The sequence below is a fragment of the Yinghuangia seranimata genome (genome assembly GCF_029953285.1).
In the GTDB taxonomy this organism is placed as follows: Bacteria; Actinomycetota; Actinomycetes; order Streptomycetales; family Streptomycetaceae; genus Yinghuangia; species Yinghuangia seranimata.
Window position 1 is genome coordinate 1 of record NZ_JASAOI010000031.1, and the last position, 57,671, is coordinate 57,671.

General features: G+C 72.7%; 47 protein-coding genes (1 of these 47 running past the window's edge). 28 read left to right on the forward strand and 19 right to left on the reverse strand.

The features are described from left to right. Positions 1 to 88 precede the first annotated feature (88 nt). On the reverse strand, positions 89 to 292 hold the full coding sequence (locus tag QI554_RS20915) for a YegP family protein (protein WP_281471687.1): 204 nt from the start codon (positions 290 to 292) through the stop codon (positions 89 to 91). Between the two features lie 116 nt (positions 293 to 408). Between QI554_RS20915 and QI554_RS20920 the strand changes: the two genes are divergently transcribed. After that, positions 409 to 1,116 (forward strand): helix-turn-helix domain-containing protein, encoded by a 708-nt coding sequence (locus QI554_RS20920; protein ID WP_281471688.1) that lies wholly within the window; start codon positions 409 to 411, stop codon positions 1,114 to 1,116. 15 nt (positions 1,117 to 1,131) lie between these two features. On the opposite strand, the gene QI554_RS20925 is transcribed toward QI554_RS20920, so the two are convergent. Together QI554_RS20925 and QI554_RS20930 are read right to left on the reverse strand one after the other, a co-directional pair. Further along, positions 1,132 to 1,530 carry a VOC family protein gene (locus QI554_RS20925; protein ID WP_281471689.1) on the reverse strand — a complete coding sequence of 133 codons (399 nt, stop codon included), beginning with the start codon at positions 1,528 to 1,530 and terminating at the stop codon, positions 1,132 to 1,134. A gap of 559 nt (positions 1,531 to 2,089) precedes the next feature. Continuing rightward, positions 2,090 to 2,797: an LAETG motif-containing sortase-dependent surface protein gene (locus tag QI554_RS20930; protein WP_281471690.1), complete on the reverse strand. Its 708-nt coding sequence runs from the start codon at positions 2,795 to 2,797 to the stop codon at positions 2,090 to 2,092. A gap of 182 nt (positions 2,798 to 2,979) precedes the next feature. On the opposite strand from QI554_RS20930, the gene QI554_RS20935 reads away from it, so the two are divergent. After that, positions 2,980 to 3,456 (forward strand): DUF732 domain-containing protein, encoded by a 477-nt coding sequence (locus tag QI554_RS20935; RefSeq protein WP_281471691.1) that lies wholly within the window; start codon positions 2,980 to 2,982, stop codon positions 3,454 to 3,456. 161 nt (positions 3,457 to 3,617) lie between these two features. Beyond that, positions 3,618 to 4,454, forward strand: coding sequence for an SDR family NAD(P)-dependent oxidoreductase (locus QI554_RS20940; RefSeq protein ID WP_281471692.1), 837 nt, complete (start codon positions 3,618 to 3,620; stop codon positions 4,452 to 4,454). A 78-nt stretch (positions 4,455 to 4,532) separates the two neighbouring features. On the opposite strand, the gene QI554_RS20945 is transcribed toward QI554_RS20940, so the two are convergent. Continuing rightward, positions 4,533 to 5,498 (reverse strand): alpha/beta hydrolase, encoded by a 966-nt coding sequence (locus QI554_RS20945; protein ID WP_281471693.1) that lies wholly within the window; start codon positions 5,496 to 5,498, stop codon positions 4,533 to 4,535. Positions 5,499 to 5,681: 183 nt separating this feature from the next. On the opposite strand from QI554_RS20945, the gene QI554_RS20950 reads away from it, so the two are divergent. Together QI554_RS20950 and QI554_RS20955 are read left to right on the forward strand one after the other, a co-directional pair. Then, on the forward strand, positions 5,682 to 6,299 hold the full coding sequence (locus QI554_RS20950) for a TetR/AcrR family transcriptional regulator (RefSeq protein WP_281471694.1): 618 nt from the start codon (positions 5,682 to 5,684) through the stop codon (positions 6,297 to 6,299). Positions 6,300 to 6,313: 14 nt separating this feature from the next. Then, the gene (locus QI554_RS20955) at positions 6,314 to 7,423 is read left to right on the forward strand and encodes an LLM class flavin-dependent oxidoreductase (RefSeq protein ID WP_281471695.1); all 1,110 of its coding nucleotides are present in this window, start codon (positions 6,314 to 6,316) and stop codon (positions 7,421 to 7,423) included. Positions 7,424 to 7,598: 175 nt separating this feature from the next. Here QI554_RS20955 and QI554_RS20960 read toward each other — a convergent pair whose 3' ends face one another. From QI554_RS20960 to QI554_RS20980, 5 genes are all read right to left on the reverse strand, one after another. After that, positions 7,599 to 9,320, reverse strand: a complete 1,722-nt coding sequence (locus QI554_RS20960) for an FAD-dependent monooxygenase (RefSeq protein ID WP_281471696.1) — start codon at positions 9,318 to 9,320, stop codon at positions 7,599 to 7,601. Positions 9,321 to 9,526: 206 nt separating this feature from the next. Next, the gene (locus tag QI554_RS20965; RefSeq protein ID WP_281471697.1) at positions 9,527 to 10,435 is read right to left on the reverse strand and encodes an amino acid ABC transporter permease; all 909 of its coding nucleotides are present in this window, start codon (positions 10,433 to 10,435) and stop codon (positions 9,527 to 9,529) included. Beyond that, positions 10,432 to 11,076, reverse strand: a complete 645-nt coding sequence (locus QI554_RS20970) for an amino acid ABC transporter permease (RefSeq protein WP_281471698.1) — start codon at positions 11,074 to 11,076, stop codon at positions 10,432 to 10,434. Before QI554_RS20970 ends, QI554_RS20965 begins: the two co-directional genes overlap by 4 nt. Before the next feature lie 201 nt (positions 11,077 to 11,277). Continuing rightward, positions 11,278 to 12,228: a glutamate ABC transporter substrate-binding protein gene (locus QI554_RS20975; protein ID WP_281471699.1), complete on the reverse strand. Its 951-nt coding sequence runs from the start codon at positions 12,226 to 12,228 to the stop codon at positions 11,278 to 11,280. Positions 12,229 to 12,334: 106 nt separating this feature from the next. After that, positions 12,335 to 13,117, reverse strand: coding sequence for an amino acid ABC transporter ATP-binding protein (locus QI554_RS20980; RefSeq protein ID WP_281471803.1), 783 nt, complete (start codon positions 13,115 to 13,117; stop codon positions 12,335 to 12,337). 237 nt (positions 13,118 to 13,354) lie between these two features. On the opposite strand from QI554_RS20980, the gene QI554_RS20985 reads away from it, so the two are divergent. Next, the gene (locus tag QI554_RS20985) at positions 13,355 to 14,113 is read left to right on the forward strand and encodes a response regulator transcription factor (protein WP_281471700.1); all 759 of its coding nucleotides are present in this window, start codon (positions 13,355 to 13,357) and stop codon (positions 14,111 to 14,113) included. Between the two features lie 17 nt (positions 14,114 to 14,130). Then, on the forward strand, positions 14,131 to 15,537 hold the full coding sequence (locus QI554_RS20990) for a sensor histidine kinase (protein WP_281471701.1): 1,407 nt from the start codon (positions 14,131 to 14,133) through the stop codon (positions 15,535 to 15,537). A gap of 3 nt (positions 15,538 to 15,540) precedes the next feature. Here QI554_RS20990 and QI554_RS20995 read toward each other — a convergent pair whose 3' ends face one another. After that, positions 15,541 to 17,505, reverse strand: a complete 1,965-nt coding sequence (locus QI554_RS20995) for a bifunctional serine/threonine-protein kinase/glutamate ABC transporter substrate-binding protein (protein WP_281471702.1) — start codon at positions 17,503 to 17,505, stop codon at positions 15,541 to 15,543. A gap of 121 nt (positions 17,506 to 17,626) precedes the next feature. Beyond that, entirely contained in the window at positions 17,627 to 18,628 is a 1,002-nt protein-coding gene (locus QI554_RS21000; protein WP_281471703.1) for a TAXI family TRAP transporter solute-binding subunit, read from the reverse strand. 52 nt (positions 18,629 to 18,680) lie between these two features. On the opposite strand from QI554_RS21000, the gene miaB reads away from it, so the two are divergent. Continuing rightward, on the forward strand, positions 18,681 to 20,165 hold the full coding sequence (gene miaB, locus QI554_RS21005; protein WP_281471704.1) for a tRNA (N6-isopentenyl adenosine(37)-C2)-methylthiotransferase MiaB: 1,485 nt from the start codon (positions 18,681 to 18,683) through the stop codon (positions 20,163 to 20,165). Between the two features lie 239 nt (positions 20,166 to 20,404). Here the strand turns inward: miaB and QI554_RS21010 are convergent, their stop codons facing one another. Next, complete coding sequence (locus tag QI554_RS21010; RefSeq protein ID WP_281471705.1) at positions 20,405 to 20,995, reverse strand: histidine phosphatase family protein; 591 nt, start codon at positions 20,993 to 20,995, stop codon at positions 20,405 to 20,407. A 34-nt stretch (positions 20,996 to 21,029) separates the two neighbouring features. Between QI554_RS21010 and QI554_RS21015 the strand changes: the two genes are divergently transcribed. Continuing rightward, entirely contained in the window at positions 21,030 to 21,725 is a 696-nt protein-coding gene (locus QI554_RS21015) for a class III extradiol ring-cleavage dioxygenase family protein (RefSeq protein WP_281471706.1), read from the forward strand. A 132-nt stretch (positions 21,726 to 21,857) separates the two neighbouring features. On the opposite strand, the gene QI554_RS43405 is transcribed toward QI554_RS21015, so the two are convergent. Next, positions 21,858 to 22,388, reverse strand: coding sequence for an antitoxin (locus QI554_RS43405; RefSeq protein WP_343230801.1), 531 nt, complete (start codon positions 22,386 to 22,388; stop codon positions 21,858 to 21,860). Positions 22,389 to 22,537: 149 nt separating this feature from the next. On the opposite strand from QI554_RS43405, the gene miaA reads away from it, so the two are divergent. From miaA to hflX, 6 genes are all read left to right on the forward strand, one after another. Continuing rightward, on the forward strand, positions 22,538 to 23,503 hold the full coding sequence (miaA, locus tag QI554_RS21025; RefSeq protein WP_281471707.1) for a tRNA (adenosine(37)-N6)-dimethylallyltransferase MiaA: 966 nt from the start codon (positions 22,538 to 22,540) through the stop codon (positions 23,501 to 23,503). Between the two features lie 591 nt (positions 23,504 to 24,094). Continuing rightward, on the forward strand, positions 24,095 to 25,888 hold the full coding sequence (ggt, locus tag QI554_RS21030; RefSeq protein ID WP_281471708.1) for a gamma-glutamyltransferase: 1,794 nt from the start codon (positions 24,095 to 24,097) through the stop codon (positions 25,886 to 25,888). 113 nt (positions 25,889 to 26,001) lie between these two features. Next, entirely contained in the window at positions 26,002 to 26,856 is an 855-nt protein-coding gene (dapF, locus tag QI554_RS21035; RefSeq protein ID WP_281471709.1) for a diaminopimelate epimerase, read from the forward strand. 144 nt (positions 26,857 to 27,000) lie between these two features. Beyond that, positions 27,001 to 27,759, forward strand: coding sequence for an SCO6745 family protein (locus tag QI554_RS21040; RefSeq protein ID WP_281471710.1), 759 nt, complete (start codon positions 27,001 to 27,003; stop codon positions 27,757 to 27,759). A gap of 178 nt (positions 27,760 to 27,937) precedes the next feature. Further along, complete coding sequence (locus QI554_RS21045) at positions 27,938 to 28,720, forward strand: DUF4097 family beta strand repeat-containing protein (RefSeq protein ID WP_281471711.1); 783 nt, start codon at positions 27,938 to 27,940, stop codon at positions 28,718 to 28,720. 162 nt (positions 28,721 to 28,882) lie between these two features. After that, the gene (hflX, locus tag QI554_RS21050; RefSeq protein ID WP_281471712.1) at positions 28,883 to 30,394 is read left to right on the forward strand and encodes a GTPase HflX; all 1,512 of its coding nucleotides are present in this window, start codon (positions 28,883 to 28,885) and stop codon (positions 30,392 to 30,394) included. Between the two features lie 106 nt (positions 30,395 to 30,500). Here hflX and QI554_RS21055 read toward each other — a convergent pair whose 3' ends face one another. After that, positions 30,501 to 31,655, reverse strand: coding sequence for a trypsin-like serine peptidase (locus QI554_RS21055; RefSeq protein WP_281471713.1), 1,155 nt, complete (start codon positions 31,653 to 31,655; stop codon positions 30,501 to 30,503). Between the two features lie 350 nt (positions 31,656 to 32,005). On the opposite strand from QI554_RS21055, the gene QI554_RS21060 reads away from it, so the two are divergent. The 9 genes from QI554_RS21060 (at position 32,006) to QI554_RS21100 (ending at position 46,210) form a co-directional block, all read left to right on the forward strand. Next, the gene (locus QI554_RS21060) at positions 32,006 to 33,625 is read left to right on the forward strand and encodes a diaminobutyrate--2-oxoglutarate transaminase (protein WP_281471714.1); all 1,620 of its coding nucleotides are present in this window, start codon (positions 32,006 to 32,008) and stop codon (positions 33,623 to 33,625) included. Between the two features lie 370 nt (positions 33,626 to 33,995). Then, the gene (locus tag QI554_RS21065) at positions 33,996 to 35,486 is read left to right on the forward strand and encodes a pyridoxal phosphate-dependent decarboxylase family protein (RefSeq protein WP_281471715.1); all 1,491 of its coding nucleotides are present in this window, start codon (positions 33,996 to 33,998) and stop codon (positions 35,484 to 35,486) included. 188 nt (positions 35,487 to 35,674) lie between these two features. Beyond that, positions 35,675 to 37,543 carry an IucA/IucC family protein gene (locus QI554_RS21070; protein WP_281471716.1) on the forward strand — a complete coding sequence of 623 codons (1,869 nt, stop codon included), beginning with the start codon at positions 35,675 to 35,677 and terminating at the stop codon, positions 37,541 to 37,543. Beyond that, positions 37,540 to 38,337 (forward strand): GNAT family N-acetyltransferase, encoded by a 798-nt coding sequence (locus QI554_RS21075; RefSeq protein ID WP_281471717.1) that lies wholly within the window; start codon positions 37,540 to 37,542, stop codon positions 38,335 to 38,337. The genes QI554_RS21070 and QI554_RS21075 overlap by 4 nt, the downstream gene beginning before the upstream one ends. After that, positions 38,334 to 39,929 (forward strand): lysine N(6)-hydroxylase/L-ornithine N(5)-oxygenase family protein, encoded by a 1,596-nt coding sequence (locus QI554_RS21080; protein ID WP_281471718.1) that lies wholly within the window; start codon positions 38,334 to 38,336, stop codon positions 39,927 to 39,929. Before QI554_RS21075 ends, QI554_RS21080 begins: the two co-directional genes overlap by 4 nt. An 82-nt stretch (positions 39,930 to 40,011) precedes the next feature. Next, the gene (locus QI554_RS21085; RefSeq protein ID WP_425528017.1) at positions 40,012 to 41,841 is read left to right on the forward strand and encodes an IucA/IucC family protein; all 1,830 of its coding nucleotides are present in this window, start codon (positions 40,012 to 40,014) and stop codon (positions 41,839 to 41,841) included. 50 nt (positions 41,842 to 41,891) lie between these two features. Beyond that, positions 41,892 to 42,722, forward strand: a complete 831-nt coding sequence (locus QI554_RS21090) for a carbon-nitrogen hydrolase family protein (RefSeq protein WP_281471719.1) — start codon at positions 41,892 to 41,894, stop codon at positions 42,720 to 42,722. A gap of 209 nt (positions 42,723 to 42,931) precedes the next feature. Further along, complete coding sequence (locus QI554_RS21095; protein WP_281471720.1) at positions 42,932 to 43,918, forward strand: SGNH/GDSL hydrolase family protein; 987 nt, start codon at positions 42,932 to 42,934, stop codon at positions 43,916 to 43,918. Positions 43,919 to 43,987: 69 nt separating this feature from the next. Then, positions 43,988 to 46,210 carry an ATP-dependent DNA helicase gene (locus QI554_RS21100; protein ID WP_281471721.1) on the forward strand — a complete coding sequence of 741 codons (2,223 nt, stop codon included), beginning with the start codon at positions 43,988 to 43,990 and terminating at the stop codon, positions 46,208 to 46,210. A 98-nt stretch (positions 46,211 to 46,308) separates the two neighbouring features. On the opposite strand, the gene lexA is transcribed toward QI554_RS21100, so the two are convergent. After that, a complete protein-coding gene (gene lexA / locus QI554_RS21105; protein WP_425528018.1) occupies positions 46,309 to 46,962 on the reverse strand; it encodes a transcriptional repressor LexA in 654 nt (217 codons plus the stop codon). Positions 46,963 to 47,706: 744 nt separating this feature from the next. On the opposite strand from lexA, the gene nrdR reads away from it, so the two are divergent. The 4 genes from nrdR to QI554_RS21125 all read left to right on the forward strand — a co-directional run bounded on the left by nrdR (position 47,707) and on the right by QI554_RS21125 (position 53,861). Then, the gene (nrdR, locus tag QI554_RS21110) at positions 47,707 to 48,285 is read left to right on the forward strand and encodes a transcriptional regulator NrdR (protein WP_281471722.1); all 579 of its coding nucleotides are present in this window, start codon (positions 47,707 to 47,709) and stop codon (positions 48,283 to 48,285) included. A 116-nt stretch (positions 48,286 to 48,401) separates the two neighbouring features. Beyond that, positions 48,402 to 51,245 carry a vitamin B12-dependent ribonucleotide reductase gene (locus QI554_RS21115; RefSeq protein WP_281471723.1) on the forward strand — a complete coding sequence of 948 codons (2,844 nt, stop codon included), beginning with the start codon at positions 48,402 to 48,404 and terminating at the stop codon, positions 51,243 to 51,245. 169 nt (positions 51,246 to 51,414) lie between these two features. Beyond that, entirely contained in the window at positions 51,415 to 52,518 is a 1,104-nt protein-coding gene (locus QI554_RS21120) for a hypothetical protein (protein WP_281471724.1), read from the forward strand. A gap of 74 nt (positions 52,519 to 52,592) precedes the next feature. Continuing rightward, the gene (locus QI554_RS21125) at positions 52,593 to 53,861 is read left to right on the forward strand and encodes an LAGLIDADG family homing endonuclease (protein WP_281471725.1); all 1,269 of its coding nucleotides are present in this window, start codon (positions 52,593 to 52,595) and stop codon (positions 53,859 to 53,861) included. A 69-nt stretch (positions 53,862 to 53,930) separates the two neighbouring features. Here QI554_RS21125 and QI554_RS21130 read toward each other — a convergent pair whose 3' ends face one another. From QI554_RS21130 to QI554_RS21145, 4 genes are all read right to left on the reverse strand, one after another. Beyond that, entirely contained in the window at positions 53,931 to 54,812 is an 882-nt protein-coding gene (locus tag QI554_RS21130) for an LLM class flavin-dependent oxidoreductase (RefSeq protein ID WP_281471726.1), read from the reverse strand. A gap of 128 nt (positions 54,813 to 54,940) precedes the next feature. Next, a complete protein-coding gene (def, locus tag QI554_RS21135) occupies positions 54,941 to 55,603 on the reverse strand; it encodes a peptide deformylase (protein ID WP_281471727.1) in 663 nt (220 codons plus the stop codon). A gap of 112 nt (positions 55,604 to 55,715) precedes the next feature. Continuing rightward, positions 55,716 to 57,440, reverse strand: coding sequence for a hypothetical protein (locus QI554_RS21140; protein ID WP_281471728.1), 1,725 nt, complete (start codon positions 57,438 to 57,440; stop codon positions 55,716 to 55,718). A gap of 100 nt (positions 57,441 to 57,540) precedes the next feature. Then, positions 57,541 to 57,671, reverse strand: partial view of a hypothetical protein gene (locus tag QI554_RS21145; protein ID WP_281471729.1) — the 3' portion only. Its footprint extends 415 nt past the window's final position; the window shows 131 of its 546 coding nt (coding positions 416-546); its start codon lies off the right edge, out of view; the stop codon is at positions 57,541 to 57,543.

A 57,671-nucleotide genomic window follows, 5' to 3' on the forward strand; every position in this document is an offset into this window, starting at 1 on the left:
AGCGAGGGCTGAGCGGCTGCCGCTGCGCCGCGCACACGCGGCGGCCCGCCGCGGTCGGCGGCGCGGCGGGCCGACGGGGTGGATCAGGTCACGCGTTCGCCATCATCGTGGCGGGCTGGTTTTCGACGACCGGTGCGCCGGGGGCGTTCTTGCGTACGGATTCGATGCCGTCCATGCAGGCCTGCTTGGACTTGTAGCCCTGGCTGGTGGCGATGATCTGCCCGTTGCCGGCCAGCAGGTGCCAGCGCCATTTGCCGGCCTTGTCGGTGAACCACTCGAACTTGCCCGTCACAGAAATCACCTCAATTGCCTCGGGATGGTGACGTACTGGCAGCCTAGGTCGGCTCCGGCGGGGCGGCATCTCGAGCCCGTGGCACGCGGTGCGGCCTGGGGGTTCATGCTGGAGGGGTGTACGAGGAGCGGCGTTCGACGGTCGGCGGGGCGGTGGTGTGGACGCGGCGCGCGGCCGAGTCCGGGGCGGCCGGGGGCGGGGCGGCGCGGGTGCTGCCGGACGGGTGCATGGACCTGATCTGGGCGGATGGCGGCGGCCTGTTCGTCGCCGGCCCCGACACCACGGCGCATGTCGTCGCGGACGCGGCCGGGGCGCACTACACGGGCATCCGGTTCCGGCCCGGGCTCGGGCCCGCGGTGTTCGGCCTGCCGGCCGTGGAGCTGCGGGACCGACGGGTGCCGCTGGCCGCGCTGTGGCCGGAGGCCGAGGTGCGGGGGATCGCCGAGCGGCTGGCTGCCGCCGCGGATCCGGGCGCCGTGCTGGAGGCGGTCGCGGCGCGGCGGCTGGCCGAGCCGAGGCCGGCGCCCGATCCGGTCGCCCGCGCCGTGGCCGTGGGGCTGGCGCGTGGCGCGGGCGTGGCCGACCTGGCCCGTACCGTCGGCCTCAGTGACCGGCAGTTGCACCGGCGCAGCGTGGCGGCGTTCGGGTACGGCCCCAAGACCCTGGGCCGGGTGCTGCGGCTCGGTCGGGCCGTCGAACTGGCCTATGACGGAACGCCGTTCGCGGACGTCGCGGTGTTGTCCGGCTACGCCGACCAGGCGCATCTGGCGCGCGAGGTCCGGGCGTTGGCGGGGGTGCCGCTCGGAACGCTGGTCGGCGGCTAGCCGGTCGGCCGCGGGTCAGGTGGTCGGCAGTGCGGCCAGCAGGTCGACGGAGTTGCCGTCCGGGTCGTACACGCTCGCGTAGCGCTGCCCCCAGACGGCGTCCCACGGCGCGTGGTGGCCCTCGTGTCCGGCCGCGACGAGCGCGGCGTAGGTCGCGTCGACGTCGGCGGGGCTGTCGCAGGTGAACGCCAGCGCCGTGCGGGGCGAGCCCTTGGGCGGCTCCCAGTGCGGGTCGAACGACCGGACGACGTCGACGGTGTCGAAGACGAGCAGCAGCCCGCCCGGCAGCGCGACCTCGACGTGCGGCTCGGCGTCGGCGGAGGCCGGGATGTCGAACCCGAGCCGCCGGTAGAACGCGAGCGACGCGGCCATGTCCTGGACGACGATGCCGAAGAACGTGAAGCGAGGAGTCATGCTTCCACGCTAGGCACGGCGATCGCGCCGGTCTTGAACGATTCGGACACCGGCGCGTCCAGGCGGCCGAGTGTCCCGCCGAGGCAGTGGCGCAAGTACGGGCCGCGCGACTGGTGCCCGACCGTGAACCGGGGGCGAGCGTGGACGTCATCGCAGCGCGCGTGTGCAGCGGGTGTTCCTCGCCGTGCGCGCGTACCCAGTGCGCGAGCGGGGGTGGATGCCCGCGGAATGGAACGGCCGGACGGCCGGCAGCCTGCTGCGGCAACCGCTCGCCGATCCCGCTGAGGACGCGGCCTGAGGCCAGGGCCGAGACCGCCGCCCGAGACCCGGACGCGAACGATCGACGGACGATGAACGGCCGCCGCTGTCCGGCTGTTCATCGTCCGTCGATGCGTGCCGCGCACGCTGGTTCCTGTCACCGTTGCTCGCGGATCGCGGCGGGATGCAAGGGGGAGACCGGTCGCCGCCGCGGACCTGACGGCGCGGCGGCGGCCGGAATCGACGCCGGTCCGGGTCGGGCCTGCTAACCGGCCCGGACCGGTCATGGGCGTTCGCCAAATCAGGCGGTGTGCGAAGCCCGGCGGCGACGCGTCACGACGACCGCGCCGGCGCCGACGAGGACCAGCGCGCCGCCGCCTGCCATCAGCAGCGGCGTGGTGTCGGACGAACCGGTCTGCGCGAGCTGGGGCTTGTCCGTCGTGGTGCCCGAACCGGCCGCGGACGCCGACGGCTTGGCCGGTGCGCCGTCCTTGGCGGGGGCGTTGGTCGCGGGCTTGGCGCCGCCAGGCTTGCCGGTGGCGGGCGCGTCGGTGGCCGGCGTGGTCGGCTTGGTGGGCGTGGTCGGTGTACCGCCGCCGGTGGAGGCCGAGGCGAAGGTCAGCTTCACGCGCGCGGGCAGGCTGTGCGTGCTCATGTCGTAGACGACGACGCCGCATTCGGCCTTCGCGCAGTCGGTCGTGCCGTACTCGCCCTTGGCCTTGAACGCCGTGGAGAAGCCGCCCTTGGCGTCGGCCGTCACCGGCGCGCTGCCGGCCATGTCGCAGCCCTCGCCACGCTGCGTGGACAGGTCGCAGTTGAGGAGGATCAGCTGCTGGTTCGCGGCGAACCCGGAGCCGGTGACGGTGATCGCCTCGCCCGATTTGGCCAGCCCGCTGGTCTTGTTCGCGGACAGAGACCCCGCCGCGAGCGCCGGCTGCGCGGCGGTGAAGGCGAGTGCGGCGGCGGTGGCGGTGACGGCGAAGCCGGTGAGGATGCGCGGGGACGTCATGTGGCGGGCTCCTGCGGGAAGGCGGAAGAGGCGTGCGGAACGCACGCGAACAGGACAGCGCGATCACCATAACTTAGGTAAGCCTTACCTATCCATGCCGGGGCCTTTGTGAACTGACCCACCTTCAGGCCGCCGACTGGGTAGGGTTCGTCCCCACAAGAACGTCAGTCGGGGGACTCGCCGTGCATCGCCGTTCCTGCGCCGCTTCGCTCGTTCTCGTCCTGACCCTCCCGATCGCGGCCTGCGCGTCCGCAGACGCCGACGGCCGGCGCCCCACCGCGTCGGACGGTTCCGCGCCCGGCACTTCGGCCGCGCAGGGGTCCTCCGCGCCGCCGGGTGGCCAGCCGCCGGGCCTCGTGGCGACCCCCGTGCCCACCTCGCCCGGCGGCCTGCCGCCCGCACCCGACCCCGCGACCCGGGCGCGCTACATCGCCGCGCTGGAAGCGATCGACCCGCGCCTGGTGGGGAGCGACCAGGAGCGCGCCGTCGAACTCGGGCGCGAGGCATGCCAGTCCATCGGGGTGAACCTCGGCCACGCCAAGCTCGTCAGCCAGACCCGCCAGAAGTTCTCGCGCAACGGGCTGTCGGTGACCACCGCGCAGGCGGAGGCGGTCCTGCGGGCGGCCAACACGCACCTGTGCCCGCTGTTCGGGGCCTGACCGCGGTGGCCGGTACCGGTCGGCCGCCGAAGCTGTCGGCGTCGCCGTCGCCACCCCTGGGAAAGACCGGTCCTCTGGTCTAGGCTCCGCCGCACTCCGTACGGATGCGTACGGCGGTCCGGGCCGCCACCCGGGGACGACTCGCCAGGGGGATGAGGAACGTGCGGGATTTCGCGGGCGGAACCGCGGTGGTCACGGGCGCGGGCAGCGGCATCGGCCGCGCGCTCGCGCTGCGCTTCGCCGCCGAGGGCATGCGGGTGGTGGCCGCCGACGTCGAGCAGGACGCACTCGACGGCACCCTGGAACTCCTGGACAAGCGCGGCGCGGAGTCGATCGGCAAGGTGACCGACGTCGGGGACGAGGAGCAGGTGTTCGCGCTCGCCGACCTCGCCTTCGAGCGGTTCGACGCGGTGCACGTGCTGTGCAACAACGCGGGCGTGTTCTCGGGCGGCGTGATCTGGGGGCGCCCGCCCGCCGACCTGGAGTGGACGCTGCGGGTCAACCTGTGGGGCGTCATGCACGGCATCCGGGCGTTCGTGCCGCGCATGATCGAGCAGGACACCGAGGGGCACATCGTGACCACCTCGTCGGCGGCCGGCCTGTTCGTGCCGGCCTACTCGGCGGCGTACACGATCTCGAAGTTCGCGTCGTACGCGGCCACCGAGACCCTCGCGCACGACCTCGCCGCGCAGGGCAGCAAGCTGAAGGTGACGGTGCTGTGCCCGGGCAACGTCAACACCGCGCTGCCCGGCTCGAGCCGCAACCGCCCCGCGGCGCTGGCCGCCGAAACGAGCCCCGACGCCGACTTCCTGGAGGCCGCGCTCGCCGAGACCGCGGGCCGCGGCATGGACCCCGCGCTCGCCGCCGAGACCGTGGTGGAGGCGATCCGCGAGGAGCGCTTCCTCGCCCTCACCCACCCCGAGTACGCCGAGTACCTCCTGGGCCGCCCCGCCGAGCAGCTGTCGGGCGCGGTGCCGCAGACGCCGCCGCTGGGCTGAGCAACGGGACGCCTGAACACCCCTACGCGGGCCGCGTGTTCCGTACACGCGGCCCGCGCGAGCGGGATACCGGCCGGGTCAGGCGATCTTGTGCGCTGTCCGCAGGTAGTCGACGATCGTCTGGCGGTAGGCGCGGGCCTCGTCGAGGAGGTTCGTGTACATGCCCGCGCCGTGCGTCAGGCCGTCCCAGCGCTTGACGGTGGTCGGCACGCCGGCCTCCTCCAGGCGCTTGGCGTAGGCCTCGCCCTCGTCGCGCAGCGGGTCGTACTCGCACGTCATGACGAGCGCCGGGGGGAGCCCGAGCAACGTCTCGGCGTGCAGCGGGGACGCGTACGGGTCGGTCGCGTCACCGAGCCGGCCGATGTAGTACTCGACGGCCTCGCGCATGGCCTTCTCGGTCAGCAGGTAGCCGGTGCCGTTCTCCTTGACCGACGGCTGGGACAGCGTCAGGTCGACGGCGGGCACCTCCAGGACCTGGCAGACCGGCATCGGGATACGCCGGTCGCGCAGCGCGAGCGTGACGGCCGCGGCGATGTTGCCGCCCGCGCTGTCGCCGCCGATCGACACGCGGTCCATGTTGACGCCGAGCGAGAACGCCCGCTCCTGCACCCACACCCACGCGGCGACGCCGTCCTCGAACGGCACCGGGTAGGCGAACTCCGGCGCGAGGCGGTAGTCGACGGAGATGACGACGCAGTCGGTCAGCTTGGCGAGGTTCGCGCACTCGGCGTCGAAGTGGTCGAGCGTCCCGAGCCACCACGCGCCGCCGTGGAAGTACACGTGCGCGGGGCGCCCGCCGCGCGGCGCCGGCGTCGAGGGCGTGTACACGCGCGCCGGAATGGTGCCGTGGTCCGGGATCTTGACGGTGATGTTGACGTCGCGCCGGGTGACGTCGTCGGGCGCCGGCTCTCCGAACGCCAGGATCGCCGACTCCAGTCCCTTGTGCGCCGCCGCGCGGCGCTCCTCCATCGGGAGGCCCTCGGGCTGCGGCGGCGATGCGGCCAGCGCGTCGAGTATCGACTGGATCTGCGGAACGACGGGCATGCGGGTCCTCCGGTGGTGCGGACGGTGTGTGCCGGAAGTGCGAAGCGGCGGTCGTGCGTCGGATCTTTATATGCCTTCTCGCCCGCCGTTGACAGGGTCAAGCTCCGCGCGGGCGCGGGCGGCCCTGGACATTGCAACTGCACAGCTATACAAGAGTTGTGCAACTGTGCACCACGCCGCGTCATGTTGGGGGACACCGTGGAGGAACGCGCCGGAGCCGCGATACGCGGCGCCGAGACCCGCGACCGGATCGTCGCCGCGGCGACCGACTGCATCCGCCGCTGGGGCATCCGGCGCGTCTCGATGAACGACGTCGCCCAGCAGGCCGGGGTGTCGCGCCGCACGGTCTACCTGCACTTCGCCGACCGCGAGGCGCTGGTGCTGGAGGTGCTGACCCGCATCTCCGAACTGACCGTCGCCGCCGTCGAACCGCTCGTGCGGTCGCGGCCCACGCTCGCCGAGCAGGTCGCCGAGGCCGCCGTCCACGTGCACGCGCTCGGGCCCGCCGAACTGCAGCTCGGGCTCGGCTACCGGCCCGGCGAGTCGGAGGACGCCACGCTGCTGCTCGCGCACAGCGACCGGGCCATGTCCGCGTGGCAGGGGTTCTGGCGGCCGCTCGTCGACGAGGCCCGCGACCGCGGCGAGGTGCGCGCCGGCCTGGACGCCGACCGGGCCGCGGAGTGGATCATGCGGGTCATCATCTCGCTGGTCACCGTCCCGGCCCGCACGTTCGACCCCGACGACCCCGACCAGGTGCGCGCGTTCGTCGCCGAGTTCATCATCCGTGGGTTCGCCCCGTGACAGGAGGCTCCAGCATGAAGTTCGCGCTCTTCTACGAGATACCCGTCGCCCGCCCGTGGGACGAGGAGAGCGAGCACCGCGCGTACAAGAACACCATCGAACAGGCCGTCCTCGGCGACAAGATGGGCTTCCACTCCTTCTGGACGGTCGAGCACCACTTCCTCGAGGAGTACTCGCACTGCTCGAACCCCGAAGTGCTGTACGGCGCGATCGCCGCCCGGACCGAGAACATCCGGCTCGGCTACGGCGTCCGCCTGCTGCCCAAGCCGTACAACCACCCCATCCGGACCGCCGAGTCGGCCGCCGTGCTCGACCTGATCTCGGACGGCCGCGTCGAGTTCGGAACCGGCCGCAGCTCGACGCGCGCCGAACTCGAGGGCTTCAACATCGACCCGGCCGAGACCCGCGAGATGTGGAACGAGGCGCTCGACCACATCGTCGGCGCGTGGACCGAGGACGAGTACCAGGCGCAGGGCAAGTACTGGCAGATGGGCGCGCCTCGGCGCGTGCTCCCGCGCACGCTGCAGAAGCCGCACCCGCCGATGTGGGGCGCCACCTCGAGCCCCGAGGGCCACAAGGAGATCGGCCGCCGCGGCCTCGGCCTGTGCTCGTTCACCGTCGGCGTCCCGCCGGAGGAACTCGCCGACCGCATCGCGCAGTACCGCGAGGGCCTGGCCGAATGCGTGAACCCCGCGGGCAAGTTCGTCAACGACCAGGCCGCGACCTTCACCATGGTGCACTGCGCGCCCACGACCGAGCAGGCCGTCGAGGAGGCCGCCGAGTCGTGCGTCTGGTACGTCGGCCACGGCGGCGCCCTCATCGCCTCCGTCGCCGAGTGGATGGAGGAGAAGGAGCAGGAGCTCGGCAGCTACAGCTACGCCGCGGGCCCGCTCGAGCACCGGCGCGCCGGCGTTCTGAACCGGCTCAGCTTCGACTACCTGCAGAACTCCGGGTCGGCGATCGTCGGCGACCCCGAGCACTGCGTCGAGGTCGCCAAGCGCTACGAGGCGGCCGGCTGCGACCTGCTGCTGTGCCTGGTCAACCCGTACAAGATCGGGCACGAGGAGGTCATGCGGTCCATCGAGCTGATGGGCAAGCACGTCCTGCCCGCGTTCAAGGACTGACCCGGGACCGCACGCTCACCACACCCGCGCGCACTCCCGCGAAGACCGCCCGGCCAGGCGGCGGCGTCCGGAGCATCAGGGGCCTCCGGACGCCGCCGCCGACGCGGCACGCCTACCGATCACCGACCACGGCCGGCCGCGGCGCGACCGGCCGCGGCACAGCCGCACGCAGTCCTCAGCCGGCCACTTCCGCCGGCGCCGCGGCCTCTTCCTGCGCCCGCCGCCCCACCGCGCGCAGCGCGACCGCCGTCAGATCCTCGTCGCCGCCCGGCGGCAGCCACGCCGCCAGGTAGCCGTCCGGACGCACCAGCAGCAGCGTGTGCGCGGCCGCCCCCGGGTACTCGGGGGTGACCACCAGCTCCGCGGCGAACGGGAGTTCGCCCAGCCGGGCGCGCAGCCCCGGCATCAGCCCCGCGTCCCGCCAGCGCGGCCCGTCCCAGACTTCTATACCGGGCGCGACCAGCACCGCGACCAGCCCGCGGTCCAGGCACGCCGACAGCGTCGCCCTGCTGCCGTCGCCGCGCACCACCGAGATCTCCTCGGCGGGCGCCCCGACCGCGGCGCCCGCGCGCGGCGTCAGCAGCGGCGAACCGGCGTACTCCGGCACCGACTCGGCGACCAGCGCCCGCGGGTCGAGGCGGCGCAGCGTGGTGCCCTTGCTGCGCGCGCCCATGAGCGTGAGCCGGCGCCCGACCTTCTGCGCGGGGCCGCGCGGGCTCAGGAAGTGGAGCGCGTCCTCGCCGTACGCGAGCCTGCGCCGCGCCGCGCTCCGGCGCTCCCCGTGGTACGTCTCCACCAGCCGGTCCGGCGCGCGCCGGGTCAGCACCAGCGCGAGCTTCCACGCCAGGTTGCGGGCGTCCTGCAGGGCGAGGTCGACGCCGTCGGCGACGTTCGGGTGGACGAGGTGCGCGGCGTCGCCCGCCAGCAGCACGCGCCCGGCGCGGAACCGGCGCGCGAGGCGCTGGTGCACCTCGAACTCACCCGTCCAGACCAGGTCGTAGGCGGGGTCCTCGGCGGCGTCCGCGTCGGGGCTCATCGCGTCCAGCGTGCGCAGCACGGCTCGGACGCGCTGGGCGGTCCGCCGCGGATCGGCCGGGTCGCCGTGCACGGGGATGAGCGCCGTCGCGTCGGCGGCCTTGGCCACCCCGTGTGCGAGCGGCAGCTGCCAGGTGAGCCGCCACATGTCCTGCGGCAGCGGCTGCGCCAGCACCGTGCCGTCGCGTTGGAACGGCGGGTCGACGAACAGCCAGGGCTCCAGCGGGGATTCGTCCCACGGCGGGCGCGGCAGCGCGACCTTCACGTCCGCGCACAGCAGCCGGTCGACGCGCGGCCGCCCCGGGAACCGCACGCCCACGGCGCGCCGCACCGGCGAGCGGTGCCCGTCGCACGCCACCAGCCACGCCGCACGCCACCGCACCTCGCCGGCCGGTCCGCGCGCGGTCACCGTGACGCTGTCGCGGTCCTGGTCGACCGCGTCCACGCGGTGCCGCCACGCCTTGGTGACCAGCGGGCTGGCGAGCACGGCGTCCAGCAGCGCGGCCTCCAGGCGCTGCTGCGACAGGCCGTAGCGGCGCGGCGGTTCGTCCGCCTCGGCGCCGTCCGCGTCGGCGGGCCGCGGCCCGGGGACGGTCGTGGAGCGGCGGCGGATCCGCAGCGGGCCCCACGCCTGCGCCGCGCCGTCCAGCCGGTCGCCGACGAGGTTGACGGCGAACCCGTAGGTCGACGCGTCGAGTCCGCACGAGCGCGAGCCCTCGCGCGGCGTGCCGTCGCCGGCGTCGACCAGGACCGTGCGCACCCCGTGCCGGGCGAGCGCCAGCGCGCAGGCCAGACCCGCCGGTCCGGCGCCGACGACGATCACCGAGTCCCGATGGGGATGGGAGTCGGCCGTGCCTGGCATGCGATGCCTCCCGGGTGGTTCGCGTCCGTTCGGACTCCGAAGACTCCAAGGGGCAATCATCCGGCAAACGGAAGCCGACATGTGACAACGCCCCGCGGCGGGATGCCGCGAGGCGTCGTACATGTGCGCGAAAACGGCGCACCGGGCGCGTGTTCGGGGTGCGGGGGCGCGCGGAGTACGCCCGAACGGCCGTACCCCCGTCGCGGTCAGACCGAGATGCCCGCCCCGGCGCCCAGGGTCTCGCCCGACACCACGTCGATCTTCTGGACCCGGCCCTTGCGGCCGCGGCTGAGGAACCGCTCCAGCCACACCGCGACGCCGGACAGGATCATGCAGCTGATGATGTAGATCGTGCCGACGACGATCGCCGCGGGGATCAGCGGCAGGCCGTAGTCCTGGTAGCTGCCCAGCCGCTTGGCGATGAACAGCAGCTCCTCGTAGGTGATGAGGAAGCCGAGCGAGGTGTCCTTGAGCGTGACCACCATCTGGCTGATGATCGTGGGCAGCATCGACCGGATGCCCTGCGGCACCAGGATGAACGTCATCACCTGGTACTTGCGCAGGCCGAGCGCGTACGCCGCCTCGCTCTGCCCCTTGGGCAGTGCCAGGATGCCGGCGCGCATGTTCTCCGCCTGCACCGTGCCGTTGTACAGGCTCAGGCCGATCACGAGCGGCCACATCGGGTCGTCGTTGATGAAGTCGAGGAAGCCCGGCCAGTAGCTGAGCTTCGCCGGCGCCAGGTACAGGAAGAAGATCAGGATCAGCAGCGGCATCGCGCGGAAGAACGTCACGAACGCGGTGGCCGCCCAGCGCACCGGCCGGTGGTCCGACAGCCGGGCCGCCGCCAGCAGCGCGCCCAGGACCAGCGAGAACACCACGGCCAGCGCGAACGCCTTCAGCGTCGCCTTGAGGCCGTCGAGGATCATCTGCTGGATCGCGGTGTACTGGAAGGGGTCCCACTTCTGGGAGTCGAACTGCCCGGTCTGGTCGAACCGGTAGACCACCCACGCGAGTCCGCCCGCCAGCAGGGCGATGCCCAACACGCCGATGATCGCGTTGCGGCGCCGCGCCCGGGGGCCCGGCGCGTCGAACAGAACGGTCGCCTTCTGGCTCATCGGGCCACCGCCAGCTTCTTCTCCAGCAGCGCGAACAGCGCGCTCATGCTCAGCGTGATGATGAGGTAGCCGACGGCGATCCACAGGAACACCAGCACGACGTCGTTGCCGTTCTCGACCATCTGCGCGTTGGTGCCGAACAGGTCGTGCACGTTGAACGCGCTCGCGATCGCCGAGTTGCGGACCATCGCGATCAGAAGCGAGCCGATCGGCGGGATGACCGCGCGCAGCGCCTGAGGCAGCACGATCAGCGTGAGCGTCTGGTTGAACGACATGCCGATGCTGCGCGCCGCCTCGGCCTGCCCGATCGGCACTGTGTTGATGCCGGACCGCACCGCCTCGCAGATGAACGCCGCGGTGTAGCCGCCGACCGCGATCACCGCGAAGGTGAAGTAGTCCATGTTCCAGTTCAGCTTCGGGAAGCCGAGCGCGACGAAGAACATGATCAGGGTGAGCGGCGTGTTGCGGACCAGGTTCACGTACGCCGCGCCGAACCAGCGCAGCGGCGCCACCGGCGACACCCGGCACGCGGCCAACAGCGTGCCCAGCACCAGCGCGACCAGGCCGCACCACAGCGTCAGCTTCAGGGTGGTGACGAACCCCTCGCTGATGAGGTCCCAGTTGTCGGTCAGTACTTTCATCGCGCGCCCGCCTTCCGGCCCGCGCTCGGGCGCGCCGTCCGCACGGCGTCAGGGCATGTGTTCACGGTGATTCCCCGCAGGTCTGATCGGGACGTGGGAAGGGCCGAGCGGCGGGCAACCGGGGGCGCCGCGGGCCGGGGCCGCCGGCCCGGGGATACCGGGCCGGCGGCCGTGCGCCCAGGCGGGCGCCCGGACTCAGGGTCAGTAGCGCTCGATGGCCGGGATGGTCGGCGCGGGCGAGCCGGACAGGCCCAGCGTCGCGTCGTACACCTTCTTCCAGGTGCCGTCCTTCTCCTTGGCGTCGAGCGCGTCGTTGACCGCCGCGCGCAGCGCCGCGTCGTCCTTCGGCAGGCCGATGCCGTACTTCTCGACGGAGAAGTTGTCGCCGACGACCTTCAGGTGGTCGGGGTCCTTGGCCGCGTAGCCCTTGAGGATCGCCTCGTCGGTGGACACCGCGTCGACCTGGCCGCTGAGCAGGTTGTCCACGCACAGCGAGTACGTGTCGTACTCGATCGGCGTGGTCTCGGGGAACTTGTCCTTGATGGTCTGGATCGGCGTCGAACCCTTCGCCGAGCAGACCTTCTTGCCCTTGATGGTGTCCTTGCCGGTGATGGCGGTCTCGTTCTTCTTCACCAGCAGGCTCTGGCCCGAGACGTAGTACGGGCCGGCGAACGACACCGAGTCCTTGCGCTTGTCGGTGATGCTGTACGTGCCGACGTACATGTCGACGTCGCCCTTCTGCAGGGCGGTCTCACGGTTCGCCGACGCGATCGTCTTGAACTCGATCTGCGCGGGGTCCAGGCCCAGTTCGGCGGAGATCATGCGCGCCATCTCGATGTCGAAGCCGGAGCGCTTCTTCGTCGCCGGGTCCATCGAGCCGAGGAACGGCTGGTCCTCCTTGGCGCCGATCACCAGGTGGCCGCGGTCCTTGGCCTTCTTCCACGTCGGCGACGTCGCGGACAGGTCGACGCCGGCCTTGACGGTGAACGTCGGGACGGTCGGCTTCGCCGCCGGCGCGCCGCCGCCGGTCGCGTTGGAGGCCGGCGCCTCGGGCGTCTTCTCCTCGGGAGACCCGTCCTTGCCGCACGCCGCGGTGCCGAACAGGGCGAGGGCGGAGATGCCCGCGATGGCTATGGACTTGCGCAGGTTCATGACCCTTGCTCCTTGGTGGTGGCGGAAGTTCGTCGGTCAGCTGACGTCGGGGCCCGGAACGGGCGGACACCCCTGCGGCACGGATCGGTCCGACCCGCGGTTCAGATCAGTGGTGCAGGATCTTGGAGAGGAAGTCCCGGGCCCGGTCGCTGCGCGGGTTCCCGAAGAACTCGTCGGGCGTGTTCTCCTCGACGATGCGGCCGTCGGCCATGAAGATCACGCGGTTCGCGGCGGACCGCGCGAAGCCCATCTCGTGGGTGACGACGACCATCGTCATGCCCTCGGCGGCCAGGCTCCGCATGGTCTCCAGGACCTCGTTGACCATCTCGGGGTCGAGTGCCGAGGTCGGCTCGTCGAACAGGATCACCTTCGGCTGCATGGCGAGCGCGCGGGCGATCGCCACACGCTGCTGCTGGCCGCCGGACAGCTGCGACGGGTACTTGTCGGCCTGGTTGCCGACGCCCACCCGGTCGAGGAGGGCGCGGGCCCGCTTCTCGACGACGTCCCGCGCCTCGCGGCGGACCTTCTGCGGGCCGAGCATGACGTTCTGCAGCACCGTCTTGTGCGCGAACAGGTTGAACGACTGGAAGACCATCCCCACCTCGGAGCGCAGCCGGGCGAGGGCGCGGCCCTCCTGCGGCAGCGCGTTGCCGTCGATCGTGATGGCGCCGGAGTCGATCGGCTCCAGGCGGTTGATCGCCCGGCACAGCGTCGACTTCCCGGACCCCGACGGGCCGATCACGACGACGACCTCGCCCTCGTGGATCGTCAGGTCGATGTCCTGGAGGACGTGCAGCGCACCGAAGTGCTTGTTGACCTTCGACAGGACCACAAGGGGGGCCGCGGTACGCGGCGACGGGGTCTTGTCCGGCGGCGGCGTCTTGTCCAGGGCTTCGGTCACGGTCGGTCGGCTCCTCCGGATCGGTGGTGGAGCAACTAAAGCGGGCAACGCGGTTGCCTCGGCGTGAATTTGAGCTTCACCTGAGGTCAAGACCGGATAACGGAGGGTTGACGAAGGGTTGTGTGGCGTACGTCCTCGGCAGAAGGTGATGTGTCTGCTTAGATGGCGCACCCGCGGCCGGGCACGGCGGACGCTCACACGCCGCACACAGAGGAGGACCCACGGATGCGGCTGCTCATGGTCGAGGACGACCTGCGCATAGCCACGCCGCTGCGCGCCGTCCTGGGCCGCCACGGCATCGACGTGTCCCACGCCTGCACCGGCGAGGAGGCGCTCGACGCGCTCACCGCCGACATCGACGTCGTCCTGCTCGACCTGAACCTGCCGGACCACGACGGCTTCGAGGTGTGCGCGCGAATACGCCGGCTCAGCGCCGTGCCGGTGATCATGGTGACCGCGCGCGCGGACGTGCGCTCCCGCGTCCACGGCCTCAACCTGGGCGCCGACGACTACGTCACCAAGCCCTACGACATCGCCGAGCTGCTCGCCCGCATCCACGCGGTCAGCCGCCGGGCCCGCTCCGAGCCGCTCGTCGGGTCCCTGCCGGCCCCCGCGGCGGGCAACACCGCCGCAGCCGTCGGGGGCGCGCCGCGCACCGCCGTCGAGGCGGTCCCCGCGGCGCCCGCGGAGCCGCCCGCCAGGCCGGACGCGCTGTGCGTCGACGCCGCCTCCCGCCGCGTCACCGTGCGCGGCACCGAGGTCGTCCTCACCCGCAAGGAGTTCGACCTGCTCGCCCTGCTCGCCCAGCGCCCCGGCGTGGTCTTCCGCCGCGAACAGATCATGAGCGAGGTGTGGCGCACCAGCTGGTCCGGCAGCGGCCGCACCCTCGAGGTGCACGTGGCGTCGCTGCGCGCCAAGCTCGGCAACCCGCGCATCATCGAGACCGTCCGCGGCGTCGGCTACCGCATCGTCCCCGACGCGTGACGCGCACCTGACCGTTCATGCGCACCCGACTCCTCGCCCTGCTGCTCGCCCTCATGGCCGCGGCGCTGCTCGCGCTGGGCATCCCGCTTGCGGTGTCCCGCGCGGGCGGCTACCAGCAGGACGTCGTCCGCGACCGCAGCGACGACACCGCCCGCTTCGCCGCCGACTACCAGACCACGATGGTCAGCGACGAGCAGCAGGACTCCAAGGCGTCCAGCGGCGTCAACGCGGACGCGCTGGGCGCCGAACTGGCCGTGTTCGAGCACGTCTACGGCATCAAGGCGGCCATCCTCAACCGGCAGGGCCACCCCCTCGTCGGCCAGTACACGCTGCCCGCCACCGGGCAGGCCGCCGCGGCCTTCCAGGACGCCCGCGCCGGCCACCGCAGCAAGGACCCCGCCCAGGTGTGGCCGTGGGAGGACCGGCGCATCGTCGTCGCCGTGCCCGTCATCCACCGGGGCGACGTCGTCGCGGTCGCCATCACCGAGTCGCCCACCGCCAAGATGCGCGCCAAGACCATCGACTCCTGGCTTTTCCTGGCCGCCGGGGAGGCCGTCGCGCTGCTCGCCGCGCTGCTGGCCGCCAACCGGCTCACCGGGTCGATCCTGCGGCCCGTGAAGGTCCTCGACGCCGCCACCCACGAGATCGCCACCGGGCGCCTCGGCGTCCGCGTCGCGGCCGCGCAGGGCCCGCCCGAGCTGCGCCGGCTCGCGAAGTCGTTCAACGAGATGGCCGACAACGTCGAGACCGTCGTCGAACAGCAGCGCGCCTTCTCCGCCGACGCCTCGCACCAGCTGCGCAACCCGCTGTCGGCGCTCATGCTGCGCATCGAGGAGCTCGGCCTGTCCCTGGCGCCCGAGGACCAGCCGACCCTCGACGGCGTCCGCGACGAGGGCCGCAGGCTCAGCTACGTCCTGGACGAACTCCTCGAACTCGCGCTCGCCGAGAACGCCGCCAACAGCGGCGCGGAACGCGTCCCCGTCGACGTCGCCGACCTGGTCCGCGAACGCCTCGACGCCTGGGAGCCCGTCGCCCGCGGCCGCGGCCAGGCCTTCGACCAGCAGGGCCCGCGCGCCCTCACCGGGCACGTCGACCCCATCGCGCTCGGCAGCGCGCTCGACGCCATCCTCGACAACGCCCTCAAGTTCAGCCCCGACGACGCCACGGTCACCGTCGGCGTCGCGGCCGTCGGAGGCCGCCTGGAGATCCGCGTCGCCGACCGCGGGCCCGGCCTCGGCACCGAGGAACTGCGCCGCGTCGGCGACCGCTTCTGGCGCAGCCCGCACCACTCCAACATCGACGGCTCCGGGCTCGGCCTGTCCATCGCCCGCACCCTGCTGCGCGCCACCGGCGGGCACCTCGACTTCGCCGCCCGCGACGGCGGCGGCCTCATCGTGACGGTGACCGTCGACCGCGCCGGGTGACCGTCAGCCCGCCTGGGCCGCGCACTTGGGCGGGCGCGGCTGGAGCAGCCCCAGCGGGCCCAGCGTGGCGTCGTAGGCCCGCTGCCAGTCGCCGTTCGCCACGTGCCGGTTCAGCGCCTTGCACACCGCGTTCGCCAGCGCCGTGTCGCCGCGGGTCAGGCCGATGCCGTACGGCTCGTCGGAGAACGGGCTGCCGAGCACCCGCAGCTCCGCCGGGTGCTGCGCGACGAAGCCCGCCAGGATCGTGTCGTCGGTGCTGACCGCGCGGACCTTGTTCTGCAGCAGCTCGTCCACGCACTCCGAGTACTTGCCGCGCTCGGACACCTGCATGGTCGGGAACTTCTGCCGCACCCGTGCCGCGGACGTCGACTCGCGCACGACGCACACCGAGCTGCCCGCGAGGTCCTCGGGGCGCTTGGCGTCCTGATCCTCCTTGCGCACCAGGAAGTCCTGCCCCGCGACGTAGTACGGGCCCGCGAACGACACGCGCGTGAGCCGGTCCGGGTTGATCGTGTAACTCGCCACCACCAGGTCGACCTGGCCCGACGCTATCCGGTACTCGCGGCCCTGCGTCTCGACGTCGACGAACCGGATCCGGTTGGCGAAGCCCAGGTCGGCGGCCACCATGCGGGCGATCTCGTCGTCGAAGCCCGCGTACTGGCCGTCCGCGCCCTTCTCGCTCAGGCCCGGCTGGTCCGGCTTCACGCCGACGATGACGTAGCCGCGCTGCACCATCGCCTTGAACGTCTCCGACCGCGCCTTGACGTCGGCCAGCGGATCGTCCTTGCCGTCCTTGCCGACCGCGCTGATGACCGCGACGGTCACCGCGATCAGCACCAGCGCGACGACCGCGCCGATGACCGCGTACAGGCGCCGCTTGCGCGACCGCGGCGCGCCACCGCCTGCGCCGCCGTCGCCGGCACCGCCTCGCGTGGCACCGGAACCGCCTCCCGCGCCCTCCTGAGGGCCGCTGGGGCCGTCCCCGGCCCACGTCGGCTCCACGGGGGCCGCGCCGCCCGCCGGCTTACGAGGCGAGGGCAGCACCTCGCCGCCCCACGTGGGGGCGAGCCCGTCCTGTATGACGCGGGTGAGAAGCTCCTCGGCCTCCTTGGCGTCCATCCGCGCCACGGGGTCCTTGCGCAGCAGGCCCAGCACGACCGGCTCCAGGTCGCCCGCGTACCGCGGCGGATGCGGGTCGTGGCGCACGACCGCCTCGACGACCTCCACCGGCGACGCGCGCGAGAACGGCGGACGGCCCTCGACGATCTCGTACAGCGTCGCGCCGAGCGACCACAGGTCCGACGCCGGGTCCAGCGGCGTCGCGGCACTGGTGCTCATCGTCGCCGCGTCGGCGCCCGGCACGTCCTCCGGCCTGCCCGCCGTGAAGCGTTCGGCGCGCTCGGGGGCGAGATAGCCGGGCGTGCCCAGCAGTTCGCCGACCTGCGTCACCTGCGGGGCGTCCGCGAACGTCGCGATGCCGAAGTCGGTGAGCACCACCCGGCCGTCGAGGCCCAGCAGCACGTTCGCCGGCTTCACGTCCCGGTGCAGAACCCCCTTGGCGTGCGCCGCCCGCAGCGCGCGCAGCACGTCCAGGCCGATCCGCGCCGCCTCGGCGAACTCCAGCCGGCCCTCACTGCGGATCACCTCGGCCAGCGACCGCGAGATCACCAGCTCCATGACGATCCACGGCCGGCCGTCCTCCTCGAACACGTCGTGGACGGTCACCACGTTCTCGTGCCGGATCCGCGCCGCGGCGGTCGCCTCGCGCTTGCTGCGCTCCAGCCACGAGCGCTGCGCGGCCTCGTCCAACGAAGGCGGCAGCAACAGCTCCTTGACGGCGACCTCGCGCCCCAGCGCGGTGTCCACGGCGAGCCACACCTCGCCCATGCCGCCCCGGCCCAGACTGCGGCTCAGGCGGTACCGCTGGTTCAGCACACGGCCGACATCGCCTTCGGACACGGCGGTCACGCCCTCCTCCCGGGTGCGACAGGGCGTTCTGACAGGGGGTCAGAGTCTAGAAGCCCACCAAACCGTCGATTCAGGCCCCCAGCATGTTGCATCGGACGCTCTACGCGCGACGTCGTCCGCATCACGGTTTTGCCGAGCGGTACCAAAGCCGGGCGCCGTCGTGCAGCGGCAGCGGCGGATCCGTGAAGATCGCCGTCCGCGGATCAACCAACTGGGCGGCGTGCACCACGCTGCCGATGGCCTCGCGGTTGCCCATCACCGTGCCCGTGACCCGTCGGATCAGCCCCGTGTCCGTGTCCGCGCGGGTCACCATCAGGTTCGGCACCGCCACCGTGGGGACCTCGACCCCGCCGCTGTAGGCGTCCGACGGGATGACGGCCTCGCGGTACACCTGGCCGTACTGCTCGCGCAGCCGCTTGGCGATGTCCCCGAGCGGGACGAACTTCACCTCCGCCTGGCCCGCCAGGTCAGTCACCGCGCCGGTCGGCAGGCCGCCGGACCAGAAGAACGCGTCCACCTGCCGGTCCCGCAGCTGCGAGGCCGCGTCCCCGATGCCCAGGCGCACCGGCACCAGGTCGCGCTCGGCGTCCATGCCCTGCGTCGCCAGGATCCGCCGCGCGATCAGCTCCACACCCGACCCGGCGGGGCCGATCACCACGCGCAGGCCCTTCAGGTCCTTGACCGACTGCACCGGCGAGTCCTTGAGGACCACCAGCTGCACGTAGTCGTCGTACAGCCGTGCGATCGCCCGCAGCTGTCCGCGCAGGTCCGCGGGCAGGTTCGCCACCGAGTCGGCGGTCGCGATGCCGAGCGTGTCCCGCTGGTCGATCACCCGCTCCAGGTTCTCCACGGAGCCGCCGGTTTCGTCGACGGTCACCTTCGAGGAGAGGTCCGCGGACAGGCGCGGCGCCAGCAGCTGCGCGTACCGGTTGTAGACACCCGTCTTCACGCCGGTCGCTATCGACACCGGCCCGCCGCGGTACGGCGCGTCGTCGTCCGAACTGATCCACAGACCGCCCGCGAACAGCACAAGCGCGGTCACGAGCACGACCACGACCACCGTCCGGGTGCGGCGCACCGGGACGGTGATGGGGGTGGTGCCCTGCTGCTGGGCCTGACGCATGCGGGGATCCTGTCCGTGTGGGCCCGGAGACCGCGTAATCTTGGTTCTCGATATGAGCGCGCGATCCTACGAGGTGCGCACCTACGGGTGCCAGATGAACGTCCACGACTCCGAGCGGCTGTCCGGCCTGCTGGAGGGCGCGGGCTATGTCCGCGCGGCTGCGGGCGAAGAGGCCGACGTCGTCGTCTTCAACACCTGCGCCGTGCGGGAGAACGCCGACAACCGGCTGTACGGCAATCTCGGCCACCTCGCGCCGAAGAAGGCCAAACGCCCCGGCATGCAGATCGCCGTCGGCGGCTGCCTCGCCCAGAAGGACCGCGACACCATCGTCGCCAAGGCCCCGTGGGTCGACGTGGTGTTCGGCACCCACAACATCGGCTCGCTGCCGGTGCTGCTGGAGCGCGCCCGCGTCCAGGAAGAGGCGCAGGTCGAGATCCTCGAGTCGCTCGACGTGTTCCCGTCGACGCTGCCCACCCGGCGCGAGTCGGCGTACGCGGCCTGGGTGTCGGTCTCCGTCGGCTGCAACAACACGTGCACGTTCTGCATCGTGCCCGCGCTGCGCGGCAAGGAGAAGGACCGCCGCCCCGGCGACGTCCTCGCCGAGATCGAGGCGCTCGTCGCCGAGGGCGTGATCGAAGTCACGCTGCTCGGCCAGAACGTGAACGCCTACGGCTCCGACATGGGCGACCGCGAGGCGTTCTCGAAGCTGCTGCGCGCCTGCGGCCAGATCGAGGGCCTCGAGCGCGTCCGCTTCACCTCGCCGCACCCGCGGGACTTCACCGACGACGTCATCGCCGCGATGGCCGAGACGCCCAACGTCATGCACCAGCTGCACATGCCGCTGCAGTCCGGCTCGGACGACGTGCTGCGCGCCATGCGGCGCTCCTACCGGCAGGACCGCTACCTCGGCATCATCGAGCGCGTGCGCGCGGCGATGCCCGACGCGGCGATCTCGACCGACATCATCGTGGGCTTCCCCGGCGAGACCGACGCCGACTTCGAGCAGACCATGCACGTCGTCCGCGAGGCGCGCTTCGCCAACGCGTTCACGTTCCAGTACTCCAAGCGCCCGGGCACGCCCGCGGCGACGATGGACGGCCAGATCCCCAAGGCCGTCGTCCAGGAGCGCTACGAGCGCCTCGTCGCGCTGCAGGACGAGATCTCGTGGGACGAGAACAAGCGCCAGGTCGGCCGGACGCTCGAGGTGCTGGTCGCCGAGGGCGAGGGCCGCAAGGACGAGGCCACCGCGCGGCTGTCCGGGCGTGCCCCCGACAACCGCCTGGTGCACTTCGAGCGCCCGGCGGAGGACGTCCGCCCCGGCGACGTCGCGACCGTCGAGATCACCTACGCCGCCCCGCACCACCTGCTCGCGGAGGGCCCGACCCTGGCCGTCCGCCGCACGCGCGCGGGCGACGCATGGGAGCGCCGCAGCGGAGCGAAGACGGCCCCGGCGGCGCCTGGAGTTCTCCTCGGAATCCCGAAGATCGGCGCCCCGGCCGCAGAGCCGGAGCCCGCGGCGCCCTGCTGTGGGGACTGACCCGGGACTGACCCGGGACTGACTCGGGACTGACTCGGGACTGACTCGGGACTGACCGGGCCTGATCCGTGCGGACTGACCGGGGGGCTGATCCGTGAGGTGAGGCCCGCGCGGACAGTACGACGATCACACGCCCCCTGTGGACAGGCCTGCTCTCCGCTGCCCGCATTCCTGCTGTGCACTGCCGCAGGGGGCGCACAAAACCGGTACGACCATCACGCCGGGCGTGCCCGGCGCGCTCAGGCCTGGCGGTTCCAGCCGGTCATCACCGGTTCGCCGTGTTCGTAGCCGAGCGTTGACACGGCGGCGGTCGCCAGGGCGAACAGGCGGCCGTCGGTCGGCGGGAGGCCCAGCCACCTGGCGGTGAGCACGCGCAGCACGTGGCCGTGGGCGATCAGCGCGACGTCCTCGTCGGCGGCCAGGATGGGGCGGACGCGGTCGAGTACGCGGTCGACGCGGGCGCCGACCTTGTCGGCCTGCTCGCCGGGGTGCTCGGCGTCGCCGGGGACCACCCCGTCGCGCCACAGGTACCAGCCGGGCACGGTCTCGCGGATCTGCGCCGTCGTCAGGCCCTCGTAGCCGCCGTAGTCCCACTCCATCAGGTCCGGGTCGGGCTCGGCGTCCGCGAGTCCGGCGAGCGCCGCGGTGTCGCGGGCCCGCTGCAGCGGGCTGGTCAGCACGAGGCCGAACCGCCGCCCCGCGACGAGCCGTCCCGCTTCGCGGGCCTGCCGTTCGCCGTCGGGGGTGAGCGGGAGGTCGGTGCGGCCGGTGTGGCGGCCGTCGCGGCTCCACTCCGTCTCGCCGTGCCGGATGATCGTGAGCTGCGCCATGAGCCCATGAGATCACGCCGGGTAGTCTCGTGCCGTGCTCGTTGCCGCTGCCGTGTGTCCTCATCCGCCCCTGCTGGTCCCCGAGCTCGCCGCCGGTGCGGCGGGGGAGTTGGACGTGTTGCGTGCCGCGTGCGACGCCGCCGTCGCGTCGCTGGCCGCCGCCCGTCCCGACCGGGTCGTCGTGGTCGGGACCGGCCCCGAGTCGGTCGACTACGCGTCGGGCGGCACCGGGTCGTTCGCGCCGCTGGGCGTCGACGTCACGGTGCGCCTCGGCGCCGGGGGAGCCGGCAAGCCGCTTCCACTGTCGCTGTCGGTCGCCGCGTGGCTGCTCGCCCGCGGGACGGTCGAGGTGCCGGTGTCCGGCCTGGCCGTCGCGCCGGACGCGGACGCCGCCGACTGCCTGGCGTCCGGCGCCGAACTGGCCGCGGGCGACGAGCGGATCGCGCTGCTGGTGATGGGCGACGGGTCCGCGTGCCGTACGGAGAAGGCGCCCGGGTACCTGGACGACCGGGCCGCGGCGTACGACGCCGCGGTGGCCGCCGCGCTGGGCGGGGGAGACGTGCAGGCGCTCGCCGGCCTGGACCCCGAGCTGTCCGACGAACTGTGGGTCGGGGGCCGGGCCGCCTGGCAGGTCCTGGCGGGCGCGGCGGACGGCGCGGGACTGGCGGCGCGGCTGACGTACGACGACGCCCCTTACGGCGTGGGCTACTTCGTCGCCGAGTGGCACTGACCGGCTGAGCTCGAGAACGCGCGTCGGGGGGCCCCCGGGCGTGCCCGGGGCGCCCCCCCCCCGGGGGTGGGGCGGGCGGGGGGGGGGGCGGGCGGCCCCCCCCCCCACGCCGGGTCTGTCGGACGGACTCCGTCAGGCGGGCGGGTTCTCGCCGTCGGAGGGTGCCGCCTCGGGCGCGGGCTCGGCGGCCTGCGGCGCGTCGTCGGGGGTGTCGTCGATGCCGAGGACGTCCTTGGCCTTCTCCGCGCCCGCGTCGATCTGGTCGCCGTACTTGCCGCCGGTCTTCTCGTCGACCACGTCCGCGGCCTTGTCGACGGCCTGGGACGCCTTGTCGCCGTGCGGGGCCAGCTTCTCCTTGATGGTGTCCAAGAGACCCATGTCCTGCTCTCCTTCGGCCTCCCCGGCCGGGGACGCCGGCCTGGGGACTGGTACGAGTGTCGCTTCGGGGGCGCCGTCCGCGGCCTCGGGCGCGGCCTCGGCCTCGGGTGCGGTCTCGGGCGCGTCCTCGCACCCGTCCGACTTCTGGGCGGGAAGGCAGCACCCGGTCGCGGGCCGCTCCTCGACGAGGGTCCCGACGCTTCCGGGCTGCTCCGGCTCCGCGGAAACGGTGTCCTGCGCGGCGGCCGGGCTGGAACCACGCCTGAACCAGTCGAAAACGCCCATTTAGTGCTCCTTGACCCTACGTCGAACGTGACAAACGTGCATGTCGTGCCGCAAGACAACGACTGCGACGCGGGAGCGGTTATGTGACAGGACCGGGCCGTACCGCATCGGGTGACGGGCGGTAGCCGCAGTTCCGGCAGACTTGTCCCGTGAGCGCGCGATCCCTCCCCGAACCCGAGTCCGACCGGCCGCAGGCCTCCGCACCCGACGGTGCCCGGCCGCGCGTCGTCGCCGTCGTCGGGCCCACCGCGGCCGGCAAGTCCGACCTGGGCGTCGCGCTCGCGCGGGCGCTGGGCGGGGAGGTCGTCAACACCGACTCGATGCAGCTGTACCGCGGCATGGACATCGGCACCGCCAAGCTGACCGTTGCCGAACGAGGCGGCGTCCCGCACCACCTGCTGGACGTGTGGGACGTGACACGCACCGCCAGCGTCGCCGAGTACCAGCACGACGCCCGCGCCGTCGTCGACGCGCTGCTGGCCGCGGGGCGCACGCCCGTCCTGGTCGGCGGCTCCGGCCTGTACGTGCGGGCCGTCGTCGACGACCTGGAGTTCCCGGGCACCGACCCGGCCGTCCGCGCGCGCCTCGAACGCGAGCTGGACGCCGAGGGATCGGGGGCGCTGCACGCGCGCCTCGCGGGACTCGACCCGGCCGCGGCGACGGCGATCCTGCCGAGCAACGGGCGGCGCATCGTGCGCGCGCTGGAGGTCATCGAGATCACCGGCCGCCCGTTCACCGCGACCCTGCCGGGCCCGGTGCCGGTGTACGACTGCGTGCAGATCGGCGTCGACGTCCCGCGCCCGACGCTCGACCAGCGCATCGACGCGCGCGTCGAACGCATGTGGCGCGAAGGGCTCGTCGACGAGGTCCGCACCCTCGAGAAGCACGGCCTGCGCGACGGCGTCACCGCCTCGCGCGCGCTCGGCTACGCCCAGGTCCTGCAGCAACTGGTCGGCGAGATCAGCGAGGCCGACGCGAAGACCGACACCGCCCGCGCCACCCGCCGCTTCGCCCGCCGCCAGGACACCTGGTTCCGCCGCGACACCCGCGTCCGCTGGCTGGCGTACGACCGCCCTGACCTGGTGGACGAGGCCCTGCGGCAGGTGGCGTTCTAGCACCGGGGCCGACGCCGGGGCCGGGCCGCGCAGACCTGCCCGCGTGGCTCGGCCGGGCGGCGGGTCCGCGTCGGGCGGCGCTTGCGCCGACGCGTCTACGCGTGACCTGGCCCGCCGCCCGAGCGCGGCGCGGCGCGTGGCGGGCGCGGCGGGACGTCCGTGGCTGCGGCGCACGGTGCACGGCCCGGCCCCGGCCGCGCCGGAGGTTGACGACGTCGCAGTGTCCTTCATCGGTGGGCGCCGTCTCGGTCGGGCCGGGCGCGCGGCGTTCTCCCTGCGGCCCTCGCCGGGCCGGCCGCGCCCGGTGTGCCGGCCTCCGGCGCGCGCCGCGAAATACTTCGCCCACGCCTCATCCAACCCCCGTTTTCCGCAAGCCTGTTCGGGCGATCGCGTTCGAACGGTCGTTTCGGCTACCCCGATGCGGGTGAACATCCGCCCGGTGCCTCGATTTCGGCTGTGGCGGGTGGGGCGCCGGTGGCACCGTTGATCCGTCGTCGTCGCGTTCCGGGGGAGGTCGTCGTGGTCGGTTCGTCCACACGGGCAAGGGAGTTCAGGCGCGGGCCGGGCTCCCGGGCGGGGTCGTGGCCGGGGGTGCGCCGGTGGGTCGCGGGCGCGGCCGCGGCGGCGCTCGTGGTCCTCGCCTCGCCGGCCGCGTCGGCCGATCCCGCGGCGAGCGGCGCCATCCCCAAGGTCCCGGTCATGACCGGCTTCGGCGGCGCCGTCTCCAGCGTCGACGCCGACGCGACGCGGATCGGCCTCGAGGTGCTGCGCCGCGGAGGCAACGCGGTCGACGCGGCGGTCGCCACCGCGGCCGCGCTCGGCGTCACCGAGCCCTACTCGGCCGGCATCGGCGGCGGCGGGTACTTCGTCTACTACGACGCCCGCACCCGCACCGTGCACACCATCGACGGCCGCGAGACCGCGCCGTCGCGCATGACCGAGACCGCGTTCATCGACCCGGCGACCGGCAAGCCGCTGCCGTTCGACCAAGGCGTCAACTCGGGGCTGTCCGTCGGCGTGCCCGGCACGGCGGCGACCTGGCAGCACGCGCTCGACGCGTGGGGCACCCTCAGCCTGCGCAAGGCCCTCGACCCGGCGGCCGACCTCGCGCAGCGCGGGTTCACGGTGGACGCGACGTTCCAGGCGCAGACCGCCGCGAACCAGACCCGGTTCGACGACATCGTGCCGACCCGCGACCTGTTCCTGCCCGGCGGTGCGCCGCCCGCGGTCGGCAGCACCTTCCGCAACCCCGACCTCGCCAGGACCTACCGGCAGTTGGGCCGCGAGGGCGTCGACTGGCTGTACCGCGGCGGGCTCGGCCGCGAGGTGGTCTCGACCGTCCAGGCGCCCCCGGTGGCGCCGGACGCGGACCGGGTGTTCCGCCCGGGCCTGATGCAGCAGCGCGACCTGTCCGCGTACTCGGTGATCGACCGCAAGCCCACCCGCGTCGACTACCGCGGCCTGCAGGTCTACGGCATGCCGCCGTCCTCGTCGGGCGGCTCGACGGTCGCGGAGTCGCTCAACATCCTCGAGAACGTCGACCTGAAGAGCATGGACGCGGCGACGGCCACGCACTACTACCTGGAGGCGACCCGGCTCGCCTTCGCCGACCGCAACCGCTACGTCGGCGACCCGGCGTTCGTCGACGTCCCGCTGCGCGGCCTGCTGTCGCAGGGCTTCGCCGACGAGCGGGCCTGCCGCATCGACCCCGCGCACGCCGGGGTGAGCCCGGTCGCGCCGGGCGACCCCACGGCGCCCTACGAGGGCTGCGGCACGACCGTCGGCGCCGGTGAGCCGGAGCCGTACGAAGGGCTGTCGACCACGCACCTGACCGCCGCCGACCGGTGGGGCAACGTCGTGGCGTACACGCTGACCATCGAGCAGACCGGCGGCAGCGCCATCACCGTGCCCGGGCGCGGGTTCCTGCTCAACAACGAGCTGACCGACTTCAGCTTCGCGCCGCTGTTCCCGGGCGTCCCGGACCCGAACCTGCCGGCGCCGGGCAAGCGGCCGCGCAGCAGCATGTCGCCGACGATCGTGCTCAAGGGCGGCAAGCCGTACCTCGCCCTCGGATCCCCGGGCGGCGCGACCATCATCACCACGGTGCTGCAGACCCTGGTCGGGCGGGTCGACCGCGGTCTGTCGCTGCTCGACGCGGTGGCCGCGCCACGGCTGTCGCAGCGCAACGGGGCCGCGACCGAGGCCGAGCCCGGGGTGCCGGCCGACCTGCGGGCCGCGTTGCAGGCCCGCGGGCACGTCCTGAAGGACAACCCGGAGATCGGCGCCGCCACGGCGCTGGAGTTCCTGCCGGGAGGCAGGATCCAGGCGGTCGCCGAGCCGGTCCGGCGCGGCGGCGGCTCGGCCGGGGTGGTGTGGCCGACGTGACCCCGGCCTGAGCGCGCCCGGGCGGGGCGGGCGCGCGGTGCTCCCGAACGTGGGCTCCCGCCGGGCTCCCGCCGCCCGGCGGGAGCCGCAGCCCCGGCCGTAAGATCGAACGCGTGAGCACTCTGCGTTTCCTCAAGGGCCACGGCACCGAGAACGACTTCGTGATCGTTCCCGACCCCGACGGCGCGCTGGACCTGGGCGCCGCCCAGGTCGCCGCGCTGTGCGACCGGCGGGCCGGCATCGGCGGCGACGGGCTGCTGCGCGTCGTCCGCTCGGCCAAGGACCCGGCGGCGGCGCACCTGGCCGACGAGGCCGAGTGGTTCATGGACTACCGCAACTCCGACGGCAGCATCGCGGAGATGTGCGGCAACGGCGTCCGGGTGTTCGCCCGCTACCTGGTCGCCGCGGGCGAGGCCGCGCCCGGCGAGCTGAGGGTCGCCACCCGCGGCGGGATCAAGCACGTCCGCGTCCCGGCGCAGGGCGACGTCACCGTCGACATGGGCGTCGCGCGGCTGCCCGGCTCGGACGGCATCGAGGTGGCGCTCGCGGACGGTAGCGTGCGCCCGGCGGTCAACGTCAACATGGGCAACCCGCACGCGGTGGTCTTCGTCGAGGACCTCGACCAGGCCGGCGACCTGTACACGGCGCCGCCGGTCACGCCGGCGTCGGCGTACCCGGACGGCGTCAACGTCGAGTTCGTCGTCGACCGGGCCCCCGGCCACGTCGCGATGCGCGTGCACGAGCGCGGCTCGGGCGAGACGCGGTCGTGCGGTACGGGCGCGTGCGCGGTCATGGTCGCGGCGGCGCGGCGCGACGGTGCGGAGCTGCCCGCGACGTACACCGTCGACGTGCCCGGCGGGCGCCTGGTGATCACCGAGCGTGCCGACGGGCACATCGAGATGACCGGCCCCGCTGCCCTGGTCGCCGACGGCGAGGTCGACCTGGACGCGCTGACCCTGCGCGGCTGAGCGGCGACCGGGTTCCGGCCGTGTCCCGGCGCCGCGGGCGGGGCCGCGTTGTGGCGCGTCCCACAAGGGCTCCCCGTGACCCCATCCCTTCGGCCCCCTCTGCTACAAACGCTTGACGCAGACAAGCGCATCGGAGGGGTCGTCATGAGCGGTTCTCGCATCGGCGTCGCGCGGAGCACCGCGCTCGCGGTCAAGCCCGCCGTCCAGCAGGTCGGCTCGAAGTTCTTCTTCGACCCGGCCACCGTCGCCCGCGGCACCGAACTGGGCTACGACGGACTGCAGTTCTACATCGCCGGCCGCGGCGGCGTGATCGGCGACGCCTCGGACACCGAGGTCGTGGACGCCTTCCACTACTTCGAGCCCGCCACCCTCGGCACCATGTGGGCGGCCGTCACCAAGATCGGGCCGGTGCGCGACGCCGCCGCCGCGTACGCCGAGTGCTGCCACGCGTGGGGCCGCGCCAAGCTCGCCGACCTGCCGGGCGTCGACCGCCTCGCCGCCCTGGCCGGCGCCATCACCGAGGCCAACGACCTGGGCGTCACCGGTCCGCTGTCCAGCGGCTGGCGCGCCATGCCGGTCGCCGACGACGCCCCGGCCGCCGCCATGCACCACCTCCAGACGCTCCGCGAGCACCGCAGCGACGTCCACGCGCTGGCGCTCAAGGCACTGCGCATCGCGCCGCTCGACGCGCAGATCGGCGAGCGGAAGAACGAGGGGATGATCAAGTTTTTCGGCTGGGCCGAGCCGTTCCCGGTCCTCGACGACGAGCTGAGCGCCCGCCGCGCCGAGGCCGAGGAGCTGACCGACGACCTCGTGGCCGCGGCCTACACCGTCCTGGACGACGCGGAGTGCGCCGAGTTCGCCGAACTCGCCCAGGCGGCGCTGACGCACGTCTCCGGCTGAGCGTCAACCCCCGTTCGTCTGAACCCTGTCAGGGGGAACCCGGAGAAAGTCGCTTCCGACCGGGCCGGTATCCCCCGTGGGGAGGACCGCGCGAGCCGGTCCCTCGGGCGAGGTGCGGCGGACGTCCACCGACCTACCGTGGAGGGACCGCCGCATACCCCGCCAGGAGGCACCCCCGATGTCCGCGCAGCCCCCGCAGTCCCCGCAGCCGCCCCGACCCCGCCACCACGGCGCCGCGACGTGGCCGGCCCCCGGCTCGTCCGCGCGGCGCCGCAGGCTCGCCGTCCTCATACCGGCGCTCGTCCTCGCGCCCGTGATGCTCGTCGCCTGCAAGGTCGACGTCGACGCGGACACCGAGAACAGCAACACCAACGCGTACGAGGTGAGCGGCAAGGTGACCAAGCTTTCCGTCGTCACCACCGCGGGCAAGGTCACCGTCACCGAGCAGGACGTGCAGGCCGTCAAGGTCACCGAGAACCGCCACTGGGAGAGCGGCACCGAGCCCACCACCAGCCACAACGTCACCGACGGCACCCTCAAGCTCGACTACAAGTGCGCCAAGAGCGACTGCTGGGTCTCCTACGACGTCATCGTGCCGCGCGGCACCGCCGCACACGTCGAGACCGACGCGGGCGAGGTCAAGCTCACCGGCCTGTCCGGCGCCATCGACGCCAGCACCACCGCCGGAAAGCTCACCGGCACCGGCCTGACCGCGAAGCAGGCCGTCGCCCGCACCTCCGCCGGGTCGCTCGACCTCGGCTTCACCGCCGCGCCCGACTCCGTGGACGCGAAGACCACCGCGGGCCGGGCCACCGTCCGGGTGCCGGGCAACCAGTCGTACAACGTCGACGTCGACGCGACCATCGGCGACACCGACGTCAAGGTGCCCAAGGACGCCAACAGCAGTCACAAGGTCACCGTGCGGACGACGGCGGGACAGGCGCGCGTCCTGGCGTCCTGACCGGCGGGGCGTCCTGACCCGGCGTCCCGGCCGGGTGTCCGACCCGCCGCGGCGCCGTGAAACCCGGGTGCCATGCGCGCGCCGCGCGTGGCACGATCGAGGTGACGGAATAATCCAGGCGCCAGGAAGAACCCAGGCCGGCGCCGCGTTGGACAGGACAATATGACCTCTGCATACGATCGCTCCCCGTACGACGACGACTCCGCGGTCGAGCTCTTCGACGACCTGGACCTTGACGGATTCGACGACGGCGAAGCGGGCGACGGCGCCGGGTCCGGTCCTGTGGGCGCGGGCTACGACGGCGACCAGTTCGACCTCGCCGACCGCCAGGCGCTGCGCCGCGTGGCGGGCCTGTCCACCGAGCTCGCCGACGTCACCGAGGTCGAGTACCGCCAGCTCCGCCTGGAGCGCGTGGTGCTCGTCGGTGTATGGACCGAAGGCACCGTCGAAGAGGCCGAGAACTCCATGCAGGAGCTCGCGGCCCTCGCCGAGACCGCCGGATCCGAGATCCTCGACGGCGTCATCCAGCGCCGCGACAAGCCGGACCCCGCGACCTACATCGGTTCGGGCAAGGCCAGGGAGCTGCGGGACATCGTCGTCGCGACCGGCGCCGACACCGTCGTCTGCGACGGTGAACTGACGCCCGGTCAGCTCATCCACCTGGAAGACGTGGTCAAGGTCAAGGTCGTCGACCGGACCGCGCTCATCCTCGACATCTTCGCCCAGCACGCCAAGTCCCGTGAGGGCAAGGCGCAGGTCTCGCTCGCGCAGATGCAGTACATGCTGCCGCGCCTGCGCGGCTGGGGTCAGTCGCTGTCCCGCCAGATGGGCGGCGGCGGCTCCGGCAGCAGCGGCGGCGGCATGGCCACCCGCGGTCCCGGTGAGACCAAGATCGAGACCGACCGGCGGCGCATCCGCGAGAAGATGGCCAAGATGCGCCGCGAGATCGCCGACATGAAGAAGGCGCGCGACACCAAGCGCGCCGAGCGGCGCCGCAACAAGGTGCCGTCGGTCGCGATCGCCGGCTACACCAACGCGGGCAAGTCCTCGCTGCTGAACCGGCTCACCGGCGCGGGCGTGCTGGTGGAGAACGCGCTGTTCGCCACCCTCGACCCGACGGTGCGCCGCAGCGAGACCCCGTCGGGCCGGCTCTACACGCTCGCCGACACGGTCGGCTTCGTGCGGCACCTGCCGCACCAGCTGGTCGAGGCGTTCCGCTCCACGCTGGAGGAGGTCGCGGACGCTGACCTCATCCTGCACATCGTGGACGGCTCGCACCCCGAGCCCGAGGCGCAACTCGCCGCGGTCCGCGAGGTGTTCGTCGAGGTCGACGCGCAGAACGTGCCGGAGATCGTGGTCGTCAACAAGGCGGACGCGGCCGACCCGCTGGTGCTGGCCCGCCTGCTGCGCCGCGAACCGCACGCGGTCGTGGTGTCGGCCAAGACCGGCCAGGGCATCGACGAGCTGTTGGCGCTCATCGACGACGAACTGCCGCGGCCCGAGGTCGAGGTCGAGGCGCTCGTCCCGTACCACCGCGGCGACCTGGTCGCCAAGGTGCACACGAGCGGCGAGCTCCTGGAGAGCGACCACCGGGCCGAGGGCACGTGGCTGCGCGCCCGGGTCGGTGCGGTGCTCGCGGCCGAGCTGCAGGACTTCGCGGTCGCCAACCACTGACGCCCGTTTCGTACGGCCCGCTTGTGACGGCGGGCCGCTCCCTTCCGGATTCCCGGTCGGAGCGGCCCGCCGTAACCGTTTCCGGGCCGCTTCGACGGCCGGCGGGCTAGCGCTTGACGGTGTCCAGCACGGCGCGGGCGTCCGCGCTCAGGTACGGGCCGGCGAGCCAGCTGTGGTCGGCGCCGCCGAGCGCGCTGTTGGCGATCAGCTTGAACCGGCCGTCGGGGCTCTTGGCGTACCACGCGCCGCCGCTCGCGCCGCCCGTCATCGTGCAGCCGATGCGCACCAGCGGCGGCGCGTTGGGGTCGACGGTCATGCGGCGCGGGTCCTGTTCGCAGCGGAACATCGTCAGGCCGTTGAACGGCGCGTCCTGCGGATAGCCGTAGACCCACACCTGCGGGAGCTCGCGCGGCGCGTCGAACCACAGCGGGATGGCCCGGCCGACGACCTCCTCCAGGCTGCGCGGGGAGCCGTTGGGGTTGCGGACGCGCACGACGCCGTAGTCGAACGCGCTGGCGGGGGAGGCGCCGCCGGTGCCGCCGTCCTTCCACTTCTGCGAGGTGGCGGCGTCGACGGCCCACCACAGGCCGAACGGCGAGACGGGGCCCGGGTCTTTGAGGTTGGCCAGCGTCGCGTGGCCGCCGCTGTTGAACGCGGGCACGAACTGCACGTTCTTGAACCAGCCGCCGCCGCGCCCGCCGTGCAGGCAGTGCCCGGCCGTCCAGACGAGGTTGCTGCGGCCGGGGTTGCGCGGGTCGGCGACGACGGTGCCGGTGCACACCGACGGGCCGTCGGGGGTGTCGAAGAACAGTTTGCCGGTGACGGCGTCGGTGTCGTAGGGGCGCGCGACCGGCGTGGCGTTGACGACGGGCGGCTTGGCCTCGGCGACCGCGTCGGGCAGTGGCGCGAGCGGGCCCGCGGGGCCGTCGGAGCCGCCCGGCGACGGTGTGGCGCCGGGGGAGCGGGGCGGTGTGGACGGCAACGGGCCGGGGGCGCCGGGGGATTCGACGACCTGCGGGTCGCGGGCGCGGGCCTGGCTCATGCGTTCGGGCGTCCAGTGCGTCGGATCGCCGGGATCGCCGAACGCCCCGTAGGCGAGGCTGTTGGCCGGGTCGGACGGCGGCCGTCCCGCGCTGTTGTCGAACGCCGCGGTGTCGCGGCCCGACCCGACGGACAGCGCCATCACGGTGCCGCCGACCAGGAGCGCGGTGGTGACCACCAGGGCGATCAGAAGCGTGCGCGCCGAACGCGTCACCCGCATCGACCTCCCCGTAGTCGCGCATGTGTGCGGCCGCGACCCGGCGCGGCTGACTGACGGTCACTATGCCCTAGCGGCGCGCCGTGCCGAAAAGGTGGTCCCTCAGGCCGTGTTCGCGGTGCCCTCGGATCGTTGGACAGAGGGCGCGGAACGGGCGGCGCGCGCGGTGTCGGCGACCGCGGCGGTTGGGCCTTTTCGTCCGGTTCGCGGCATGCGGGACGGATCACTCGAAACGGTGGCAATGGTTGCGATAGGTGACGAACCTCAGGTAAGCCTTACCTAACCCACGGTGAGCGCACGTGCGTTCGCCGTGTCCGCCGCCACGCACCCGCACCGCACCTGGAGGCCTGTCCATGACCGCCGCACTCAGCCGGGCCGACGACCACGCGGCGCACGCCGCCGCGGCCGGTCGCGGGTCACCGGCCGCAGCGCCGCCCGGCGCCCCCGCCGACACCGGGCCCGTGGACCCGCGCGACGGGATCCTCCAGCGCCAGTCCCGCCGCGAGTCCTCCGCGCGCACCTACGCCCGCTCGCTGCCCATCGTCCCCGTGCGGGCCCGCGGCATGACCATCGAAGGCGCCGACGGCCGCCGCTACTTGGACTGCCTGTCCGGCGCCGGCACGCTCGCCCTCGGCCACAACCACCCCGTGGTGCTCGAGGCCATCCGCGCGGTGCTCGACGCCGAGGCGCCGCTGCACGTCCTCGACCTCGCCACCCCCGTCAAGGACCGCTTCGTCGAAGCACTGTTCGAGACGCTGCCGCCGGAGTTCGCACGCGACGCCCGCATCCAGTTCTGCGGGCCGGCCGGCACCGACGGCGTCGAGGCCGCGCTCAAACTCGTGCGCACCGCCACCGGGCGGCGCGGCGTCCTCGCGTTCACCGGCGCCTACCACGGCATGACCGCGGGCGCCCTCGCCGTCAGCGGCGACACCGCCATCCGCGAGGCCATCGGCCCCGGCGCGGACGAAGTGACCAGGCTGCCCTACCCGTACGCGTACCGCTGCCCGTTCGGTGTCGGCGGCGGCGAGAGCGCCCGGCTCGCCGCCCGCTACACCGAGACCCTGCTCGACGACCCGGCCGGCGGCGTCGCCTCGCCCGCCGCGATGATCGTCGAGGCCGTGCAGGGCGAGGGCGGCGTCATCCCCGCCCCCGACGCCTGGCTGCGCGACATGCGGCGCATCACCGACGAGCGCGGCATCCCGCTCATCGTCGACGAGGTGCAGACCGGACTCGGTCGCACCGGCGCCTTCTGGGCCGTCGAACACAGCGGGGTCGTGCCCGACGTCATGGTCATCTCCAAGGCGGTCGGCGGATCGCTGCCGCTCGCCGTCATCGTCTACCGCGGCGACCTGGACCGCTGGTGGCCCGGCGCGCACGCCGGCACCTTCCGCGGCAACCAGCTGGCGATGGCCGCCGGCACCGCGACCATCGGCCACATCCGCCGGAACCGGCTCGAGGAACACGCCGCCCGCGTCGGCGCGCACCTCACCGCCGGGCTGCGGCGGCTCATGGACGAGCACCCCGCGATCGGCGACGTGCGCGGCCGCGGCCTGATGATCGGCGTCGAGATCGTCGACCCCGAGGCCGGACCCGGCGCCGACGGCGCCCGCCCGCCCGCGCCCGAACTCGCCGCCGCCGTCCGCGCGGCCGCGCTCGACCGCGGGCTCATCGTCGAACTCGGCGGCAGGCACTCCACCGTGGTCCGGCTGCTGCCGCCGCTGACCATGACCGACGCCCAGGCCGACGCCGTCCTCGAACGCCTCGCCGAGGCGGTGCCCGCCGCGCTGGCGGCCGTCCGCGCCGAGCCGGGCCGCGGTGTCGTGGCGCCGTGCCCGTCCCGCCCGTCCCGCGTCCGCGCGACGGAGTGCGGAGACCCCGGCGGGGGTAACGCCGAAACGGCCGAACGCCCGTACGAGCCCGGCCCGGACGGAGCCCCGCAGGGCGCCGTCGCGCCGCAGAGGAGGCCGGAGTGAACGGCGGGGGAGCGGTGGGTCCGAACGGCGAACGCCGGTTCCGCGCGCCGGCGGTCGCCGCCCGCGCGGGGCTTCAGGTGTGTGGGCTACCGGCGGTCGTGGAGCCTTCTCCGGGCTGCGGGGTGCGGCCCGGGTCGGCGAGCGGGCGTCGTGAACGCCGGTTCGGTGTGCGGGTGGCCGTCGGCCGCACGGGGGTCCGCGCCGGGAGTGCGGGTGTCCACGGGGAACGTGTGATCGCCGTACCGGACGCGGTGGCCGCGCCGGTCGCCGTCGTGCGAGGTGTCCAGTGATCGTGTCGGAGCCCGTGCCCTCGCCCCGGGGTCTTCCCGTCCCGGCTTCGGCCGCGGCCCCGGCCCCCGCGCCCGGTGCCGTGCCGCCGCATCCCGCCGCGTCCTATCCCGCGCTGGCCGGCGGCGTCCGGGGGGCCGACGAACTCGGGGCGCTGCTCGGGACGGTCCTCGGCGCGCTCGCCGCCGGGGCGCGCGACCGGGGCGGGCCGCTTCCCGCGGGTGGGCCGACGGCCGTGGACGCCGCGGTGCGGCAGGCGCTCGGCGGGACCGCGCTGCCCGGCCACGGTTCCGGCGAGCGGGAGGCCCTGGCGGCGCTCACGCACGTCCTCGCGTACGGCGCCACCGACCCGGCGGACCCGGCCTGCGCCGGGCACCTGCACTGTCCGCCGTTGGCCGTCGCCGTCGCCGCCGACCTGGTCGCGTCCGCGCTCAACCCGTCGCTCGACTCGTGGGACCAGGCCCCCGCCGCCACCGCGCTGGAGACCGAGGTCGTCGCGGCGCTCGCCGAACTCGTCGGGTTCAACCCGCAGCTGGCGTCCGGCACCATCACGACCGGCGGCACCGAGTCGAACCTGCTCGGCCTGCTGCTCGCCCGCGACCGCACGGGCCCCGGCGTCGGCCGGCACCGCGTGCTGTGCTCGGAGGCCGCGCACTTCTCGGTGCGCCGCGGCGCCGCACTGCTCGGCCTCGGCGACGACGCGGTCGTCCCCGTCGCCACCGGCACCGACCACCGGCTCGACGCGGGCGCGCTGGACGCCGTCTGCCGCCGCGTCAGCGCCGCCAACGACCGGCCCACGGTCATCGTCGCCACCGCCGGAACCACCGACCTGGGCGCCGTCGACCCGCTCGCCGCCTGCGCGGATGTCGCGCGCGAACACGGCGCCTGGTTGCACGTCGACGCCGCGTACGGCGGCGGCGCGCTGTTCTCCGACCGGCTGGCCCCGCTGCTCGTCGGCATCGCGTACGCCGACTCGGTCGGCCTCGACCTGCACAAGCTCGGCTGGCAGCCGGTCGCCGCCGGGGTGTTCCTGGTCCGCGACGCGGCGCTGTTCGCGCCGCTCACCCAGCGCGCCAAGTACCTCAACCCGGCCGACGACGAAGAGGCCGGACTGCCCAGCCTGCTCGGCCACTCGCCGCGCACCACGCGCCGCGCCGACGCGTTCAAGATCGCCGTCACGCTGCGCGCCCTCGGCCGCACCGGGCTCGGCGCCATGGTCGACCGCTGCCACGAACTCGCCCGCTACGCGGGAGAGCGCATCGACCGCGACCCCGGCCCCGGCGCCCTCGAGCTGACCGCCGAACCGGTGCTCACCAGCGTCGTGTTCCGGTACGTGCCGCACCCGCACCCCGCGGAGCCCGCCGGACGCCGCTCGGACCTCGTCAACGCCGAACTGCGCCGCACGCTGCTCGCCGACGGCCGCGCGGTCGTCGGCCGCACCGACATCGGGTCCGGGCCCGGCAGCGTCCGGCTGAAGCTGACGCTGCTCAACCCGCACGCCACGGAACGCGACGTCGACGCCCTCCTGCGCCTCGTCCTGGACGCCGGCCGGGCCGTGGAGCGCGACCTGTGACCGACCGCGACACCCGACGCGCCGCGGCCGTGGGCCGCCCGCCGCACGGAGACTCCGCGGGGCCGCCCGACGCCCCCACGCCCCGTGCGCGCATAGCTGCCTGACGCACCGTCATAAACGCTGATTGTCAGGATTTCCGCGAAACACCGGCTAAATGATCGACTTTGCCGGATTTCGTCAGATCATCAATGGATGCCGGTCCACCCGGACCGATCGAACCTCCCGGAGCAGTGATGACGACCGCAGGTCCCGCCGTGCCTGTCGGAGTCCCGGCGTCCGGCCGCGTACCCGAGCCACGCCCGCGGCCCGCCGACCCGCTCGACGACCCCGACGCCGACCGCGTCGGCGACACCGCCACCACCGAAGCCCTGCTGCGCTGCTGGGTCCGCGAACGCGCCGTGCCCCGCCCCGCCCCCGGCACGCCGCTGCGCCTGGCGCTGCCCGCCACCGGCGTCACCCTCGAAGTCCCCGTCCGCTACTGGTCGCACGCCGGCTGGCACCGCTTCGACCCGCCGCACCTCGCCGACACCACCGGACCCGAACTCGACGCCGTCACCGTCGCCGCGCTGCTGGGCCGCGAAGCCCCCGGCGCCGCCGGCGCGGCCCGCATCGACACCGCCGCCCGCGTCGCCGACTCCGCGCGCCGCGCCGCCGACCACATCCGGCACCGTCGCGCCCACCCCGACGACCCGCCCGGCACCCCGCCGTTCCTCGCCGCCGAACAGGCACTACTGCTCGGCCACCCCCTGCACCCCACCCCCAAGAGCCGCGACGGCCTCACCGCCGCCGAAGCCGCCGCCTACGCCCCCGAACTGCGCGGCAACTTCCCGCTCCACTGGTTCGCCGTCCACCACGACCTCGTCACCCAGGACTGCACCCGCGACACCACCGCCGCCGCACTCCTGGCCGAACTGTCCGACGGACTCGTCGGCCCCACCGACCACGTCCTCCTGCCCGCCCACCCCTGGCAGGCCCGCGACCTCGCGCAACGCCCCGGCATCCGCGCGCTCCTGGACGTCGCCCTGCTGCGCGACCTCGGCCCCTTCGGCCCCGCCTGGCACCCCACCTCGTCCGTCCGCACCGTCTACCGGGCCGGCGCGCCCGTCATGCTCAAACTCTCCCTCGGCCTGCGCATCACCAACTCGCGCCGCGAGAACCTCCGCAAGGAACAACTGCGCGGCCTCGAGGTCGACCGCATGATGCGCGCCGGACTCGCCGCCGAACTCCACGCCGCCCACCCCGGCTTCGACATCCTCCGCGACATCGGCTGGCTCGCCGTCGACGCACCCCGCACCAGCGGCCCCGAACGCGCCGAAAGCGGCCTGGAGATCGTGCTGCGCGACAACCCGTTCGGCGACCGCGACGTCGTGTGCGTCGCCGGCCTCGTCGCCGAACGCCCCGGCCTCGGCCCGTCCCGCCTCGCCACCCTCGTCCACGCCCTCGCCGCCCGCACCGGGCAGACCGTCGCCGACACCGCCGAGGAATGGTTCGCCCGCTACCTCGCCGCCGTCGCCGACCCCGTCCTGTGGCTCGACGCCCACGCCGGCATCGCGCTGGAAGCCCACCAGCAGAACACCCTCGTCGAACTCGACGCCGACGGCTGGCCCGCGGGCGGCCGCTACCGCGACAACCAGGGCTACTACTTCCGCGCCTCCCGCGCCGACGACCTGCGCCGCCGCCTTCTCGGCGCCGGAACCGCGAGCGACACCGTCGTCGACGACCACGTCGCCGACGAACGCCTCGCCTACTACCTCGGCGTCAACAACCTCCTCGGCCTGGTCGGCGCGTTCGGCGCTCAGGGCCTCGCCGACGAGGCCGCGCTGCTCTCCCGCCTGCGCTCCGCCCTCGAACCCCACGCGGCCGCCGTCCCCGCCGCCCGCACCCTCCTTGCCGCCGAACTCCTGCGCTGCAAGGGCAACCTCATGACCCGGCTGCACGGCCTCGACGAACTCGTCGGCCCCGTCGCCGCGCAGTCCGTCTACGTCGACATCCCCAACCCGCTCCACCCGAACCACCACGAACCGCAGCGCGCAACCGGAGGTGCCGTCCCCGCATGACCGCGTCCCCTGTGTCTCCTCTGTCCCCCGCCAACCCCGCCGACGCCATGGTCGACGCCGCCGTCGAAGCCGCCGCGGCCGCCGACGCCGCCGCCAAGGCCGCCGACGACGCCGCCGACACCCTCGACCTCGCCGACGACGACACCCTCCGCCTCACCCACCGCCGACTCCGCCAGGGCCTGTCCGGGCCGCTCACCGAAGCCAACCGCTGGGGCGCCGTCGCCCTCCCGCCCGGCCGCTTCTCGTTCCACGAACTCCACCTCAAGCGCGACCTCCCGATCATCCACGAATGGATGAACGACCCCGAGGTCGCCCGCTGGTGGGAACTCGACGGCGGTGTCGAGGTCACCGCGAACCACCTCGCCGCGCAGAGCAGGCTCACCCACGCCACCGCCTACGTCGGCTGCCTCGACGACCAGCCCGTCAGCTACTGGGAGCTCTACCGCGCCGACCTCGACCCGCTCGCCCGGCACTACGCCGCCCGCCCCCACGACGTCGGCCTCCACGTCCTCATCGGCCCCGCCGCCCACCGCGGCCAGGGCCTCGGCTCGCTGCTGCTCCTCGTCGTCAGCGAGCTCATCCTGCGCGCCGCCCCCGACACCCAGCGCGTCATCGCCGAACCCGACGTCCGCAACGCCGCCTCCATCGCCGCGTTCCGCCGCGCAGGCTTCCGCCGCGGCGTCGACCTCACGCTGCCCGGCAAGACCGCCGCGCTCATGATCCGCGACCGGCACCGCACCAACGACCACGACGCCGCGCACGGCACCGACCCCGCACCGTCGGACAGCCTGTGACCGCACGCGAACTCCCGCACCCGCGCAACGGATCCGCGCCCCCCGACCCCGGAACCCCCGTCCACGACCTCGTCGGCATCGGCATCGGCCCCTTCAACCTGGCCCTCGCCGCCCTCGCCGACCGGGTCGGGGGCCTGCGCACCCTCTTCCTCGAACGCACCCCCGAATTCCGGTGGCACCCCGGCCTCCTCGTCGAAGGCGCCACCCTCCAGGTGCCGTTCCTCGCCGACCTGGTCACCCTCGTCGACCCCACCAGCCCCTGGTCGTTCCTCGCCTACCTGCGTGCCCACGACCGGCTCTTCCCGTTCTACTTCGCCGAACGCTTCCACGTCACGCGCCGCGAATACGACCACTACTGCCGCTGGGTCGCCGACGCCCTGCCGTCCTGCCGCTTCGGCGCCGACGTCACCCGCGCCACCTGGGACCCCGACAACGCCCTGTGGCGCGTCGTCTTCCGCGACACCGCGACCGGCGACACCCACCACGCCGCAGCCCGCCACCTCGTCCTCGGCATCGGCACCGAACCCGTCGTCCCCGCCCCCTTCGCCGACCTCCTCGACAACCCCGGACACCGCGACGTCCTGCACAGCGCCGACTACCTCGACCACCGCGACACCCTCACCGCCGCACCCGACGTCACCGTCATCGGCTCCGGCCAGTCCGGCGCCGAGGTCTTCCTCGACCTCCTGCGCCGCCGCACCTCGCCCCGGCACCGCATCAACTGGCTCACCCGCTCACCCGCGTTCGCGCCCATGGAGTACTCCAAGATCGGCCTGGAGCACTTCACCCCCGACTACACCCGCTACTTCCACGGACTCGCCGAACCCGTCCGCGACCGCCTCGTCCCGCGCCAGGCCCAGCTCTACAAAGCGGTCAGCGCCGACACACTCGCCGCCATCCACGACGAGCTGTACGAACGCGGCGCCGCCGGCGGACGCGTCCGCGCCACCCTCATGCCCGGCGTCTCCGTCACCGCCGCCGCCCGCACCTCCGGCGGACTCGAACTCGGCTGCCACCACTCCCAGCAGGACCGCCGGTTCACCGTCCTCACCGACAAAGTCGTCCTCGCCACCGGCTACGCGCCGCGCCGCCCCGACCTCCTCGAAGCACTCGCCCCCCACATCCGCCGCGACCGCGCCGGCCGCCCCCGCATCGGCCTCGACCACCGCGTCGCCCTCGACCCGCGCATCACCGGCGGCCTCTACGTGCAGAACGCCGAACTGCACACCCACGGCGTCGGCACCCCCGACCTCGGCCTCGGCGCCCACCGCGCCGCCGTCATCCTCAACGCCGTCTGCGCCCGCGCCGTCTACCGGCTGCCCGCCCGCACCGCGTACACCACCTTCGGACTCGCCCCCGACGACGCCGCCCCCGCCGACGGCCGCGACACCGGCCGCGACACCGGTGGCGACACCGAGCAGCCGCACCACCGGCACGCCGCCCGCCCCACCCGCCGCGGCCACGCCCGCACCGCGGCCGCCCCCACCGCCCAGGACCGCGAGCACCCCGCGCCCGCGCACCTGCCGCCCCCCGCCGACCGGGTCCAGGGCCCGCCGGACGAACTGGAGACACCCCGTGTCCCTGCCCACTGAACCCGCGGCCCCCGCCGTCCCGGCGCCGTCCCACGCACGCCACGCGGCCACCCCCGACACCGAGTCCACCGAACTGTTCGAAATGCCCGACCTCGACGAGGCCGGCGCCGCCTTACCGTCCGCCCGCAACGGCACCGACCCGCGCCGCCTCGACCCCGGCTGGGCCCGCGCCGGCCGCGCCATGCTCGCCAAGGCACTCGCCGAGTTCGCGTACGAGGAACTCCTCGTCCCCGTCCACGAACACGGCGACACCTACCGCGTCGACCTCCCCGGCGAGGTCCGCTACCGCTTCCGCGCCCGCCGCGGCGCCTACGACTGCTGGCACGTCGACCCCCCGAGCGTCCGCCGCACCGGCCCCCTCGGCGAGGAACCCGGCGACGACATGCTGCGCTTCCTCCTCGACGCGCACTCCGCCCTCGGCATCACCGGCGACACCGCCGGACACCTCGTCCGCGAACTCACCGCCACCCTCGCCGCCGACGTCGCCATCGCCGCCAACGCGCACCCCGCGTCCGTCCTCGCCGAACTCGACTACGCCGACCTCGAAGGCCACCAGACCGGCCACCCCTGGCTCGTCGCCAACAAGGGCCGGCTCGGCTTCTCCGCCACCGACGCCGCCGCCTACGCGCCCGAGTCCCGCCGCACCCTGCGCCTCCCGTGGATCGCCGTCCACCGCGACCTCGCCGTCTTCCGCGCCGTCGCCGGACTCGACGAACACCGCCTCTACGCCGAAGAACTCGACCCCGCCACCGCACAGCGCTTCCGCGACCGCATCCACACCCGGCTCGGCGAGGACGCCGACCCCGCCGACTACCTGTGGCTGCCCGTCCACCCCTGGCAGTGGGACGAGACCATCGCCACCCTGTTCGCCCCCGACATCGCCGCCGGACGCGTCATCCGCCTCGGCGAAGCCCCCGACCGCTACCTCGCCCAACAGTCCGTCCGCACCTTCCTCGACCTCGACCAGCCCGCCCGGCGCACCGTCAAACTCCCGCTGTCCGTCCTCAACACCATGGTCTGGCGCGGCCTGCCCACCGAACGCACCCTCGCCGCCCCCGCCGTCACCGCATGGGTCCACGCCGTCCGCGACAACGACCCCTTCCTGCGCGACGAGTGCCGCGTCGTCCTGCTCGGCGAAACCGCCTCCGTCACCGTGCGGCACCCCGTCCTCGAAGACCTCCCCGGCGTGCCCTACCAGTACCGGGAACTCCTCGGCGCCATCTGGCGCGAACCCCTCACCCCCCGGCTCGACCCCGGCGAACACGCCCGCACCCTCGCCTCACTCCTGCACGTCGACCCCTACGGCCGACCCTTCGTCGCCGAACTCGTCGACCGCTCCGGACTCGCCCCCCGCGCCTGGCTCCGCGCCCTCTTCCACGCCATGCTGCCGCCGCTCCTGCACTGCCTCTACCGGCACGGCCTGGTCTTCTCCCCGCACGGCGAGAACGCCATCGTCGTCTTCGACGACTGCGACGTCCCCGTCCGCCTCGCCGTCAAGGACTTCGTCGACGACGTCAACATCAGCGACCAGCCGCTCCCCGAACTCGCCGGCCTGCCCGACGACGTCGCCGCCGTCCTCCTGCGCGAACCACCCGCCTACCTGTGCCAGTTCATCCACGCCGGACTCCTCGTCGGGCACTACCGCTACCTCGCCGACCTCGCCGAAATGCACCTCGGCGTCCCCCAGGGCGACTTCTGGGCGATGGTCCGCGACGAGATCCACGCCCACCAGGACCGCTTCCCGGAACTCGCCGACCGCTTCGCGCTCTTCGACCTGCTCACCCCGCGCATCGACCGGCTCTGCCTCAACCGGAACCGGCTGATCCTCGACGGCTACCGCGACCGGCCGGGCCGCCCGCACGTCGCCGCACACGGCTCCGTCCCCAACCCGCTGTACGGCGGTTCTCGATAGGGCCCAGTTGACCATGGTGTGATCCCCGTCACGGATGTCAGAATGCGGCCGTGACGTTGGATCGAGCGCCCCTGCGCGTGGCCGCGGCCCAGGCCCACGCCCTGCCCGGGAACGTGGCGGACAACGTGGCCACCGCCGCCCAGCTCGTGCGGTTCGCCGCGTCCTCAGGGGCCGACGTCGTCGTGCTGCCGGAGCTCTTCCTCTCCGGCTACGACCTCGACCTCATCCGCGGCGAACCGGACCGCTGCGAGATCGTCCCCGGCGACCGCCGGCTCGACGACCTCGCGGCGGCCTGCTACGCCAGCCGCACCGTCGCCGTCGTCGGCGGCTGCGTACGGCGCGGCGGCCGCCGCACGTCCTCCCTCATCGTCGTCGGCCTCGACGGCGAGGCCCAGATCGGCTACGACGCCCAGCACCTGCCGCCCGACGCCCTCGACCTGTTCACCCCGGGCGACTTCGGCTGCTCCGTCGAGATCCGCGGCTGGCGGCTCGGCCTCGGCACCCGGCACGACATCGGCTTCCCCGAACACGTCCGCGCCGCCACCATGGACGGCTGCGACGGCTACCTGTGCGCCGGCCTGTTCACCCGCGGCGACGCCGAGTACCGGCGCGGCCTCTACCTGGCCACCCGCGCGCTCGAGAACACCTGCTACACCGTCCTCGCCAACCACATCGGCGCCACCGGCGACGGACCCGGCTGCGGGCGCAGCGCCGTCTTCGGGCCCGACGGCCGCGTCGTCGCCGAGGCCGACGGAGAACGCGTCGACGTCGTCGTCGCCACCATGCAGGACTTCGAGATCGACGCGGCCCGGGAAAGCCTCACCATGCTCACCGAGCTGCCCTGCCCGGTCACGCGACGGGAACGCGTCAAGCTCGACTGACTCCTGCCGCGCCTTCCGCTGACACGTGACCGACCCGCCGGCGGTGGACGCCGTCGCCCGCGCGACAGCCCAGCTCCAGACTTTCGGACCTGGCGCGCCGCGCCCTCGCCGCTTAGGCTCACCGAGGCGCCGTTACCCGCCGGTAACCGCTGCCTCGGCGCACCTCCCGGTCGCGCCCACACCGCACGGGACGACAAAGGGGACGGCACGTGGGCAAGGCACGACACCTCACAGCAGCCGCGGCCATCGCGGCCGCCGCACTCACGCTCACCGCCTGCTCCTCGGACTCCTCCGGCTCCTCAAACGCCACGACCCCCGCGAAACCCGCCGGCTCGGCCCCCGCCGCCGGCGGAGCCGCCGCACCCGCCGCGGCACAGCCCGCCCCCGCCGCCGGAGCCCGCGGCTCCTACTACGTCGCCCTCGGCGACTCCTACGCCGCCGGCGTCATGATCGGCGAAACCCTCCCCGACAGCCCCAAAGGCTGCCTCCGCACCGCCGCCAACTACGCCCACCAGCTCGCCAAGGCCCTCGCCGTCCCGTCCTTCACCGACGTCACCTGCGGCGGCGCCGTCACCGACGACTTCGCCAAGGCCCAGACCTTCTCCAACAGCGGACCCTCCCCGACCCCCCAGTACGACGCCCTCGGCCCCGACACCAAACTCGTCACCGTCGGCATCGGCGGCAACGACATCGGCTTCAGCCAGATCATCGGCACCTGCGCCTTCAGCTCCGTCAGCAGCAGCTCCAAGACACCCTGCACCGACGTCTTCACCAAAGACGGACAGGACACCCTCAAACAGCGCATCGACACCACCGGCGGCAAGATCGACGCCGTCCTGCGCACCGTCCACGAGAAGTCCCCCGACGCCCGCGTCCTCCTCGTCGGCTACCCCGCGATCCTCCCCGAGACCGGCGCCGGCTGCCCCGACCGGCTCCCCGCCGCCGCAGGCGACCTGCCCTACCTGCGCACCGTCCTGCAGAACCTCAACGGCATGCTCAAGCAGCGCGCCGCCGCCGGAAACGCCACCTACGTCGACACCTACACCCCCGGCATCGGCCACGACGTCTGCCAGGCGGCCGGCACCCGCTGGATCGAAGGGCTCAAGCCCGAACAGCCCGCCGCACCCGTCCACCCCAACGCACTCGGGCAGCAGGGCATGGCCGCGGCCGTCATCGCCACCGCCGAAAAGCGGTAGCGGCAGCCGTACCCGCGAACCGGAGCGCGCGCACCGGAGCGTCCCCGCGCCACCGTAGGCTTACGACCGATGAGTGACATCGCGGAAACCGACGCCCCCGACACGGCCGAACCCGACCTGACCGAGGACGGCGCCGGGCACGACACCGAGCACGACAACGGCCCCCTCGCCGACGCCGAGGACGCGCCCGACACCGTCCCGGCCACCCGCTCCGCACCCGGCGGCCGCCCCGACGTCGGCACCCTCCTCTCGGCCGCCGTCGACGCCGTCGGCGGCACCGAACGCCCCGGCCAGGTCCGCATGGCCGAAGCCGTCGCCGGCGCCGTCGCCCGCCGCGAACACCTCCTCGTCCAGGCCGGCACCGGCACCGGAAAGTCGCTCGCCTACCTCGTCCCCGCACTCGCCGGACGACACCGCGTCGTCGTCGCCACCGCCACCCTCGCCCTGCAACGACAACTCGTCGAACGCGACCTCCCGCGCACCGTCGAGGCCCTGCACCCCCTGCTGCGCCGCCGCCCCACCTTCGCCACCCTCAAGGGCCGCAGCAACTACGTCTGCCTGCACCGCCTCCACGACGGCCCGCCCGACGACGGCGACGTCCTCTTCGAACCCTCACCCACCTCGCAGATCGGCCGCGACATCATCCGCGTCCGCGACTGGGCCGAGGACGAGACCGAGACCGGCGACCGCGACGACCTCAGCCCCGGCGTCAACGACCGCGCCTGGGCCCAGGTCTCCGTCACCTCCACCGAATGCCTCGGCGCCGCCAAATGCCCCTACGGGCAGGAATGCTTCGCCGAACGCGCCCGCGAGATCGCCAAGCAGTCCGACATCATCGTCACCAACCACGCACTGCTCGCGATCGACGCCCTCGAAGGCGCCCCCGTCCTCCCCGAACACGAGGTCCTCGTCGTCGACGAGGCCCACGAACTCTCCGCCCGCGTCACCTCCGTCGCCACCGACGACCTCACCATCGGCGCCGTCGAACGCGCCGCCCGCCGCGCCGCCAAACTCGCCAACGAGAAGGCCGTCGACCAGCTGCGCACCGCCGCCGAGGCGTACGCCAAGACCATGGCCGACCGTGAACCCGCCCGCGTCAACGAACCCGACGCCGACCTCGGCTGGGCGCTCGCCGCACTCCGCGACGCCGCCCGCGGCGTCATCACCTCCCTCGGCGAGGTCCGCGACAAGAGCCTCTCCGACGAGGACGCCGCGCGCCGCCAGGCCATGGCGTCCGTCCAGAACGTCCACGACGCCTGCGAGCGCATCCTCAGCGGATCGCCCTACGACGTGCTGTGGATCGAACGCAACGACCGCGTCGGACCGTCCCTCCGCGTCGCCCCGCTCGCCGTCGCCGGCCTGCTGCGCGAGTCCCTCTTCGGCGACCGCACCGTCGTCCTGACCTCCGCCACCCTCAAGCTCGGCGGAGACTTCACCGGCGTCGCCCGCAACCTCGGCCTCAGCCCCGAAGGACTGCTGCCCGAACCCGGCGAACAACCCGCCGCGCCCCCCGCCGCCAAGACCGCGAAGAAGAAGACCAAAGCCGGGAAGAAGGAGGCCGCCGCCGACGCGGCCGCTGACGACGACGAGACCGGCGGCGCGGACCCCGACACCGACGCCGACCTCGCCCCCTGGCGCTGCCTCGACGTCGGATCCCCCTACGCCTACCCCAAGCAGGGCATCCTCTACGTCGCCAAGCACCTACCGCCGCCCGGCCGCGACGGCATGCACCCCGCGACCCTCGACGAACTCGCCGAACTCATCGAATGCGCGGGCGGCCGCACCCTCGGCCTGTTCTCCTCCCGGCGCGCCGCCGAAGCCGCCACCGAGGCCCTCCGCACCCGCCTCGACCTGAAGATCCTGTGCCAGGGCGACGACTCGCTGCCCGAACTCCTCAAGGAGTTCTCCTCCGACACCTCGTCGTGCCTCTTCGGGACGCTCTCCCTGTGGCAGGGCGTCGACGTGCCCGGACCCGCCTGCCAGCTCGTCGTCATGGACCGCATCCCGTTCCCGCGCCCCGACGACCCGCTCATGAGCGCCCGCGCCCAGGCCGTCCACGAGAGCGGCGGCAACGGCTTCATGGCGGTCGCGGCCACCCACGCGGCACTGCTCATGGCCCAGGGCGCCGGCCGGCTCATCCGCGCCGCGGACGACCGCGGCGTCGTCGCCGTCCTCGACTCCCGCCTCGCCACCGCCCGCTACGGCGGCTTCTTCCGCTCCTCGATGCCCGACTTCTGGTACACCACCGACCGCAACCAGGTCCGCAGGTCCCTCTCGGCGATCAACGTCTGACCAGCCCGGCCGGCGGCCGCGTGCCGGGCACGCGCGAGGGGCCGCCGCCTGCGGACATCAGGTCCGCGGCGTCGGCCCCTCGGCACATACGGCAGCTGTCAGACGCGTCGCATGACCGCGACGACCTTCCCCAGGATCGTCGCGTCGTCACCGGGGATCGGGTCGTACGCCGGGTTGTGCGGCATCAGCCACCGGTGCCCGTCGCGGTTGCGCAGCCGCTTCACCGTCGCCTCGCCGTCGAGCATCGCCGCGACGATGTCGCCGTTCTCCGCGACCGGCTGGCGGCGCACCGCCACGTAGTCGCCGTCCATGATCGCGGCCTCGATCATCGAGTCGCCGCTGACCTTGAGCAGGAACACCTCGCCGTCGCCGACCAGTTGCCGGGGCAGCGGGAAGACGTCCTCGATCGACTGCTCGGCCAGGATCGGACCACCCGCGGCGATCCGGCCCACCACCGGGACATACGACGCGGCGGGCCGCTCGGTGCCGTTCCCGTTGATCGGCGTCGCCGTCGCACCGCCCACCGGGGCGAGCGGGCGCCCGCCGTCGGGGGAGCGCACCTCGTAGGCGCGCGGCCGGTGCGGATCACGGCGCAAATACCCCTTGCGCTCCAGGGCCATGAGCTGGTGCGCGACCGACGAGGTGCTCGACAGGCCGACCGCCTCACCGATCTCGCGCATGCTCGGCGGATAGCCGCGGGCCTCCACCGAGGCACGGATGACCTCGAGGACGCGGCTCTGGCGCGGCGTCAGCCCATTCCCGGTGCGCCGCGGAAGCGTGCGGACCTGGGCCGATTCCGACTGGTCCCCCCCGGGTGCGTCCGTTGCTGCCGCGGTGTTCCGGGCTGGGGTGACCGGGGGCTGGATGCCTCCGGTTGCTTCTCCGGACACGGGTTTCCCCTCTCGACGGATTACTCGCACACGGAGAACGGTAGCCGGGTTCGAAAGGTTGCGCCAAACACACGTTCGAGTGAATTTAGCCCATTCCGCCTACGGAGACTCCTCTAGCGTAGTATTTAATCGTACAGGTATTCGATTGAACATATGTCCACTCTGGCCCTGTGGCTCCGGTGGACTTCTGGGGCGAACGCAGTGACAAAGTCGGATCTGTCCGACATCTCCTGCACCACGCGTCCACCCGGCTGAATTTTCACCTCACACACAGCCCCTGCCCCTGCGGTGACCTGCGCCGATTGCTGGACGTCGCAACACCCTTCCCGAGCGTCAGCGTGTTGGCTTGCAGTGCCTGGGGGCGAGCCCTAGGCTTCCACTACATCTTGTGGTCCGTTCTTCGAACTAACCCACAAGTTGTGGTCGCCGTATATATCACATCCCGAAGCGCACCAAGCGAAACCTCGCCGCACCACGTGCCGGCGAGGCGCCGGGGCGCGGGCGGCGACCCCGCCAGGACGCCCGAGCGCGCCCCTTATAAGGGCGCCCGGAGCGGACGGCAACCGGACGCAACAAGGCAGGCACTCAGGGGAGGACACACCAGTCATGCACTGCCCCTTCTGCCGACGGCCCGACAGCCGCGTCGTCGACAGCCGCACCACGGACGACGGTGCGGCCATCCGCCGCCGCCGCTCCTGCCCCGACTGCGGCCGCCGCTTCACGACCATCGAGTCCGCCTCGCTGACCGTCGTCAAGCGCAGCGGCGTCACCGAGCCGTTCAGCCGCGACAAGATCGTCAACGGCGTCCGCAAGGCATGCCAGGGCCGACCCGTCAGCGAGGACGCCCTCGCCCAGCTCGGCCAGCGCGTCGAGGAAGCCGTCCGCGCCACCGGCTGCGCCGAACTCAGCACGCACGACCTCGGACTCGCCATCCTCGGACCGCTGCGCGAACTGGACGAAGTCGCCTACATGCGCTTCGCGTCCGTCTACCGCGCCTTCGACTCCCTCGAGGACTTCGAAGCCGAGATCGCCCTGCTGCGCACCGAGTCCGCCGGCACCGCCCCCGAGGGCGCCGCCGCGGAAACCTCCCCCGAAACGAGGGGATTGGTTTCCGCCTTGGATGGACAACCACAACAGCTGCACCCACCGAAGCCCGCGCCCGGCGCCGGATCGGGAACGGGCTGACGCACACCGCAGCCCCCATACCGCACGACACACCAGGTGGAACGAACGACGGACCACCCGATCGGGCATGCCGGAATCCCCGTCACGCCCGCGGCGTTGTTCAGGAGGAGATACGTATGACAGAGACGACGAGCGGCTCAGCACGCGGCGCCGGACGGGCGAAGCCCGGCAAGGGCCTGCGCATCGAGCGCGTGTACACGACCCCCGGCACCCACCCGTACGACGAGGTGGTCTGGGAGCGCCGTGACGTCGTCATGACCAACTGGCGCGACGGCTCGATCAACTTCGAGCAGCGTGGCGTCGAGTTCCCCGACTTCTGGTCGGTGAACGCGGTCAACATCGTGACGAGCAAGTACTTCCGCGGCGCGGTCGGCACGGACCAGCGTGAGTGGAGCCTCAAGCAGCTCATCGACCGCGTGGTCAAGACCTACCGCAAGGCCGGCGAGGACTTCGGCTACTTCGGCTCGCCCGCCGACGCCGAGATCTTCGAGCACGAGCTGACGCACGCCCTCCTCCACCAGGTCTTCAGCTTCAACTCGCCGGTGTGGTTCAACGTCGGCACCCTGCAGCCGCAGCAGGTCAGCGCGTGCTTCATCCTGTCCGTCGACGACACGATGGAGTCCATCCTCGACTGGTACAAGGAAGAGGGCCTGATCTTCAAGGGCGGCTCGGGCGCGGGCCTCAACCTCTCGCGCATCCGCTCCAGCAAGGAACTCCTCTCCTCGGGCGGCAACGCCTCCGGCCCGGTCTCCTTCATGCGCGGCGCCGACGCCTCCGCCGGCACCATCAAGTCCGGTGGCGCGACCCGCCGCGCGGCGAAGATGGTCGTCCTCGACGTCGACCACCCCGACATCGAGGACTTCATCGACACCAAGGTGAAGGAAGAGGAGAAGATCCGCGCCCTCCGCGACGCGGGCTTCGACATGGACCTGGGCGGCGACGACATCACGTCCGTCCAGTACCAGAACGCCAACAACTCGGTCCGCGTCTCCGACGAGTTCATGAAGGCCGTCGAAGCCGGCACCGACTTCGGCCTGCGCGCCCGCATGACGGGCGAGGTCATCGAGACCGTCGACGCGAAGAAGCTCTTCCGCAAGATGGCGGAGGCGGCGTGGGCGTGCGCGGACCCGGGGATCCAGTACGACGACACGATCAACCACTGGCACACGTGCCCGGAATCCGGACGAATCACCGCATCTAACCCATGCAGTGAGTACCTACACCTTGACGACACTTCTTGCAACCTCGCATCGCTGAACTTGATGAAGTTTTTGCGTGAGGATGACACGTTCGACGTGGTGAAGTTCGCCAAGGTCGTCGAGCTGGTCATCCTCGCGATGGACATCTCCATCTCGTTCGCGGACTTCCCGACGCAGAAGATCGGCGAGAACACCCGCGCGTTCCGCCAGCTCGGCATCGGCTACGCCAACCTCGGCGCGCTGCTCATGGCGACCGGCCACGCGTACGACAGCGACGGCGGCCGCGCGCTCGCCGGCGCGATCACCTCGCTGATGACCGGAACCGCCTACAAGCGCTCGGCTGAACTCGCAGTGGTGGTGGGGCCGTACGACGGTTACGCCCGCAACGCGGCCGCCCACAAGCGCGTCATGCAGCAGCACGCGGACGCCAACGACGCGGCGAAGAGCGTCGACGCGCTCGACAAGTCCGTGTGGGACGCCGCGACCAAGGCGTGGAAGGACGTTCTCAAGCTCGGCGAGAAGAACGGCTTCCGCAACGCCCAGGCGTCGGTGCTCGCCCCCACCGGCACGATCGGCCTGATGATGGACTGCGACACCACCGGTGTCGAGCCCGACCTCGCGCTGGTCAAGTTCAAGAAGCTCGTCGGCGGCGGCTCGATGCAGATCGTCAACGGCACCGTCACCCGCGCCCTCAACAAGCTCGGCTACCAGGCCGAGCAGGTCGAGGCGATCGTCGAGTACATCGGCGAGCACGGCCACGTCGTCAACGCGCCGGGCCTGAAGACCGAGCACTACGAGGTCTTCGACTGCGCGATGGGTGAGCGGTCTATCGCGCCGATGGGCCACGTCCGGATGATGGCGGCGGCGCAGCCGTTCCTGAGCGGTGCGATCTCCAAGACGGTGAACCTGCCCGAGAACGCCAGCATCGAGGACATCGAGAAGATCTACCTCGAGGGCTGGAAGCTCGGTACAAAAGCGCTCGCGGTCTATCGCGACAACTGCAAAGTCGGCCAGCCGCTCTCGGCGAAGAAGACCGAGGCGACAGTCGAGGAGAAGCCGGTCGCGGTCGAGAAGGTCGTCGAGTACCGGCCCGTCCGCAAGCGTCTCCCGAAGAGCCGCCCGGGGATCAGCACCTCGTTCTCGGTGGGTGGCGCCGAGGGCTACATGACCGCCAACTCGTACCCGGACGACGGTCTGGGCGAGGTGTTCCTCAAGATGTCCAAGCAGGGTTCGACCCTCGCGGGCATGATGGACGCCTTCTCGATCGCGGTGTCGGTCGGCCTGCAGTACGGCGTGCCGCTGGAGACGTACGTCTCGAAGTTCACCAACATGCGCTTCGAGCCGGCCGGTCTGACGGACGACCCGGACGTGCGGATGGCGCAGTCGATCGTCGACTACATCTTCCGTCGCCTGGCGCTCGACCACCTGCCGTTCGAGACGCGTTCGGCGCTCGGCATCCACTCGGCCGAGGAGCGCCAGCGCCACCTCGACACCGGTTCGTACGAGCCGGTCGAGGCGGACGACGAGGACGAGGACGTCGCCACGGAGACGCTGGCCCAGTCGGCCCCGCGCGAGCACAAGCCGAGCACGCCGGAGCTGAAGGTCCTCCCGACGACGGTCCACTCGTCGACCGAGCTGCTCGAGGCCCAGCAGGGCCGCAGCGCGGACGCCCCGCTCTGCTTCTCCTGCGGCATCAAGATGCGCCCGGCCGGCAGCTGCTACGTCTGCGAGGGCTGCGGCTCCACCAGCGGCTGCAGCTGAAACCAGGCGGAATTGCATCGGATAACAGCATCCGAAGTAGCCGACGCACGTAGCTGACCAGCAGCTCACGAAGGGGATCGACCATTGGTCGGTCCCCTTCGTCGTGTCCGTGACCAGGGCGGCGTAAGCTGCCCGACATGATCAAGAGAATCGAGTCCTCCGTCCGCCGATGAGCGAGACGGCCGGGACGCAACCGCCCGGATCGCAGATATCCCTCTTCGAACACGCGCTACAACTCCACCTGCTGGCCCCGGACGAGCCACTGCCGCGGGACGGGGCGCCATACCCCGACGATGCGTTGCACCGTGGTCGACCTCGGCCGGAGCCTGAGGATCGGCACACCGTCGGCAAAGACGCCGCCCTCGTCTTGGACGCGCATTTCGCCCGTACCTCTGCCCTTCCCGGCGAACTGGTCGGCGCTTTCAACGATGTCTACGCCCCCATTTATCCCAACGCGCGCATCGCTGCGGCGGCTGAGCGCGCGGAAAGACGGCGTGTTCACGAAACGGGCCGATGGCTGGTCCGATACGGAACCGATCGTGACTCGGTCACCGTGGGGCTCGCCCTGGTCGCTGCCGTCGGAACGGTCGAAGACGTGCGACTGATCCAAACGATCGGCCTGCTGTCCAACCAGTTCGGTCCCCTTGCAGCGCACGCCTTGGAACGACTGCCTGGAAGCACCGACGCCCTGCTCTGGCTCGCCGATCGAGTCGCCGGCTGGGGACGGGTCTCCGTCGTAGAAGCCCTCTGCCGACTCGACGACCCCGTCGCCCAACCCTGGCTCCTCCGCAGGGCGTGCGACGGCGGTTTCCTCAACGCATACTTCGTTGGCAAGATCGCCCAGGTCACGCGCCTTCACGAAGTCGTCACCGGAGCCGAGGTGGATGACGAGATCGTCGACCACACCGGCAGATTGCTCTTGGTGATGACTTTCAGTCAAGGCATGGGCGTCACCCTCTCGGGTTATCCCCACGCCGAGGCGGTACTGGCTGCACATCTGCGTCACCTTGAGCAATTGGGGCCTTCCGCCACCCGGTACTGCACCGCTGCGTGGCTGGCGAACAGCCTGGGGGAACACGGTGATGCCGGTTCGATAGGGCCAGTTCAGCGATGGCAGCCCTACCGGGACAACTATCTGGCTCTCCTCGCGCGTGACGACTGGTGCGAGGTGGCGAGGGATGCTCTCGCGGCGAAGGACCCAGGCATCGCCCGGCTCGTAGGGACGCCGTCAGGCCGTCGGCTGCCGGCGTTCGCGAACCGGCCGAACGAGTGAACTATATTGTCTGATAACGGATTTACCGGTCATTGGATCGACGTCTTGTCGGTCCGGGTCGGTGGTCTCGATGCATGGAGAACACACCGAACAGCCCGACTGCTTTTGACCCGTGCGGCGCGATGGGCGGATTCCTCGGCAATCACAAGTTGTGGACCGACCGCGGCCTGATCGGCGCGGAAGACGCATTCGTTCGCTCGACCCGAGGCGATCACGTCCAAGCGGCCTGCGCATTGGATCGGCTTCGTCCCTGGCCGACATCGGAAGTGCGGTTGACGGAATTGCGTGTGCGGCCTTTGGGCGTACGCGCTGCGGTGCAGGTGCGTTTTGCCGACGGCTCCGCTGTGGCGGGCTCGGCGTGGCAGCGTGTCTGGACCCGGAATCGTGGCTGGGTTCCCTTGTGCAGGCTGGTTCCATCCGATGTGGTCGAGCGAGCCAATCTGGTGGTGCCCCGTGCGTGCGCTACCGCGTTGCCGCCTCCATCGGACTTGCTCGCCACGACAGCGCGTCAGGTGAAGGAGCTGTACCTGCCGACTTGCTGGACCACACCGTTGTGCCACTACCTCGGATGGTTGGTGGGGGATGGCTGCCTGACGCCGACGGCGGTAGTGACGGTGTACGGCTCAGCGGCCGATCAGTCGGTGGTGCTGCCGATGCACCGCCACCTCATCGAGGGCATCGCCGGCAACTCGCTGACGCCAAGCGTGCAGGCCAACGGGACGCTGCAGTTGCGGCTCACGCGCCGCCATCTCGTCGCATATCTGCGGGAGTTGGGCTTCTCGATGGCGCGCGCCGCCGAAAAGGTTGTGCCTCGTGCGATCGCGGAAGCTCCGAGGGATGCTGTCGCGGCCTTCCTCAGCGGTCTCTTCGATGCTGACGGATGCGTGGTCAACCAGTCCGGCAATCAGACGCGATACGTGGGATTGGGGAGTTCCTCAGAGCTGCTCGTGCGTGATGTGCAGCAGTTGCTCGCCTCGTGTTTCGGTATCCGGTCGCGGATCTACGTGTGTGATTCCAGCAATCGGACGTTCGCATACACGCGTAAGGGAGATGGCAGGAGCGTCGTGTATCAGGCGCGTGGTCCCCTGCATGATCTCCGGATCACCGGCGAGGGTATTCGGACCTTCCACGAGGCCATCGGTTTCCGGCTGCCGGCGAAGCAGGAGCGTCTCGAGGTGATCCTGGCCACGGGACGCTTCTACCGCAAGGACCCCGCCGTGCGCGTCGCCGCGATTGAGGATTTCGGCCGTCACCCCGTATTCGCGTTGGCGACGGCGTCTGAAACGGCCTGTGTCGTAGGCGGGAATATCGTGCCAGGGGAACGGATCAACCGCGGTCTCTGAGCAGCACTCTCGGTTGGGCTGAGCCAGTGCGGCCCTCGGGGGGAGGTTCCTCCGAGGGCCGCAGGTGCGTCAGATTCCCAACGCCTCGCGGGTGCGGTCTAGTTCGGTGGGGTCGGTGGTGGTGGGGACGAGGAAGAGTTCGTCGAAGCCTGCGTCGCGGACGATGTCGACGGCGGTGGCGAGGGATTTGGGGGAGTGGGCGCGGGCGCCTTCGGCGACGGCTTCGGCTATTTCGGGGCCGAAGATCTTGAGGTAGTCGAAGGCGTAGGTGTGGAGCCGTTGTTCGGCGTCGTCGCCGAGGGCGTACCAGAGGCTGGTCGAGAGGTGGGGTTTGTCGGTGCGGCCTGCGTCGTGCCAGGCCGCGCGGACGCGGTCGGCGACTTCGGCGAGGGCTTCGGGGTCGGGGTAGGCGATGGCGGTGCCGTCGTCGACGCCGGTGGCCCAGTGGGCGGCGCGGGCGGTGGCTTTGGGGCCGATGGCGCCGGCGATGAGCGGGGGGCCGCCGGGCTGGACGGGCGGTGGGCCGACGGGGTCGAGGTCGGGTTCGGGTGGGGTTCCGGCCCAGGTGGCGCGCATGACGGCGACCTGGTCGTCGAGGCGTTGCCAGCGTCGGTCGAAGGGGGCGGAGACGGCGCGGTAGTCCTGTTCGCGGCCGCCGACTCCGACGCCGACGGTGAGGCGTCCGTTGCTGAGGCGGTCGACGGAGGCGAGGTCTTTGGCCATGCGGACGGCGTTGTGCGACGGCAGCACGATGATGGTGGTGCAGAGCCGGACGCGTTCGGTGAGTGCGGCCGCGGCGGCGAGCTGCACGGTCATGGAGTGGCTGGTGTAGGCGACGCGTTCGGGGACGGCGAGGCTGGACCAGGGGCCTTCGTCGATGCCGCGGCACCAGCGGAGTACTTCGTCGCGCCCGTGGGGGAGCATGGTCGGGAGTGTCATGGCGATGTCCACGCCGCCGGATGCTGCCTGATCGGGCGTGCGAGAACAATGGCCGCGCGGGGTCGGCTCGTGGGCCGGCCCCGCGCCTCTGCCGTGAGGCGGGGGTCAGCCGGCCCCCGCGTCTGCTGTGCGGCGGAGGGTCAGCCGGCGAGCTGGGCGGCCTTGGCGGCGCGCTTGGCGAAGACCTCTTCCCGCATCGACTCCATCTTCTTCAGGGCGTCCTTGCGGTCGCGCTTGGAGAGGCGGTCGATGTACAGGTAGCCGTTGAGGTGGTCGGTCTCGTGCTGGAGGCAGCGGGCGAAGTAGCCGAAGCCTTCGACGACGACGGGCTCGCCGTTCTTGTCGACGCCGCGGGCGACGGTGTGGTCGGGGCGTGCGAGGTCCTTGTGCGGGCCGGGCACGGAGAGGCAGCCTTCGCCGGCTTCGTCGAGGTGGCGTTCGGCGGCGGGGAGTTCGTCGAGGACGGGGTTGAGGATGTGGCCGATGTGGCGGTTGCCGTCCTCGTCGGTGCAGTCGTAGACGAAGAGGCGGATGCCGACGTCGACCTGGTTGGCGGCGAGTCCGACGCCGTCGGCGACGTACATGGTGTGGAACATGTCGGCGATGAGCTTGTCGAGTTCGGGGGTGCCGAACTCGGTGATCTCGGCGCAGGGGTGGTGCAGGACGTCTTCGCCGACCACGGTGATGCGCAGCGTTTCGCCGGAGGCCGCCTCGGGGGCGAATTCGGGGTAGCTGTCGACCGGCTTGCCCTGGAGGTAGATCCGGGCCTCGGCTTCGTGGTCGTGGCTGTGCGGCTCGGACATCCTGGCGGGGCCTTTCGGTGGCGGTGTGGCGGCTGGGGGTTCCAGACAGGCGCGGTGGGCGGCGCTGTCCGGCAAAACTAACATCCCGCCGGACGGGCGTCGTCACGCCGTGTCACGGGAGCAGTGCGGAGGCCCGTGCGGTGACGGTGACGGGTCCGGGGGTGGTGACGGTGACGCGGGTCCAGTCGTCGGTTCCGCCGGTGATCCTGGTGCCGGGGTGGTCGGTGGTGAACCACGCGGTGTGGTGGATGCGCACGGTGAAGGTGCCGGGGGCGTCGGCGACGAAGGTGAAGCTGGACGGGCTGAGTTCGGTGAGCCTGCCGGGGCCGTCGAGGAGCGGGGTGGGGTCGGTGAGTTCCCAGATCCGCCAGTGCGCGTCGGACCAGACGGGGCGGAGCCAGTCGGTGCCGGCTTTGAGGATCTTGGCTTCGCGGCGGGCGGATTCGTCGAGGGGGACGTCGGGGAGGGCGATGTAGCGGACGCCGGTTTCGCGGAGCCAGGCGTGGTATCCGGCGGCGTCGAGGCGGGGGTCGTAGAGGGCGGCGTTGCGGTCGCGGTCGAGTTGGCGTTCCCAGCCGCGGGCGAGGGGCTGGTGCTCGGCGACGTAGACGCTTTCCCAGTGGCCGCGGGTGAAGGGGATCTCGACGCGGCCGACGGGCTGGTTGTGGCTGCGGAGGAAGGCGAGCATGCCGGTGTAGTAGCTGGTGTCGTCGGCGGCGCTGTCCTTGAAGTCGTGGGCGACGGCGATGCTGGCGGAGGAGAGTTGCCAGGCGAGCAGGGGGACGGCGAGCAGGGCGACGAGGCGGCGGCGGCCGAGGGAGAGCAGGACGACGGCGGCGAGGGGTCCGGCCATGACTTCGCCGAGGCGGGCGACGTTGCCGCCGACGGCGCTGGGGACGAGGTAGAGCACGGTGCCGGAGACGGCGTAGAGCCACAGGAAGCGGCGTGCGGTCTGGTGGCTGGTGGGGAGCAGGTAGAGGCCGACGGCGGCGAAGCCGAGGATGGCGCCGAGTCGCCAGAAGGGGAAGCCGAAGTCGCCGCCGCTGGGGAAGGCGAGGGCGGTGCCGAGGCCGACGGCGGCGGGGGCGAACGCGAAGCGGGTGGCCCAGACGCGTTGGGCGGGTACCCAGGCGAGCGCGGTCATGAGGAGGAACGCGCCGGCGAGGGGGCTGGCGAGGCCGCTGAGGAGGGCGGCGGAGGCGGCCCACAGGGGGTGTGCGCTGCGGGCGGCGAGGACGGCGAGGAGGGCGGCGGCAACGCCGAGGACGAACGGTGTGCGGCCGATGAGGTATTCGACGCAGATGATGGCGGCGAACCAGAGGGCGGCGATGCGGCGGGGCAGTCCGGGGCTGCCGACGCGGAGCCGACCCCAGGTCCAGGCGGCGAGGACGCAGGACAGTGCGGTGAGGGTGCGGGTGCCGATGCCGCCGGCGAGGGTGGGGGTGATGACGCTGTAGCCGGGGAGGAGGTGGCCGCCGTACCACTGGTTGTTCCACAGGACGGCGCCGTGTTCGCGGGCGAGCCAGGCGCGGAACTGCTGGGCGGGCCAGTCGGGTCCGGAGAGTCCGGTGACGGTGATGAGGCCGACGAGGGCGACGGTGAGCAGGTAGGGGCGGTCGCCGAGGAAGATCGCGGTGGCGCGGAGCCGGGGGGTGCGGGCGCCGGGCGGGACGCGCGGCGGCGTCGGGTCGGCGGGCGCGGGGTCGGTGTTCCGCGGTGCGGTGCGGGCGGCGTGCGCTGTGCGGGTCTTGGGGGGCGCGGCTGTGGTGCCGGGCGGCGGCGCGTGGTCGGGTCCGGTGGTGGGGCCGCCGGTTCGCGGTTCGTCCGTCGCGCTCATGGCGGCCGAGTTTTCCAGACCCGGGGGCCTTTCGCGCAAATCGCGTGGGGCGGGTGGGGCTGGCGTGTTGTGTCCCGGGGTGGGTGCGCCGGGTGTTCCGTCAGGTGGTGATGCCGCCGTCGACGGTGGCTTCGTCGCCTTCGGGGAGGGGCTCGGGCGGGTTGGGCAGTCCGGCGCGGGTACGCAGGTCGCGGGGGTCGCGGGGGCCGTCGATGCGGCGGATGACGGACA

Excerpts from the sequence above, each read along its gene's own strand:
- QI554_RS20925 (WP_281471689.1), bottom strand. The coding sequence starts at position 1,530 with ATGACTCCTCGCTTCACGTTCTTCGGCATCGTCGTCCAGGACATGGCC.
- QI554_RS20930 (WP_281471690.1), bottom strand. The coding sequence starts at position 2,797 with ATGACGTCCCCGCGCATCCTCACCGGCTTCGCCGTCACCGCCACCGCC.
- QI554_RS20945 (WP_281471693.1), bottom strand. The coding sequence starts at position 5,498 with ATGCCCGTCGTTCCGCAGATCCAGTCGATACTCGACGCGCTGGCCGCA.
- QI554_RS20950 (WP_281471694.1), top strand. The coding sequence starts at position 5,682 with ATGTTGGGGGACACCGTGGAGGAACGCGCCGGAGCCGCGATACGCGGC.
- QI554_RS20955 (WP_281471695.1), top strand. The coding sequence starts at position 6,314 with ATGAAGTTCGCGCTCTTCTACGAGATACCCGTCGCCCGCCCGTGGGAC.
- QI554_RS20960 (WP_281471696.1), bottom strand. The coding sequence starts at position 9,320 with ATGCCAGGCACGGCCGACTCCCATCCCCATCGGGACTCGGTGATCGTC.
- QI554_RS20965 (WP_281471697.1), bottom strand. The coding sequence starts at position 10,435 with ATGAGCCAGAAGGCGACCGTTCTGTTCGACGCGCCGGGCCCCCGGGCG.
- QI554_RS20970 (WP_281471698.1), bottom strand. The coding sequence starts at position 11,076 with ATGAAAGTACTGACCGACAACTGGGACCTCATCAGCGAGGGGTTCGTC.
- QI554_RS20975 (WP_281471699.1), bottom strand. The coding sequence starts at position 12,228 with ATGAACCTGCGCAAGTCCATAGCCATCGCGGGCATCTCCGCCCTCGCC.
- QI554_RS20985 (WP_281471700.1), top strand. The coding sequence starts at position 13,355 with ATGCGGCTGCTCATGGTCGAGGACGACCTGCGCATAGCCACGCCGCTG.
- QI554_RS20990 (WP_281471701.1), top strand. The coding sequence starts at position 14,131 with ATGCGCACCCGACTCCTCGCCCTGCTGCTCGCCCTCATGGCCGCGGCG.
- QI554_RS21000 (WP_281471703.1), bottom strand. The coding sequence starts at position 18,628 with ATGCGTCAGGCCCAGCAGCAGGGCACCACCCCCATCACCGTCCCGGTG.
- miaB (WP_281471704.1), top strand. The coding sequence starts at position 18,681 with ATGAGCGCGCGATCCTACGAGGTGCGCACCTACGGGTGCCAGATGAAC.
- QI554_RS21010 (WP_281471705.1), bottom strand. The coding sequence starts at position 20,995 with ATGGCGCAGCTCACGATCATCCGGCACGGCGAGACGGAGTGGAGCCGC.
- QI554_RS43405 (WP_343230801.1), bottom strand. The coding sequence starts at position 22,388 with ATGGGCGTTTTCGACTGGTTCAGGCGTGGTTCCAGCCCGGCCGCCGCG.
- QI554_RS21040 (WP_281471710.1), top strand. The coding sequence starts at position 27,001 with ATGAGCGGTTCTCGCATCGGCGTCGCGCGGAGCACCGCGCTCGCGGTC.
- QI554_RS21045 (WP_281471711.1), top strand. The coding sequence starts at position 27,938 with ATGTCCGCGCAGCCCCCGCAGTCCCCGCAGCCGCCCCGACCCCGCCAC.
- hflX (WP_281471712.1), top strand. The coding sequence starts at position 28,883 with ATGACCTCTGCATACGATCGCTCCCCGTACGACGACGACTCCGCGGTC.
- QI554_RS21055 (WP_281471713.1), bottom strand. The coding sequence starts at position 31,655 with ATGCGGGTGACGCGTTCGGCGCGCACGCTTCTGATCGCCCTGGTGGTC.
- QI554_RS21060 (WP_281471714.1), top strand. The coding sequence starts at position 32,006 with ATGACCGCCGCACTCAGCCGGGCCGACGACCACGCGGCGCACGCCGCC.
- QI554_RS21070 (WP_281471716.1), top strand. The coding sequence starts at position 35,675 with ATGGATGCCGGTCCACCCGGACCGATCGAACCTCCCGGAGCAGTGATG.
- QI554_RS21075 (WP_281471717.1), top strand. The coding sequence starts at position 37,540 with ATGACCGCGTCCCCTGTGTCTCCTCTGTCCCCCGCCAACCCCGCCGAC.
- QI554_RS21085 (WP_425528017.1), top strand. The coding sequence starts at position 40,012 with ATGCCCGACCTCGACGAGGCCGGCGCCGCCTTACCGTCCGCCCGCAAC.
- QI554_RS21100 (WP_281471721.1), top strand. The coding sequence starts at position 43,988 with ATGAGTGACATCGCGGAAACCGACGCCCCCGACACGGCCGAACCCGAC.
- nrdR (WP_281471722.1), top strand. The coding sequence starts at position 47,707 with ATGCACTGCCCCTTCTGCCGACGGCCCGACAGCCGCGTCGTCGACAGC.
- QI554_RS21115 (WP_281471723.1), top strand. The coding sequence starts at position 48,402 with ATGACAGAGACGACGAGCGGCTCAGCACGCGGCGCCGGACGGGCGAAG.
- QI554_RS21120 (WP_281471724.1), top strand. The coding sequence starts at position 51,415 with ATGAGCGAGACGGCCGGGACGCAACCGCCCGGATCGCAGATATCCCTC.
- QI554_RS21125 (WP_281471725.1), top strand. The coding sequence starts at position 52,593 with ATGGAGAACACACCGAACAGCCCGACTGCTTTTGACCCGTGCGGCGCG.
- def (WP_281471727.1), bottom strand. The coding sequence starts at position 55,603 with ATGTCCGAGCCGCACAGCCACGACCACGAAGCCGAGGCCCGGATCTAC.
- QI554_RS21140 (WP_281471728.1), bottom strand. The coding sequence starts at position 57,440 with ATGAGCGCGACGGACGAACCGCGAACCGGCGGCCCCACCACCGGACCC.